The sequence below is a fragment of the Flavobacterium sp. MEB061 genome (genome assembly GCF_000834715.1).
Classification (GTDB): domain Bacteria; phylum Bacteroidota; class Bacteroidia; order Flavobacteriales; family Flavobacteriaceae; genus Flavobacterium; species Flavobacterium pectinovorum.
In genome coordinates this window covers 173,014-230,684 of sequence record NZ_JXQR01000014.1, presented here as the reverse complement: position 1 = coordinate 230,684, position 57,671 = coordinate 173,014, and the positions used below count along the sequence as shown (strand labels likewise).

The window sequence follows — 57,671 nt, the reverse complement described above, 5'->3', positions numbered from 1 at the left end:
TATCTGTTGATATTGAAACTGAAGAGATAGCCGAAGGTGGTGAAAACAGATTCAAGCATAAACTTCCGGTAAAGACAAAATATCCAAACCTGAGTTTAAAAAGAGGAATGCTCATAGATTCTGCAGTAATCGACTGGTGCCGGGATGCTATCGAAAACTTCTCATTTAAGCCAGTTAACCTGACAATCAAATTGCTCAATGAACAGCATCAGCCTTTGATTTCATGGAATGTGGTTCATGCTTATCCTGTAAAATGGGCTGTTGAGGATTTTAATGCTCAGGAAAGTAAACTCGTTGTAGAAAGCTTTGAACTCACATACAATTATTTCACTTTACTTAAAAGTTAGTCATGCCGATAGAAATAAAAGAGCTTCACATCAAGATAAATGTGAGTGAAGGATCAAAACCGAATTCTGCTGCCAGCGCTCCAAAAAGCAAAGGCGAAGATCCGGTAGCGGAATGTGTAGAACAGGTAATGAAAATTATTGAACGTAAAAAAGAAAGATAGCCATGGCTGGAGAATTAGAAAAACTTAAAGTTGTTGCTTACAGTGATCCGGAATTTAACACAAAAATTGCCGATGGTGAATTTTCTACTTTAATGAATCCGGAAAAGTACACCTATCATTATAAGATTGAAACCGATGAAAATCAGGCTGCAGGCACAAGTACGGTTTCTCCAAAGTTCAATAAAAAATTACCCGAAAATCTGGAACTGGATTTTGTTTTTGACCGAACCGGAGTAATTAATGGCTTCGAAAGTGTTCCAAATGGAATTATGGATGACATTGATAAATTCAAAAAAGTCATCCTTGATTACAATGGCGACGAACACAAGCCCAATTACCTGATTATTTCGTGGGGAACATTGCTTTTTAAAGGTGCTTTGACCGAAATGAATATTGAATTTAAACTCTTCAAACCAAACGGAACGCCAATCAGGGCAATTGCAAAAGCAAAATTTCAGGGTTTTGTTGAAGATCAGTTAAGGGCTGCAAAGGAAAACAATAAATCGCCGGATTTGACACATTTCAGAACCGTAAAAGATGGTGACACATTGCCTCTGATGTCCTTTACTATCTACGGAGATTCTAAGTATTATCTGGAAGTTGCCAGAGTAAATAACATTGTCAATTTCAGAAAATTAAAAACAGGGCAAAAACTATTTTTTCCACCCTTACAAAAACAATCCTGATGAACAATAGCGGAGTCATACAAACCAGTAAAAATGCCGATTTAGTAACGCATAAAATTTTAATTGAAGGAACAGAATTATCTAAAACCTATCAGGTAAAAAGTATTGTGGTACAAAATGAGGTCAACAGGATTCCTATGGCTCAAATCGTTCTGACAGATGGAGAAGCTTCTGAAAGAGATTTTAAATTAAGTAATGAAGATTTGCTGATTCCGGGGAAAAAAATTGAAATAACGGCCGGTTATCACAATGACGAAGAAACAATTTACAAAGGCATTGTCATCAAGCATTCTATTAAAATAAAAAGCGGGACTTCGTTATTGATTATCGAATGCAAAGATGAAGCGGTAAAACTTACTATTGGCAGAAAAAGCAAATATTTTTATGATGTAAAAGACAGCGAAGCATTTGAGGAAATTATTGGCGCTTACGGATTACAAAAAGATGTAGAAGCGACCAATTTCAGCCACAAAGAACTTGTTCAGTACAATACATCCGATTGGGATTTTATCGTTTCGCGGGCGCAGGCAAACGGCAAACTTTGTTTTGTCGAAAATGGTAAAATTACCATTAGCAAACCAAACGTAAAATCATCATCTGTGGAAACAGTAACTTTTGGAGCCAGTTTATTGGATTTTGATGCTGAAATAGACGCCAGAAATCAATTTGCAAAAGTGTCTTCGTATAGTTGGGACTACAGCAATCAGGAATTGGTTGAAATTGAAGCGAAAGATCCTGGTATTTCCTTAAATGGAAATTTAACGGCATCAGATTTAGCCGAAACCATCGAACTGGAAAACCTTGAGTTACGTCACGGCGGAGCAATCACCGAAGCTGAACTTCAGGATTGGGCAGATGCAAAATTACTTTTTCAGCAATTATCAAAAATTCGCGGAAGAGTGAAATTTCAGGGAATTCCGGCAGTAAAACCTAACACCATAATAACCCTCGAAGGCGTTGGTGATCGATTTAACGGAAAAGCTTACATCACGGGAGTTTTTCATGAAATATCAGAAGGAAACTGGACTATTGATGCGCAATTCGGATTGAATCCGGAATGGTTCTCTGAAACATTTGACATTCATACGCCAACCGGTTCCGGAATTATCCCCGCTATAAAAGGGCTTCACACCGGAATTGTAACACAGCTCGAAAGTGATCCGAATGGTGAAGACCGAATTTTGGTGAAGATTCCAATCATCAATAATGAAGAACAGGGAATTTGGTGTCGCGTAGCTTCTCCTGATGCGGGAGAAAACAGAGGTGTTTTTTTTAGACCTGAAATTGAAGATGAAGTTATCATTGGTTTTATTAATGAAGATCCAAATAATGCCATCGTTTTAGGAATGCTTCACAGCAGCGGAAAACCTGCTCCGATAACGGCTTCTGATGATAATCATCAAAAAGGAATTATTACCCGAAGCGAAATGAAAGTTTTGTTTGATGATGAAAAAAAATCAATTGGAATTGAAACTCCGGCAGGAAAAAAAATTACGCTTGACGAAGACAAAGGTGTTATTGTTATTGAAGATGAAAATTCGAACGTAATCACCATTGACAGCAACGGAATAAAAATGGAAAGCGCCGGAAACATCGAAATAAAAGCAACCGGAGATGTTAAAATTGAAGGAACGAATGTTTCGATAAGTGCCACCGCACAATTGAAGGCAGAAGGAAGCGCGGGCGCAGAATTATCGTCTGGCGCAACAGCCATCTTAAAAGGAAGTATTGTTCAAATAAATTAAAATTATGGGAGCACCAGCAGCAAGAGTTTCAGATATGCATGTTTGCCCAATGGTAACTGCAACAGTTCCACATGTGGGCGGACCAATTTTACCTGCCGGCGTACCAACCGTTTTAATTGGCGGAGTTCCCGCAGCCTGTGTTGGCGACATGGCCACTTGCAGTGGTCCGCCGGATAGCATCATAATGGGGTCATCAACAGTTTTAATTGGCGGAAAACCAGCTGCCAGAATGGGTGATTCAACCGCACACGGCGGAACAATAGTAGCCGGATTAGCAACAGTTTTAATAGGATAGTTATGGAAAGTGAGCAAGCTTTTTTAGGCACCGGATGGAGTTTTCCTCCAGAATTTAAAAAAACAACAAAATCTGTTGTCATGATTTCTGATGAGGAGGATATTAAGAGCAGTCTGGAAATTTTATTATCAACCAAAATTGGAGAACGTATTATGCTTCCAAAATATGGATGTAATATGGATGAACTTCTTTTTAATCCGCTAAACAGAACACTGAAAACCTTTGTAGCTGAATTAATAAAAACTGCTATTTTATATCACGAACCAAGAATTGATGTAGAGAAAATAGACATCAGTCAGGGAGATGACTTAAATGGTGAATTACTAGTGGTTTTAGATTATAAAGTAAGGGCGACCAATTCCAGAACCAATATGGTATATCCTTTCTATAAAGAAGAAGGAACGAATATTTGAATTAAAAATTGAGAATCAAAAATTAAAAATTTTGTGTGTTGAAATATTTGTCCACAGAACATAGCTTTTTTTGATAACGATTTGCAGGCTGAGCGAAAGTCGAATGTCAGGCTGAGCGTCCCGAGACTTCGGTAGAAGCCCACGTGCCAATTGGGGTGCCCTTCTCCCGAAGTCTCGGGACGCTCAGGGTGACAATTCAAAAACAAACTATAAGAGAGAAATCTGCTGATCTGCAAAATCTGCGAGAAAAAATTTTAAAACAAAAAAGGAATACCTACAAGGTTTTAAAAACCTTGCAGGATTAGCAGTAAATAAAAGATTAAAAATAATTACACCTCAGCGAAGGTTAATATTTAATAGTATTATGTGTAACAACAGCGACCATACAAACGATATATTATTCAAACGAAATGGCACAGACCAAGGCGATCGCCTGAATACTATTCTGGATCCCAACAATTTGCAGCTTCATGACTTTGATATGGAAGATTGGTTAGTTTTTACCTACAACTTCGCCAAACAGGTTAATTTTTTTGAAACAAATGACAGCCAAAATCCAGCTGGCAACTGGCAGGAAATCTTTGATCATTTTGGTATTCCTAAAGATATTTCTAACAGAAATGACAAGGTTTATAATAATGTAAAACAAAATATTTCAAAAACACTTCGCAACATTGAGTTTGAAGGTACATTAACACCACATATGACTCTTTTTGTGTGTTTCTTAAAGCTGTTGGAATTATCTAAAACACGTTTCAATTTAATTACAAAAAAACACCTTGATTTCTTTTATAAAGACATTTTGCAAATCGAAAAACTTCCTGCAAAAGCAGATAAAGTGCATGTTATTTTTGAATTGGCTAAAAAAAGTATTGAAGAAAAAATTGCTTCACAAACTGAATTAGATGCCGGAAAAGATGCTGCAGGAAACAAACTTATTTACAAAACTACCGAAGAATTAATTGCCAATAAAGCTCAGATTACACAGCTAAAAAGTGTCTATAATGATATTGACCGAGGCAAAATAAAAGCCAGCGAAGTGGCAAATTCGCTTGACGGAAAAGGAGAAAGCCTTAAAGAAGAATCAAAATACTGGTTTCCTTTTGGATATACTGCTGTCGAGGAAAATTATACCGAACTACAGGCGGCTAAACTTGGTTTTGCAATTGCTTCTCCCCTGTTAGCATTACAGGAAGGAGAAAGAAATATTGATATTACAATCACTTTTAACAAGACTCTTGACTTTAAACAAGAATCCTTTACCACAGAGGATCTTGTAAATAATATCAGTGTTTTTTGCAGTGGCGAAAAAAAATGGCTGGGTGAATTTAAATTGGATGGCGAGGCTTCGAGTATTTCAGAAGATCAATTAAGACTTGTTTTTCAGATTTCGAAAGATACTCCGGCAATTGTCAATTACAACCAAAAAATATTGGGCGAGCATTTTTCCAGTACACATCCTGTTATTCGATTTTTAATTCATACTGAAAATACAGAAGGACATTCTTTATTTAGAAATTTAGTCACAAAAACCGTTAGTAACATTAATGTAAAAGTAGATGTAACAGATGTTACCTCTTTATTGCTGGAAAGCGACACAGGTTTGCTTAACGCCGCTAAACCCTTCTACCCTTTTACAACGCAGCCTACAAAAGGTTCTTCATTTATAATAAATTATCCTGAAATCTTTTCGAAAAAATGGAAAAATATTGACGTTACCATCAATTGGAAAAATACACCAAACTCTTTCGTAACACATTACGCTGCTTATAAAACCAACTTTCTGGACGGAAGCGAGAATACAGATCCTATTGTAGGTAAAGATGAATATTTTACAGCGACAGCAGCTGTATTAAATAAAGAAAACTGGATAAGCAAAGATGAAGAAGTTGTATTGTTTACAGTAAATGAGGCTACGAAGAGATATAAAACTGATTTTTCTGTAAAAGAAGATAATTATGATATTGACAAAAGCGGTCCGATACGATTGACATTAAACAAATCCTTTCTGCATTCTTTATACCCAAAAATATATACACTAGCGATATTGAGCAAAGATGCAAAACCAACGATTCCAAACGAAGCTTATACGCCATTTATAGAAACCATCAGTTTAAATTATACCGCAGAGGAAACTACAAGTTTTACCAATCAAACCGAAGAAGAATACCAGACAGATCGTATAAGGTTATTTCACGAAGCTCCTTTTGGACAAAGTGAAGAGCATTTGTATATAAAAAAACTAGCGCAGCAAAAAGCGGTTCTTGATGTCAATAGTACCATTGCAAGCCACCTGGTTCCTGATTATTGCAACGGAGGCGAATTTTATATTGGTCTTGACGAAGCAGAAGTTACACAGCAAATTTCCTTATTGTTTCAGATATTAGAAGGAAGCGAAAATCCGCAGGCTAAATCTTTTACAGGAAAAGAAAAAGTACACTGGTTTGTGCTTTGCGATAATCAGTGGAAAAATATCGAAAACGAACTTTTGGCCAATTCCATAGATAATTTCTTAAAATCGGGTATTGTAAAATTTACTATCCCGAAACAGGCAACAAAAACCAATACTTTATTGCCGGACAACCTCATCTGGATCAAAGCCAAAATGCATAAAGCTTATGATGCGGTCTGCAAAGTTATCGATGTAAAAACACAAGTCGTTACAGCCGAATTTTTTAATAATGAAAATGATTTATCACACTTAAATAAAGGATTACCGGCCGAAACGATTTCTAAATTGATTAACCGAATTACACAAGTCAAAAGTGTTTCTCAGCCTTTTAATTCTTTTGGAGGAACACCTATAGAATCTGATAATACGTATTACAAACGTGTAAGCGAGCGCCTTCGCCATAAAAACAGAGCGATAACTCTTTGGGATTATGAACATCTCATTCTTCAGGAATTTCCGGAAGTATTTAGAGTAAAATGTCTTAACCATACCAATAACACAACCAATTCATTTCTTTCTCCCGGCGATGTAACCCTTATTGTGGTTCCGGATATTATCAACAAAAATGTATTTGATATTTATGAGCCAAGAGTTAGCACAGCAACCTTAAATAAAATTCAAAATTACATCAGCAATTTAAACAGTATGCACGTCGATGCAGTAGTTATTAATCCTGAATACGAACAAGTGGTGGTTAAATTAAGTGTCAAATTTTATGCTGAATATGATGAGAATTTCTATAAAAAACAATTGAATGAAGATATAGCAAAATTCTTGTCTCCGTGGGCATTTGATACTTCTCAGGATATTCTTTTTGGAATTGAATTACACCGAAGCACCGTAATTGACTACATCGAAAAATTATACTATGTAGACTATTTAGCCGAATTAGAAATGGCAAAACTTGAAAACAATCCAGAACCCGAAAATCCAAATGATGCTGCTTATCAGGCCAAATTGGAATTTCTGCCAATAGTCTCTCCGTCAGACCCAAAACGCATTCTTGTATCGGTAAAAAATCACATTATTTCTACAGATATAAAAACTTGTAAAGATCCAATTATTCAACTACCAGAAAAATGTCAGTATTAAACCCACATAGCACTATTCCTAAAAAAGTTGCCACCGAAAACGACCTGGATTTCTTTTACCTAAGAAAAAAAGGTATTGAATATATCGAGCAGCTTGGAGGCAAATTATGGACCGATTTTAACTCGCATGATCCGGGTATCACGATGTTAGAAATGTTATGCTATGCCATAACAGATCTTGGCATGCGAATGAATCTTCCTATCGAAAACATATTGGCTTCTGATCAAAAGAGCAAGGGAATTGCTTCACAGTTTTTTAAAGCTTCAGAAGTATTGCCTACAAGTCCTGTAACAGCACTCGATTACAGGAAATTGTTTATCGATATCGACGGCGTTAAAAATTGCTGGCCGGCAAAACATAAAAAAACGGTTTATGTAAATTGTAAAGAAGATAAATTATCCTATGATTCTAAAGATTTTAACGAAGTTCCGAGAGGTTTTAAAAAGGAGTTTAATCTTAAAGGTTTATATGATCTTTATGTAGATTTTGAAAGCACAAATCCTTTGGAAATTAACAAAGTTAAAAACAAAATCAGAGAAAAATACCATGCCAACAGAAACCTGTGCGAAGATCTGATCAACGTTATAAAAGTAGATGAATACCCGATAAAAATATGCGCCAGTATTGAAGTAGATACTCAGGCCGATGAAGAAATGGTTCATGCGCTTGTATTGCATGCACTTGATGGCTATTTATCAACAACAGTCAATTTTTATTCTGTTAAACAAATGATGGATAAGGGATATACTTCCTTAGAAATTTTTGACGGTCCTATTCTTGAAAATGGTTTTATAGACACCAAAGAATTAATCGAAGCCGAACTAACCAGTGAAGTACGATTATCTGATATTATAAAATTAATCATGAATGTGCCGGGGGTTATCTCCATCAAAGATATCGCTATGGGAGATTGCGGAGATGGTGATGCAAATTTAAATCAATGGTTAATTTGCCTTAAAGAATATCAGAAACCGATAATTTGTTATAAAAGTGTTTTCAATTATAATAAAGGTTTACTGCCGTTAAATATCGATAAGGAACAAGTAGCAATTTATCTTGACGAAATTGATGCTGCAAAAGATGCGGCCACTACTTTTTCGAGTCAAAACAAAGAACTGAAATTACCCGACGGAAGCTATCTGGACATAGAAAGTTATACAACGATACAAAATGATTTTCCGGATACTTATGGTATTGGAGAAGATGGTTTACCAACAAGAGCCACAACAGCCCGAAAATCTCAGGCAAAACAACTTAAAGGTTATCTTTTATTTTTTGATCAGATTTTAGGAAGCTATTTTAAACATTTAGGACAGGTGAATGAAATGCTTTCGGTAAGCGGTAATCTTACCAAAACATTTTTTACTCAGACCATAAAAGATATCGACGGGCTTAGTGAACTGGTTACCAATTACCCAGAAAACAATGATGAACATCTTACAGAAATTCTTTTTGAAAAACTAGACAATAATATAGAGAGAAGAAATGATATTCTGGATCATCTTTTAGGTCGTTTTGCCGAAAGTTTTTCTGAATATGTTTTCATCAACAAAAGTATTTATGGCAATGCTACAGACGAAGTGGTACTGAAAAACAAAGAAGATTTTTTGAAAGATTATAAAATCGTAAGTAAAAATCGAGGCAACTCTTTTAACTACTACAAACAGCCCAATAGTAATTTATGGGATACCGATAATGTTTCGGGAGTAAAAAAGAGGACATCCAGACTTTTAGGAATCAAAGATTATAATAGAAGAAACCTGTCTGATTCTTTTGTTGACTTATATCATTTTATTGATTCAGACAATCAGCTTGTTTACCGATGGAGAATCAGAGATACAGAAGACAATATTGTACTCTCCGGAACTACAGAATATTATGATACTTCGGCGGCCAACAGAGAACTATATTTTGCGGTTTTGCAAATTATTCAAACCAGAGAACATGATGTTGAAGAAGCTTTTAAAAAAGGAATTTCAGATCCTGAGGTTATTGGCAACATTCAGATTCATCAGGCAGATTCGGGCAAATATTCGTATGACATCATTAATCCGTTAATTACAGACGAAGACAACCCTGACCGAATTATTGCAAAACGATATACGTATTATGATACTTTACAGGAACTAAAACAATCTATTCTGGATTTGATTTATTTCATGAAAGAAGTTTTTACAGAAGAAGGCATGTTTATTGTCGAACACATGATGCTTCGTCCCGATGTAAATCTAATTACTGTAAATCCGGAAACATTTTTACCGATTTGTACTGATGAATGCAATAGCTGCGAACCGCTGGATCCCTACTCCTATCGCATTAGCATTGTCCTGCCCGGATATACGCTGCGTTTTGCCAATACTGATTTTAGAAATTATATGGAAAAGGTCATTAAAGAAGAATTGCCATCGCACGTATTAGCAAAAATTTGCTGGATCGGGTACAGGAAAAATGAAATCGATGACCCGCTCGAAAATGAACTTGTGCAGTTTGAAAACTCCTATAAAGCATATTTGTTTGCCAAAACAGCACTGAACCAGGAACAACCGGAAACAGAATTAATATCATTTATTAAAGCTCTCTCCCACCTTAGCAATATATATCCTACGGGAAGATTATTTGATTGCAGCGACGAAAACGAAAATCAATTCCAAAAAATAATACTGGGAAAAACAAATTTAGGATCACTATAAATACCATTCAAAATGTTAGCAAAACTTTCAACCATAACAACTTTGTACCGAAAATTTACAAAAAATCAGGTACTTACAGAAGGACATCTTAACGAGATTGTAGATTATTTTGATGATCAGGACCGTATTTCCAGAATTGGTCTTAGTGGTGTGGGCATCATTTGCGGCTTTCAGGTTTCTTATAATGAATCGGCAAAAAACATCTCCATAACACAAGGCAGCGGAATAACGACTGATGGTGATCTTATTCATTTATACAATACTATTCCTAACGGCGAAAAAATCATTGATTTTGAAAGCAAACAATACACGCATTACAAAGTGCACGACAACAAAAAAGCAGCTTACAAACCTTATTTCTACAATGGCAGCGATCAGCTTGAAATTTTCGAACTCTTAACTTACGAACAGCAGGCGCTTGACAGTGCCAATACTTTCTCTATAGAATCTCTTAAAGAAAATACAGGACTAGAGGTAAATGATGCTGTAATACTATTGTATATAGAAACTTATGAGAAAGAGGCAGATCTATGTGTAAGTCTTTCCTGCGATAATCAGGGATTAGAAATTATTGGCAATCACAAAGCATTATTGGTTAGCAAAGCAGTTGCAGATCAAATTAACAGCCATGATATAATTTTCAACGCAGTCAATTTTGCTAACCTGTATTATAACCTGCCATCGGTAATTTCAAACCGTATCGTTTTACATCCCGAAAATTTTATCAATTATACCGAAATCAAAAAAACATTCACCAACGGTATATTCAAAAACAATGTGATAAAAAAACTGAACGAAGGTTTTGAAATCCTGCTGAACAGTTTGCAAATGCCGGAAATTTCAAATTCAATTCAAAAAAATCTGGCAGAATTATTTGATTTTGATGAGAATAATGTCCCTCCCGATTTTCAATACAGATACGATCTTCTCAACGATTTAATAGATACTTATAACGAGATAAAAAACTTATTAGCTCATATGGACGGTGAATTTTGCTGTCCGGATTTAAAATCTTTTCCCAAACATTTAATGTTGGGAGAAATCGTAAAAACCAAACCGTATTTTGAATACCGACACGGTTTTTACAAATCGCCTTTGCTTACCGGTCAAAACCTTAGTACAGCCAATGATTGTTTGCCATTTGACTTGTTTAATGAGCCCGTAAAAGAAGAGGAAGTTTATGAATTTATTATCGATCCGGAAGGTAAGGAAATCAAAATTTGCTACGGAAAAAATACCGATTTACAGCAATTATACAGCCTTATAAAACGCGCTGTACAACTACTGGCCAATTACAATGTTAATTTTAATGACATCAAAATTACGCCTAGTTTTGAGTTGGGTAGTTTAAGTAAAAAAGCGATTCCGTTTTATAATAATGTTGGAAATCATCTTATTGAACTTTGGGATTACGAAAAAACAGCAATAGCAAAACAATACAGCAACAGAAGTTACCACGATAACTATTTAAATACAAAACAACCGCTGGAATTTATCTCAGACCATGATTTTTACAGAATTGAAGGGCATCACGGAAAAAATTACAAGGAAGCCTTAAAAATGATTCAGGAAATAAGACGCCAGCACGGTTTAGGGTTTAATGTTGTCGTACTTGGCGTAACTGATTATGAAGCAAAAGAAGTTATGGAGAATTTCACTTCGTATTATCTCAACAAAAATCATGGCTATGAACACAAAGCAGGTGTAGCACCGGGAGGCACGTTTATTATGATTTATATTGAAGACGAATACAGATCGTATCCGTATTATTATTCAGAAGGAAATTCCTTAGCAGGCGATTTTGAAACCGAAGGCAGTAAGGAAGAAGCAATTGTATATAATCCGATAATTGCCGATTTTACTTTGCCTTATTTGTGCTGTGACGATAATGTAATATCGCTCTCTTTACCTGTAGACAAACTTTGTTTTGATGAAAAAACTTCCTATTATCCATTTCATGTAACGCCAACCGGAGGTTATGTCAAAGCAGATATCAGCGAATATTTGAATGGAGGAGTTACAAAAAATGAATACGGCGAATTTGTTTTTGATCCAAAACTCGTGAGCGAAGAACTTATAGGCCAGACCATAACTTTTACGGTCAATAACATCGAAACAAAATGTGAAGTAACCATTTTTAGAAAACCAAAATTTGATTTTACAACCGTAATCACGCCATCAGAAGAAAGCAATGAAGTTACTGTTGATTTTATCATTACGAGCGATAATCAGGACAAAATACAATACGTTTGGGATTTTGGTGATCAAAGCGGTATCATTATCACTACTGAAACAAAAATTCAGCATATCTATACTTATGAATCGCCAGCCGAAGACATTTATAGTTTTCCTGTAAAAGTGGTTGGAGATAATGGCAACTGCAGCTATACCGTAAACCATTCGGTAACTTTTGAAATTGCAGATATCAAAGTTAGTATTGACGTCAATAATGTCTGCAGAAATGATGATACTCCGTATGTTTTCACCATCGAATCTAAAGGTAAAAAAGTAATATTAAGCGGCGACGGCGTTTCTTTCGATGAAGATGCAGAACAATATGTTTTTATTGGTTATGATGTTCCTCCAGAAGTAAACAAGGTCGTGGTTTACGTAAATGGCAAACCTTCGGATATTGTCATTAAGATGCTAAATCTGCCAATAGCAAAATTTGATTATACTATTGAAAATGATAACCTGACCTTAATCAACAATTCTGAAGACGCTGTAAAATATGTATGGGAAATAGCAGGAGTAGTATTTGAAACCGAATCAACTGAACCCTTAATAAGCTCTATTTCAAAATATGAAAGTGCATCCATTCAGGTAACACTTTATGCCTACAGTAAATATTGCGGTGAAGATACCGATGGTCCAAGAGATATACCGCTTATAGAAAGAATTCCTGTAGATAACTGTACAAAAAGTGTCAACACCTTTATCAAAAAAACAAAACTGATGTTTAAAGAAATAGACAGTCTGCCTGAATTAGAAAAATTTGGTAAAGACACTATTTTTATCAAAACCGAAGTTGAAAAGCAAATTCAAAATGTAGCCGAAAAAACAACTTCTTACATAAATGGTGAATTCAACCATTTATTAGTCGAAATGTTTACAGACAGTCTTTACAACAAAGTATTAGTTGCTATAGATACTACAATAAATAGTGAAAAAATAGCTCTGAGTTCCCTTACCGAAAGTCATATCGAGCTGTTTTATTTTATCCTAAAATGCCAGCAAACAAAAAACATCAAAGAATTTACTGATCAGATTAAATCTGTTTTGGATCGTATTAACGCGTTGCTGGTAAGTCTTAAAAAAGTCAAATATAATACAGATCCTAAGGGAACATTAAAAATATTCCTGTCAGATATGAAAGTTGTATTTAATGATGTCACTTTTATAGTAGACGAAATCAACAAACAAATAAACTATCTAAGCTAAATGCAGACTGCGAATCAACATATCATCAATAAGCTGTTTCTTGAAGTCAATACCCCTTCTAAACAAAAGGCGTATTATCTTAAAGACAATGTAAACGCGTTTTTAAAAGAGGAAGTTTTTCCTCTTTTAGAAGCTTATTTTGATACGCTTCATGATAAAATGCCATTGCAGAGTATTCAGATAGAAAAATTAAACATCGATTTTTCAATGCCTGCTTATTTTGATTTTAATACCCTAAAAATCGAAATCATAAATCAGTTTCAAAAACAAATAGAACAACAAATTGACAAGGGCTTTCCTGATACAACAAATTATAACCTGGTTCCTGTCAAAGAAAAAAACATCAATGAATTTTTTAGTTTTTTAGAAACCGGGACGACTTCGTGGTGGGCACTTTCAAAGGATATTCTCAACTTCAATACAGAGAATCAATTTGAAAAAATGATTAGCGAAAAAGCTTTTGGTTTAAAATTAAAAAAGGCATTAGAAAATCGACAAAGCAGAATCAGATTCATCAAACAATTATCAGATAATCAGATTTATAGCATTCTTGCGAAAACATTTCTTTTCGAATTAAATGCTGCTGAACAAACAACTTCGGGAAATCGTAACAAAATAAAAGACACTATAAATGCTATTATTTCAAAATCAAAACAAGGATTACATCAGAGAAATCTAGTTTGGGATATAATTATTTCGCAATTATTAAAGGAAAATGAAAATCTAATACAGAAAAAATTAGTTGAGCTGTTTACTTCATTTGAGGTTATTAAAAAGTACCCTTCAACATTTGTTTTAGAAATTATAAAGAAGCAAATAGTAAATCAATCTGTTTTAGAAATACTAATTAATCTGGAAAATGAAGTTTTGCTGGTAGCGAATTTTCTCGAACAAAAAAATTCAGAAACACCTCAAAATAAAGGCAATAACTTATCAGAATCCAACTTTACAAAATTACAGGAATCTTCTGTTTCGGATGATAAAAAAACTGAAGAAATAAATTTGGTTTTCGATACTAATAAAGAAATTTTCGATAATAATAATGATGTTAAAACAGAAGAAATTTTGAATTCTGATTTGTTATTAAATGAAGAAATTCTTGCTGAAACCGGTACTGATTATTACGCAAACAATGCGGGATTAATTCTCATTCACCCTTTTCTAAAACAGCTTTTTGAGAATTGCAAATTACTCCATAAAGATAATACCATAAATGATCCCGAAGTTGCGGCGCATCTTTTACATTATATCGCCACGGCCAAAGAACAGGATTATGAACACGAAATGCTGTTCGAAAAATTCTTGTGCAACATTCCGGCAAACCAAACCATAAACAGAAATATTACACTATCAGAAGAATTAAAAAATCATAGTAATGAAATGTTACAGGCCGTTCTGGAAAACTGGTCTATCATAAAAAATTCTTCTGTTGCCTTATTACAAAACGAATATTTACAAAGGCCGGGAAAAATAATATTGTCTGAAGATCATCCGAAAGTTATTGTCGAAAGAAAAACACAGGATATTTTGCTGGATAAAATTACCTGGAATTTAGGAATTGTAAAACTGGCCTGGAAAAACAAAATAATTTTTGTTGACTGGTAATAAATAAATAAAGATGAGCACCGAAAATAAAACATTTATGAAAGAAGAACCAAGAATTATCTACAGTCTGGATACTTTTCCTTTACTAAATAACCGCTGGCAAGTGGGTAATAAATTGAAGGAAACCATCTATATGACGGCTTTAAGCATTTTATACAGTCATCTTTGGTACAAAGACATTGAACTTTATACTGATGAAACTGTGTATAAATTCTTGTATATGCTGCCGTGTAAAGTGACAAAAGTAAGCAATGAAAAAAATAAAGAACTCTGGATGAAATCGAAAATTCATGCTATTGAAAAACAGACAAAACCCTTTGTTCATCTCGACACAGATGTGTTTATAAAAAACAAAATCAACTTTAATTTCGAGACTGTAATACTGGAAAGAAAAGAATGCGGCTACGAAATGCATTATAAAAGACAAATTGATTTTTTTTCTCAATATACCAAACAACTACCCTATTGGCATTCTAATTTAGGACACGCTTATGGTTGTGGCATATTGGGTTTTAATGATCTCAAACTTCGCGACAATTTTGTAAACGCCTATTACGATCTGGAACAAATTTATGTGACACATCGCGAAGAATTTGCTCCCTTAAAACAACAAGGATTTGAACCCTGCATTGTTATCGAACAGTACAATCTGGCAGCGATTTTAAATTATTACAACATCACGCCAGCCTTATTGCTTAAAGGACAAAATATCACCGAACATGGCAAATATGCCAATGAATTAGGTTATAGCCATCTCTTTGGTCTTAAAAAGTACAAAAAAAACATTACAGACGAAATTGAATACCGACTGTTTAAAATTTTTCCGTATTGGTATGATCAAATAAAAATTGAATTAGAAAAACATCAAATACTGCAAAAAGAAGATGTGAATCCTAAAATTATGGTTGCTTAAAATAAGCCAATTACGAGTAAAGAAATAATTATCTGTTTTAAATTATAAAAAATGAAGCTATGAGATCTTTAGAAAACAGAAAACAGGACAAGCACTCGCCTTCTCCTTTTTTTGAACCAAAAATTCAGAAAAAATTAAAAACAGGAACGGCAGGTGATCAATTTGAAGTAGAAGCCGATAGAGTTGCAGATCAGGTAACAAACAATCGTTCTTCTGGCGGCGGACTTTTGCAATCGAAAGAAGAAATTCAGCAAAAACCCATTTCAGAAACTATTTCTTCTGTTCAGGCAAAAGATATGAAGGAAGAAAAAGAACCCGTTCAAAAAAAATCGGATAAAAAAGAGGACGAAAAACCAGTTCAGAAAAAAGGAAAGGACGAGGAAAAACCCGTTCAAAAAAAATCGGATAAAAAAGAAGACGAAAAACCTGTTCAGAAAAAAGGGAAGGACGAAGAAAAACCCGTTCAGAAAAAATCGGATAAAAAAGAAGACGAAAAACCCGTTCAGAAGAAAGGAAAGGACGAAGAAAAACCCGTTCAGGCGAAATGCGACAATTGCGAAAAAGAAGATAAAGTTCAGAAAAAAGATCAAAAAGAAGAGGAAAAACCAGTTCAGAAAAAAACAGAAAATGCAGAAAGTGACATTCAGAACAATGAATTGGAAGGAAAATTGGAAAGTTCAAAAGGAAGCGGAAATCTTTTAGACCAAAAAACAAAAAGAGAAATGGAATCAGGTTTTGGCAGCGATTTCAGTAACGTAAAAATCCATACCGATTCAAATGCCGTTCAAATGAGTCAGGAACTAGGCGCACAGGCTTTTACCAACGGAAATGATGTTTATTTTAACGAAGGAAAATACAATCCTGATTCTAAAGAAGGAAAACATTTACTGGCGCATGAATTAACACATACTGTTCAGCAAGGAAATCGAAGTAAAAATGTTCAAAAACAAAGCAATGTTGTGCAATTAGCCACAATACCATGGAATATAAACCAATGGACAACACACAAACGTGTATCAAACAACTTTAGTGTTGGCAGTGGTGGTTCTATACAAGTGAGTTCAAATTTGGGTTGGGTTGGTCCGCCCAGATGTAGTGATATAGCCAATGCAATAGAAGTTAAAATATACCGAAGTGCAGATTATTGGTTTGATAGTAATGTGCATTCTGAAACGATTTCATTATCAGGAGGAAGTACCTCGGTTTCAGATTTAAGCAGCGGCACCTATTATGTCGAAATTTACTTGGGAGGCTATAACGGAGATCCAACACATTGCAGTTTAACCGGAAACATTTCTATAACAACATCATAACGAGACTATAAAAGCTTTTCTATGTCAGCATTTAGCCAAAAATCAAAATCAAATCCTTCCAGCCCATCTGCTTTTAACTCAAGACAGGGCGACGATTTTTTTGGTGTTCAGGCAAAGCTCAACATTGGAAAATCAAATGATAAATATGAAGTTGAAGCTGATAATGTTGCTGACCAGGTAGTATCAAAAAAACAAAACAGTACTTCCGAATCTTTCTTTAGTCCATCGCCTGCTGTTCAAAAAAAATTAAATGAACCGAAAAAGGACGAAAATACTGTTCAGAAAAAATCATTAGTAGAAAATATCACTCCTGTTGTTCAGTTAAAAACAGAGAAAGAAGAAACAGTCCAAAACAAAACTGAAGTCACTAAAGCTGCCGAAAAAACTCCAAAACCAAAACCCCTTGTTCAACAAAAGAAAGCCGACGAGGAAATTCAAACCAAAGGAGAAGAAGAAATCCAGGCAAAAGAAGAAGATAATGAACTTCAGATGAGTCCGGCCGCAGCATCAGGTTCGTCTGACAGTCCTAATATTGAAAGCACTTTAAACAGTAGTAAAGGCGGAGGTTCTCCCCTTTCGGGAAAAATAAAAACCGAAATGGAATCCGGTATTGGAGCCGATTTCAGTAATGTGCGTATACACAATGACTCCACTGCTGTGCAAATGAATCAGCAATTGGGCGCACAGGCTTTTGCAACCGGAAACAATATTTATTTTAACGAAGGAAAATACAATCCCAATTCGCAGGAAGGCAAGCATTTACTGGCACACGAATTAACACATACCGTTCAGCAAGGCGCTACTATTCGCAAAAAACCACAAGAAATATCCCCTGCTCCCGAAATGATTCAGGGTTCGCTATTGTCCTTTGCGATTCCCGGTTTTATAAAAGACAACGTCAGACATATTCCGGGTTATACACTGCTTACAGTTGTAGCAGGTTATGATCCCTTGAATGATGTAAATGTCGATAGAAATGCCATCAATCTTATTGAAGGATTTATGGGATTGATTCCCTTTGGGACAGCCATATTTGATAAATTGCAGGAATATGGCATTATTGATCGTGTTTTTGATTGGGTCAACAATCGTTTGAGTGAATTGGGCCTCAGTATGGACGCGTTACTCAAACTCGTTAAAGATGCTTGGGACGAATCTTCAGTTACAACTTTCATAGATGTTGCCAGAACTAAATTTAATGAATTAGTACATCGGGTAACTACTTTCGCAACTTCGCTTGTCGATCAGGTAATTACCTGGATCAAAGAAGCCTTGATTGGTGTTGCTGAACCTCTACTGGCTGAAAACAAAGCCTGGTCATTAATCAAAAAAATAATCAAATACGATCCATTACGCGATGAAGCAGTCAATGCAACAACAGTAGAAATATTAGAAGATTTCTTAATACTGATAGACAAGCAAACAGAGCTTGAGCAAATGCGCGAGAAAGGCACGCTGCAAAAAACTGCCGACTGGCTTGACACTCAGGTTGGAACTTTCAATTCGTTATTAGGCGAGCTTCGCGGACTTATAACTTCCGCATGGGATGCTATTCAGCCTTCTAACCTAATGAATATTGCTGATAATCTTACAGCACTTGCAGCTCAGGCGGGCGGGTTCCTGCAACGTGTTTGGGATTTTGCCTCTGGCGTGGCGCTCAAAGTATTAGAACTTGTTAAAGACTCATTGTTAGGATGGCTGTCTTCACAAGCCGCAACCGTAAGAGGTTATTCTTTGATAAAAGTAATTATAGGGCGTGATCCATTTACCAATGAAACTGTCGAAAGATCGGTTCCAAATCTCATTAGAGGTTTTATGAGTTTGATGGAAGGCGGCGAAGAACAATACGCCCAAATGGTTGAATCTGGTGCAATAGCCAGAATTGCCGGCGAAATTGAAGCGGCTGTTGCTACTCTAAACATGACGCCTGCTTCAATTATTCAACTCTTTACAGATCTTTGGAATTCGTTTACCATCAACGATCTTATTAATCCTCTTGATGCTTTCATTAGAATTATCGACAAATTCGGAGAACCAATCGGCAGACTGATTGCTTTTGTGGCAGAAATTATCAGGATTGTGATTATGGCGATTCTTCAAATCATGAATTTCCCATTTGATCTTATAGGAAACATCATTACCAGAGCTTTAGAAGCAATTGATGATATTAAAAAAGACCCAATTGGTTTCTTAAAAAATATCCTTAAAGCCCTGAAACAAGGATTCATTCAGTTCTTCGACAATATTGTTACCCATTTAATCAATGGTGTAACGGGATGGCTGATGAGCGAATTAAAAGATGCCAATATTCCTGTACTTACTGATTTTACTTTAAAAGGTGTTATTACCTGGGTAATGGAAGTATTGAATATCTCAATGGAAAAAATCTGGGAAAAACTTGCGGCACATCCTCGTATAGGACCTGCAAGAGTTGCCAGAATTAGAAGCATGATTAATACGCTAGAAGGCATTTGGACATTCATTAAAGATGTTCACGAAAGAGGAATGGCTGCTATTTGGGATAAAATTCAGGAACAGCTCAGTAATTTATGGAATACCGTTCTCGACGCTGTAAAAAACTTTGTGATGGAACGCATCGTAAACCGCATAACAGCGAAGCTTTTAAGCATGTTAGACCCAACCGGAATCATGGCAATTATAAATGGGGCAATAGCTTTCTTCAACGCCATACAAAGTTTTATAAAATACCTGCGTGAAATGCTGGAAGTCGTTAACTCTTTTGTCAACGGTGTCGCAGATTTAGCCAAAGGCAATGTAACAACAGCAGCCAATTATCTGGAAAGAACCATGGGGCAAGCCATGCCAGTCGTGATAGGTTTCCTTGCCAATCAGGTTGGATTAACAGGAATTGGAGCAAGAATTAGCGAAATGATTATTTCTGTACAGCAAATGGTTGATGAAGCGCTTACGTGGCTGGTGAATAAAGCTGTTGATACGGGAATGAACATGCTGGATCGAGTTATGGGAAGAGGTGAGCCTGAAGCTGCAACTCCATCGGGACCTATTGCAGGTGCTTTGGCTGAAATTGATAGTGAAACAGAAAAAGAAAGCGATGAAGGAATTGTTACTCCTGAAGAAGCAGAGACAATTAAAAATAAGGTTAATACAGATCAGGCATCAGTCATAAATATTTCTTCGGTAACTGATGGCGGCGATACCTGGGATTATAATTATATTCAAAGAGCAATTAAAAAAGCTCCTAAGAAAAAATTATTGCCTGGTGAAGGTTCCGTCGGAAGTTTTGGCTCGTTAAAACGTTCAGGTTCAAGTGGAGATAATCTTACACCACACCATATTCCGGCAGATAGTTATATGATAACTAAAGGTGTTAGTAGAAATGATGGAATAGCAATAATGGTTGAACAACCTTCTACAGGAGGCCGACACAGAAGAACAAGAAGTTATGGAAGAGGAGCCGATTTATCAGAAACACCAAAACAGGCTTTAGATCGAGATATTGCAGATTTAAGGGGTATTTACAGGGAAGACAAACTTTATACTCCGGAAATTCAAAATGCTCTACAACAAGTAAGAAATTTAAATTTTTCGTCGCACCCAACAATTTTTAATAAATAATAATAATTATGGATAAGCTTATAAAAAAATTAGAAGAAAATAAAGCGTTACAAACAACAGAACAAGTTCAGGAATTTGAAAAAGCTCTCTCTGAACTTTCGCAAATAAAACATCCAGAATTATTAGAACACCTATTTCTTTTATTTCATGATGATGCAAAATTTGACGAATCATTGTGGGGATTACTTCATTATGTCGAGTCATTAAATCATGAACTTCAAGTTGATGCATTCTTCAAGTCTTTTCTTCAACTTTCAGAAAATGGTAAAGAATGGATTGAAACTATTTTATTTAGAATGTTGAATAATGAAAAACTTTTAAATCTATTAATTAAAAAAAGTCCATCGATGAAGAAACCTTATATCGATAAATATAAAAAAGTTCTTTCGGAAATAGGTCTTGATCCTAAATTCAAAAACAAGGTGGACTTAATATTAAAAAATATAAACAAATAGAATATAAACTAAAAATCAGGAAGTTAGAGATGAAATAATCCAAAAAAAACTCTACAACTAAATTTTATTTTCAATTGAATCACTACAGTATAAAAAGATGGAAAACGTAATCACCCACTTAAAAAACCAATTCGTATTTCAGCTTGACCAACTTTTTCAGGCCGAAAGTCCTACGGAAAAACCCGTTTTAACACAACAGGATTCTGATGGATTTATCAGCGAATTTATTATCGAAAATAACCTGAATGAAACGGATATTCTTTTACTGGTTTTGGCACTTATTCCGCATATTAAACCCGATTTTTTAAGTTCGATTATTGCCGAGTATTTACCTAACGGCGGCGAATTGCCCGAGTTTGGCGGTATAAAAACGAAAAATCACCGAGGAATCCTGCCAACCGGAGAAACAGCACAATTTTTAATTGCAGGAAATGATTTAGATGGCCGGATTTCGTTCTACAATTACTTACACAATCAGTCATTTTTATATCAAAAAAGAATTATCAAAATAGAAACTGTGCCATATGGTGAACCCAAACTAAGCGGCTTGCTGGTTTTAGAAGACGAATACATCGAAAAATTCATAACCGGAAAAATTTTAAAACCTCAGCTTAGCAGCATTTTTCCTGCCCAATTAATCGAAACCCAATTAGAATGGGAAGATCTGGTACTTAACTCCTCCACTTTAAACCAAATTAAGGAAATAGAAACCTGGCTCAAATTCAACGAAATTTTACTTCACGAATGGGATATGAAAGCCAAGATAAAACCAGGTTTCAGAGTCATGTTTCACGGTGCGCCGGGAACCGGAAAAACACTTACGGCTTCCCTACTTGGAAAATACACCAAAAGAGATGTATACCGAATTGATTTATCTACGGTGATTTCAAAATACATTGGTGAAACCGAAAAAAATCTTTCTTCTCTTTTTGACAAAGCCGCTGATAAAGAATGGATTCTCTTTTTTGATGAAGCCGACGCCGTTTTCGGAAAAAGAACAAATGTTAGGGATGCGCACGATAAATACGCTAACCAGGAAGTTTCGTATTTGCTGCAGCGTATTGAAAATCATCCCGGATTGGTAATTTTGGCTTCTAATTTTAAAACAAATATTGATACAGCTTTCACCCGACGATTTCAATCTATTATTGAGTTTGAAGTACCTTCTTATAGCGAACGCTTAAAACTTTGGGAGAATAATTTACCAAAAGGAATTAGAATTGCTGAAGATGTAAATCTTAGTGAAATTTCAAAAAAATACGACATTACTGGCGCTAATATTGTCAATATCATTCAATATGCCTGTTTGAGAACATTAGAAGATGAGAACGAAAGTATCAACCTTGATCACTTGCTTCAGGGAATTAAAAAAGAATATGCGAAAGAAGGAAAAATGATGTAAAACTACATTTAGTACAATTACAAAGCATCTAATTTGTTTGGTTTATTCGTGTAAAATTCTGGTTTTAGTTTCGGTTTAAAATAAATTATATATTAGCTAAAGAAATTAAAACCAAAAACTTTAGTCATAAAAACCAAACGCTCAATGACCAAAAAAACCATAATTTTAATCGGATTTATAATTTTAAAATTTGCTTTACAATATCTATTACTAAGCCCTGAATATGATTTGCAGCGTGACGAATACCTACATCTCGATCAGGCACATCATTTAGCCTGGGGTTATTTGTCGGTTCCACCAGTAACTTCCTGGTTTTCATATCTTATTTTTTTGCTTGGAAATTCTGTTTTTTGGGTCAAATTCTTCCCTGCCTTTTTTGGAGTTTTAACACTCATAGTCGTCTGGAAAACTATTGAAGTTCTTAAAGGAAATTTATACGCTTTACTTTTAGGCGCAACTTGTATTGTGTTTTCATCATTATTGCGAATTAATATGCTTTATCAACCCAATTCACTAGATGTTTTGTGTTGGACAGCTTTTTATTATGTTGTTATTCAATATGTCACAACCGAGGAAAAAAAATGGTTTTATATTGGTGCTGTCGTTTTTGCTTTTGGTTTTTTAAATAAATACAACATTCTTTTTCTGCTTATTGGTCTTTTCCCGGCACTATTACTTTCTGAACAAAGAAAAATATTGACTGAAAAAAAGCTTTATTCAGCCTTGATTTTAGGATTGCTATTAATTCTGCCAAATCTTTTATGGCAATACAACAATCATTTTCCTATTGTGCATCATATGAAAGAATTGGCCGAAACACAATTGGTCAATGTAGATCGTTTAGGGTTTCTTAAAGAACAATTATTATTTTTTATTGGTTCACTATTAGTGATTTTTTCATCGTTATATTCTTTGTTATTTTTCAACCCTTTTAAAAAATATAAATTTTTCTTTGCATCAATTATTTTCACACTGGCAGTCTTTTTATACTTTAAGGCAAAAGCTTATTATGCAATTGGTTTGTATCCAATTTATATTGCCTTTGGATCTGTTTTTCTTTCCGAAATTCTAAAAACAGGCTGGAAACGTTATTTACAGCTCGTATTTATCCTTATTCCGTTACTGTTGTTTATTCCGATGTACAATTTAGCTTTTCCAAATAAAAGTCCGGAATATATAGTTGGACATCCCGAGAAATATAAAAAACTGGGAATGCTTCGTTGGGAAGATGGAAAAGATCATAAATTGCCACAAGATTTTGCCGATATGTTAGGCTGGAAAGAACTTGCCCGTAAAACAGATTCTATTTATGCAAAACTTCAAAATCCCCAGAAAACCCTTGTGCTTTGTGACAATTATGGCCAGGCCGGTGCCATTAATTATTACACAAAAAAGAGAATTAAAGCTGTTTCTTTCAACGCTGATTATGTAAACTGGTTTAATCTTGATGTACAATATAAAAACCTAATCCGGATTAAGGAATTTGAGGAAAACAATAACGAATTTAAAGAAACAAGTCCTTATTTTGAAAATTCAAAAATTACAGGCGAAATTACTAATCCAAACGCCCGTGAATACAAAACCACAATTTTTGTTTTCACCAATGCTAAAATCAACATTAATAAAAGGATAGAACAGGAAATTAAAGAAGAAAAAAATTATAGTAAATAATGACAGACTTTACTAAGATAGGATATTTAAAGAATGGAAATCAAAAACAGGTTCTGGCTTATAAAATACTGACAGAATACGAAGTCTTAGCAAACATTACCGAATTTGACCCCATTTTAGTTGGAACCATTCCGATAAATATTGATATTGAAAACAGTGATCTCGATATTATTCGTTATTGTAAAAACAAGGAATACTTTATTGAAAAACTTAAGTCTTTTTTTGGAAATAAAAATGAATTCACAATTAAAGAAACAATAATTGACAATCAAGAAACAGTCATCGCAAATTTTAAAATAGAGCGTTTTGAAATTGAAATCTTTGGACAAAATATTCCCACCAAAAATCAAAACGGTTATAAACATATGATTATAGAACATGAGATTTTGCAGTCTAAAGGTGAAAAATTTAGATTAGAAATTATTAAACTCAAACAAAAAGGTTACAAAACCGAACCTGCTTTTGGTTTTTTATTAGGCTTAAAAGACAATCCATACCAAGAATTACTAAATTACAAAATTGACTCTGTCTCTTAAATCACTTTTAAAAACACACAAACACTTGTTTGTTAACAAGTTATTAAATTTAATAGCACTTAAAAAAATATTTTCAATTTTTCTTTGGATAACCGTATATACTGCTTATCTTTGCACCCGAAACATCGCGGGATAGAGCAGTAGGCAGCTCGTCGGGCTCATAACCCGAAGGTCACAGGTTCGAGTCCTGTTCCCGCTACTAAGACAAAAGCTTCAGAGAAATCTGGAGCTTTTTTTTTGGTTCAATGTCCAATATGTTTTGATTTCTCCTAATCCAATTTCCTCATTAGCATCATATGACTTGAACGCTGTAAAAAACACAAAATCCCGCACTTTACGGGATTTTGTGTTTTTACTTAAATCAAACAGAAACCAGAAGCTTATGCCTACACATTTAAATTACTCCTCACCAGGTAAAGAAATACCATCACCATCTATTTTTGCCTGTTTCCATTGCTTTTCAAACTCTGGAATATTATAATAATTTTTAAGTTTAAACTCTTTACTGTACTTGTTATCTGAATCGTTATATTCTGCAAATTTCCCCATAAAATCTACCGTTCTATACTCTTTAGCGTGGCTATAAATAAAACTATGTATTCGGGCTATTATCTCGGCTTTTTGTGAAAAAGTGAGTTCTGTCTTACTTCTATCACTTAATAACCAATCTATATAATCATATCTTACAAACTCACAAAATTGGGTTGCTTTTGCATCATCTTCACCTAGTATATTTAGCAACTGTTGGTCGAAAACTATTTTTCCATCGCATTTTTTATTGTAAATTATTTTATTTACTTCATCTATATTTTGATTAGTAAATTCTGTTTTATCAACTACCCATTTTACTAATTCTTTATCATCATAATAACCAAAAGTAGTTACGAGGCTTCTCATAAAGATGTTATCATTTAATATTAACCATTTAAAATGCGCTTGACTATCATTGAATAAATACAAATTTCGAGCAACAATGGTTTGAGCGTTTCTTTTACGTCGTTCTTTTAAATTAGGTATGTCTTTCCAATGAGGAATTTCAATTTCATTTCCTAAATCAGGCTCCTTTTTTATTATTTTTTGATTCTCAATTTCTATTAATTCGGGAAAATCATTCTGATAGTTAACTAATTCAGGTATAGCATATAAATCTGTTATGAAACTTTCTTTTTTTATAATAAAAGTGCCTGAATAAATTACTGACAATGAAAACATTGGATTCTTATCACACTTATCGTAAAAATTCACATACAAAAATAAATTGGATGAGTTAGGATCTATTATACGATTAAAAATATTATTAATACGGGTATTAAATTGAGTTAATTCTAAAAATTTAAAATTGTTATTTTTTAATTCTTGCTTTATAAGAGGAATTGTTGCTTCCAAATCTTTTTCAGTATACTTATGAGATTCAAATTCATCACCTAAAGAAGAACTTTCGCCGTCTTTCAGTTGAGAGATTAATACATTTTTCATCGTAATCTTTTTATCTAAATTATTATTATTATTAGTTCCCTTATTATTATTTGTAACTTGAGAACATCCATTATTAAAAACACAAATTATTATTATTACAACTAATTTTTTCATATATATTATTTTGTCATATTACCTGTATCTATGCTAGCTGTTTTCTCTGAAGGTGTAAATAGAGGTTCCCCAAGTTCTATTTTGGGAACGCCTGGGGGATGAAAATATTTCACATTATTTGCTCTATTTCGTAAAACGACATTTACTATTGTTCCTGAATCTTCACCTGGAACAGCCTGATTGCCTCCTAATTGTGCAAACGAACCATTTACTATCCCTACGACAATAGCAACGTGCCCAGATGATGCGGCCTTGTAAAAAACATTATCATCACTTCTTACCATAAAAGACCCATAAAATGGCGTTTCGACTTCTTCATATCCAGAATAAGAAAAAGAGGTTGCGTTTAAAGCATTTTTTCTAGGAATTTCTGGGTTTCCATTTTTTAAACAATAGTTTTGGAAAGCAGCGCACCAAGATGTAGCTTCATTATAGTCATGAGAATTTCCTTCTTTATCTTTATATGTAAAATATCCAATATCATTGAAAAATTTAGTAATCAACGGGTTACTTCCAGTTGAAAATTCTTTTGTTCCAATAAAACTTCCAGCTACTTTTACATAATTAAACATTATACTTCCTAATATTAACTCCCCGCTTTCATTGCAGCTGCCCAAAAACATACTATTTTTTCCAGGTTCGTAGTGATCCTGCATTACCACTTGTTTAATTTCTTTAATTGTTGTTTTTCCATTTGCAAAACCTCGGCGTTCTACATTTACCTGCTTAGTGTAATGCCATGCTTGTCTTTTATTTTGATATTCACCATTCTCTTTCATAAAAATATGATTTGGAGCATAGCCATATTTTGTAACCCAAGGTTCTCGTTGGATATTTTTATTTCTTTTTTCCAGGTCTGATTCAATCCCATTATCCGGGACGCTTATGCTTTCGTCAAAAACAATATAATCAGGTTCACTTCCATGTCCTACTGCATTAGGTTTTATTACCTGCAGATAAAAATCGGTAATTGTAGTTAGTCTGTCAATGTTCTTTTTTAAATATTTTTTAACATAATCAAGCTGCTCTATAAAAGTCATACCTTTTAATTTGGCATACGTGGTATCTACTGAATTTGCAGCACTTTCACTAAATTGAATAAGCCCCACAAATCCCTTACCGTTTTCTTTTGATGGAGAAAATGTATCACCAGTCTCAAGATGAAAGATAGACATTAATTCACTTGCTTTTTCAACTTTTTTACTTTCTCCCCATAGTTCTGCACATACTTCTAAAACTTTTTTTCTTTCATCGCAAGTAATTCTGGAACTCCAATAAAAATTATTCTCTTTACAAGCACAAAGTTTGCTTGTTTGAACCTCCGCCATTTCTAAATCTACTATTACAGGAACTGTACAATTTTCAATAGCCTCCTCAGTCAAAATACTTTTTTCTACAATCAAAGCTGTGTTTTTAAAACAGATGAGCTGTTTTCTCAATGCTATTTTTTCTTCTTTACTAAAAGAGCTATTGTCTTGTTTCTTAGCTTTTATACCTACGGTTTTCATATCTGGACTTCTTACTAAGCTTGCGTTGGGGTAAGGCATGTTAGCCAATTGATCATCAACAAAAAGATAGACCTCTTTTTTGTCATCGTTTGGATCTTTTACTTTTCGGCTTACTTGTATACTAAAACGTACAGGGTTGGTTTCTGCATCTGTCAGGTATTTTTCTTCGGCTGTAAAAGGAAGTTCTAATAAGCCGTCACTACCCACTTTTTCTTTATATTCCTGGATGCTTTGTAATACTGTTATGATGCCACTTTTTTCTTCCATACAATCAGAATGTACCAGACTCATAACATTCACTCTTAATTCTTCTTCCTGCATATTGACAGTATGCACCCATATTTTGTGGGTTTTAGCTTGATGTGTAAGGGTTTGCTGTACACCTTTACCGTCTTCTTTAGCAAAAAATATTGACTTTATTTTTTTTTCACTGGTTACTGCAAGTTCTTCGTTACTGTCTAATACTTCTATAAATTTTGTTCCCACTACCGGCTTGCCGTTTTTTATAGCCATATCGTCTGGCAAGGTCATTGCTCCTTGGCTTCCTGCAGGTATTTCTACTGTAAAAACCAAACTTATATTGGGGTTTGGTACTTCGGTTGTTGCAGGTAGCGCTTTTTTTATTTTTTCTTTATACTTGTCATCGGTAGTAATTTTAAACGAACCAATACCTTTGTCATTAAGAGTTATCTTTTTTTCTTCGAGCATGTATGTTGCCGGTTCCAAATAAAAAGATTCCCTTGCGCCTCTTACCCAAACTTTTATGGTGATGGATTGATTTTCTAATCCTGCAATTTCTACAAAGGCATGTGTTTCTTCTTTATAGCCTGTTTCGGTACGTTTATAACCTGTACCGTAAGCCCATAAGGCACGTTTTAATTCTGGGGTAGCTACTTTTATTTTTGTTGTTGCTTTTGTGTCAATAGTTTGTTCCCCTGTAAGATAGGCCGCTATTTCAAACTCTCCTTCGCTCTTAAAAGTAATTGTTCCGTCATTATTATTTACCACATCATTTGGCAGTTCTAAATTTATTTTTTCATCACCAATCAGCGGCATAATTCGGGCTGCCGTTTCGAATTTTACTTTTGCTCCTTTAGGTATTGATTTTGGCAAAGTAACTTTGTCTATGGAGTTCCTTATTACCTCAAAGAAAAAGCAGTCAGATCCATTAAATAAAGGTTGGTTAGCCGGTTTTCCATACCCTTCTATCGCATATTTACCAAAGTAATTGTTTCCTCCTCTGGCATCATTATACAGAATTTGATTGATAGGTTTATTGATACTTTTTTCTTTTGAAATAGCAGCGTTTTCAAAAGCTGTTAATCTTATGCCGTCTTTTTGCAAATACCATTGCATTTTGGTAGCGTTGGCAGGCAAAAATTCTACATTAAATTTGCTTACTTCTACTTTCAGGCTCTCATTATATCGCAACAGTTGGTTACAGGTTCCTTTTACCGTATTGATACCTAATGATTCTAAAACCTTTAAGGTTGTTTTTATCGGGCTTGAATCATTGGGCGATGTATAAGCTTCAATTTGGTATTCTCCAGGATTTTTGAAGGTAAAAATACCGAGTGCGCCCGTTTTTGTCTCTACTTTAATTAGATTAGATTCACTACTAATCTGGCTATTGTAAATTACAGTATTGTTATGAGTTACCCTCCAACTGGCAATTGGAGATGTTTCATAGACAGGACCAGGTGCTGATAAATTAAGTATTTTTTGTTTTTCTACTAAGGAAGCTGCTTTAAATTTTAAAGTTAAAGGAATTGGTGTGTTTTTTAACAGGGTTTTACCGGGTGCAGTAATTCCTTCAACATGGTCTTTTATGTATTCGATAAGTATTGCACATTGTTTAAATCCTGCTTTGTTTGCATAAGCTTCAATTCTATACAAACCTTCTTCCTGATCTTTAAAAAGTTTATCTAATGTAAATGCAATGTTAGCTCCAATGCCTACAAAAGTTTTTACTTTATCTTTTACCCCATCTCCTTTAAACAAAGCCCATGTTATTTTTGTAGGATCTCCTTTATAGATTGCTTTCAATTGAAGTTTCGCTTCTACAACTGGCATTGTCAAAGGCCAAATATTTGTGTTTTTAGCTTTTTCTATAAAATAATATTTACCTGTTGGTTTTTCTGCAAGCGGAGCAATAATGGTGATTTCAGAAACCGAATCTTCTTTGGTTGGATCTGAGGTTTCCCACTGAGCAGATGTGTTTTCGACGGTAAAAGCATCTGCTTCTTTTACATCAATTGTATTTACTGCTTTTTTTTGTCCGGTGGTAGCAAATTCAATGTTGCCAGCTGTACCATAGCCGGGGCAGGTGCCTGTAGATATATCCAGCAGTATTTTCATACTTTTGTCAAAATCTGCATTTTTATAATAGTCTTTGTATTTGATGCTGCATTTTGCCTTGCACGGCATTGGCTTTTTGCTTTTGTCCGGAAGATAACAATCACCAAAACCTTCTCCGTTATTAAAGTTTTCTGCTTTATCATCAAGGTTGGTAGCAATTGGTTTTTCCTGAGCAAAATATTTGTTCCCTTTTAATTTTTTAGTCTGACTTTTTACTACTAAGGGCACTGCAGTAGCCTTGCTATTATTAGCAACAGAATTAGAGCAAAAGCATTTAGCCCCTTCTACTATTATTTCTCCTTTTGCCATATTATTTAGAATTAATTTCTCTTTTTATATTTAAAAATGTTTCTTCTTTATAATGAAATAAATTACCTTTTTGAATTTCAAAAATTGCACTTTTATGTTTTGCTTTTCTATGAAAATTATCTAACGTTGTAATTACTTTTACGTTTGTTGCATATTGGTTATGATTGAATTTATTGCCTGTTATAAAATTTATCATTTCCGTACATTCTTCATTTACTGCTTCTTGCGATTCAAAACAGAGTAAAGATTCACCGGAATCCGATATAACAAATTTTGTTTTTCCAGTACATTCTAAATTTCCGATAGATTTTATATTCCAATTAATTGCAGTGCTATTGGATTGCCCCTCCTCATCAACTTCAGGATTAAAAAAAATTAAATTCCAAAAGGGTTCTTTAAACTTATTTTGGGTAAAAGTTTGTTCATCATATACATTTAAATTAAATCTTTCTAATATGTCTTTGGCATTTTTGTTATCGTCGTATTCTTCCATTAGAATAGCTGTATTTTCTTCCCATTTTTCAAGCCATTCTTTATATTCTACCATCTTAACAAATTCCCCCTGACTTGTTGTCTGAATTTTAATCGGATAGGTAAGCTGATCTAAATTTTCCAGAAAGGTTAAATAGGTATTTTCGTGATCAGGTTTATTAATAACTTTTGTCTTGCTAATTTCGTATGTATTAAAATTTGTTTTTTTTTCTAAAGCAAGAAATTCAACATTAAAAGAAGTTTGAATTTCTTTTACATTATCATTAACTATTGTGTTTATTTTATGTGTTATTTCAAAAATCATTTTTTATGTGAACTTATATGTTATATTTTCTTTTTTATAATCTTTTTTAAAAATAAAAACATTACCCATCCTACTAATAGTCCTATACTTATACATAACAAAGATTCTAAAATAAAAACTTTCCATGAAGCAATTTCAAAACCTATTTCATCATCTAAAGGTGCTGTATCAGAATAACTAACTATAGGGCCTATTAAAGAATATAAAAATCCGATTACTCCGCCTGTTATTATTAATGTCTTTTTCATATTCTGGTCTTATTGCTATTACTTTAAACAGGAAGTCAAAAATTAGAAGCATATTCAAAATTTAGAATTTTGTAATAATAAAATGTTTTACTTCTTTCTTCCAATTCATCAGCCAAACAATCTTTCATAAAACAAGATTAGAGTTAAGAAATTAACTAATAACAAATAAAAAATAAAATTGAAAAACACTTAAATTATCCTACTCATTTTTTATTATTCTCTGTTTCATCCAAAACGATTTTGTTATTTTTATATATAATATAATTTGTACTTTGACTATCATGATATATCATTCCGAATAAATATTCATCCATATTATAAAATAAAGGACTATCCCAATCACGAATTCCTCCTTCTTCAAAATTTGATGTATTGTTTCCTATAAAAGACGAATAATTTACATTCGATGCATGTGTGTAGAAACAACATCGATACTCTTCATACTTTTGAATTGTATCATTTTTTAAAGTTGTTTTATAAAAATCTTTAATCTTTAGCATAGCTTCCTCGATTGAATGTGATTCATGGTCATACACTTCAAAGTACTCAACTTTAGATTTTGAGCCTGTGATAATTTCTACGTTAGGTATTTTTTTTATTTCCATTTTATTTTTTTTATCTGAACACGAAATGATGAAAAATAGAAAAACAAAAACAATAATTTTCTTCATATCTATAATTTTGCTGTGAATTTATGTGTTATATCTATTTTTGTAATTAGTGGCTTAAAACTTCGGAAGTGTTGTAAAATAAACCAAGCAGAAAAAATGTCATTGCTGAATTTATGGATATCCGGGTAATCTAAACCAAAATGATCCCAATATATAATCTCCAAACTCATTTCATAATTATTGCCATTTCTTTTATAGGATGTAATATAAACTTGATATGCCCATACATCATTAATCGTAATTCCCAAACCACTAATCTTATCATGAAATATAGGTCTATCAACTTTATTTTTAATTAATTGCTGATACAATATGCCATTTTTATCATCTGTTATTTCTAGTTTATCAATAGACCCTGCATTACCAGTCATATAATCTTTTATAACATCTTGTACTCCTTTAATAAATGCCATTGACTTTTCATGAGCAATAACAGCCTCTGTTAATGAGGCATTTGAATATTCTCCTCCTACATTTTTTTTGACGTTATCAACCATATCTTGAGCAACTTTTTTGATATCACCACTTGCGAAATACCACATATCATCTCTAAATATTGAAAATAATTCTTCATTATCTTTTTTAAGAAACTGTTTAATCTTCTCAATTCTTAGTTCTGATAAATTTTTTGCTATTAAATCAGCCGTCTCTTCTTTTGTTTTTAACCAGTCTTTATTACCTGCTTTTAAACTTTTGTTAAATTCTTCTTCATATAATTCTTTCTTGAGACGCTTGATTCCAACTTCGTTTTCAGGATAATCACCATATAATAAATCTGACGCTACGGCTGTATTATCATCATTTTTACCTTTTTTATGTTTCCCTTGAATTATCAGCATGGGAAATTTAAGACTTTTTATACTTATGTTCACACTAGCATTTTTGCTAGGAGCTCCAAAATAAGCATATATTCTTACTTTAGATACTTGCTTTTCTGAAGAAACAAAATGAGAGATTTTTTCTTCACCCAAAACTTTTGGGGCTTCATCCACTTTTCCCTCATCATATTGCATTGCCCATTTTAGGCTTTTAAGTTCTGATTTTGTTGGAGTTCTGCTAAATTCTATTGCTTCATAATTGTATGCTTTACCTTTTTCTATAATATCAACAGCTTTATTGGTGGAAGGATCTATGGGACCTTTTATTTTTTTAACAAGCAATGTTTTCTCTTCCTTTTTTGCTTCATAATCCGCAAATTTTTTTCCGCCATCTTTTCCGTAAAAAGTATTTTCTTTTGGAGATTTAAAATCCAATGCTCCTTTAGATGCATCTTTTGTAATAGACTCCGCTTCCTTGTAGGATTTTCCAGCTACGTTACGTATTATATTTCCGCCTTCTTCTGCCATATTACTGCATTTTAACCTGTTTTCCGCTATTAATATTTACTTCTTTTGCGCTTTCCATATTTATAGATTCTTTAGTACTTATGTAAGAACCTATCTCCATGTTTTCGGTAATGCTTTTAGCTTTAGAATTTCTACCTACCAAAGCGGTCTCAATAATATTACTTGCCGTAAGATTATAATCTTCACTTGCTATTTCTGTGATGCTATCTCCAGCAACAACATTTATATCTTTTTGTGCTGAAGCCACAATATTTTGCCCTGCTGACATAATTATACTTTCCCCTGCATTAATCGTAATGTTTTTTGGTGCGGTAACATCGATATTCCCATTGCCATCCATAAACCAGGTATTGCCTGATGGATCTTTTACAAGAATACTCGAATTCCCTTCGTCAAAAGTAATTGTGCTTCCTGTGCGGGTATAAATACTTTTGATGTTGTTTTTTATGTTACCTCCAGTTCCCGTTTTACCGTTAAATAAACTACCTATTACAAATGGTCTGTTGGGATCGTTATAGCGAAACCCCAGCATAACCTGATCGCCCACTTCGGGGATAAAAACCATACCGCGGTTGGTATTAACCTCACCACTACTTCCTGCATCGGGAGTCATTACGCGTAACCATGGAGTAGATTGTTGTTTGGTAGATTGCCATAGCATTTTTACACGTATCCTGCCTTGTCCTCTTGGGTCGTCATTAGCCACTACTTCAGCTTGTTGCATTTGGGCTACAGGAAAAGCGATGTTTGGTTCAGGCAACTTGCGTATTTTGGCAGGCAAAGCTTTAAAACTGTTTTCATACTCGCCTATGTCGCTGGCTTTATGAGTTATTTCGGTGATGATATAGATTCCTACTTCGTTGGTTTCGTAGTTGATTTTATTAATATCTTGTCCGCTTGTATATGCAGCCAATTTGTCTTTTACCTGCATGGCATCTATGCTAATGCTCATCCCTATTCGTAAGCTTCTGTTTCGACTTGTTGCGGTTATAAAATTAGATTCTGCTGCGGCACTTTGCTGTCTGTTTTGCAGTATGGTTTGCAAATACATATCGTCACCAGCGGCAATCCTGCCATATTCTAATGATGATGTAGCATATAGTTTTTGAGAAGCGGTTATGGCATCAGTACCCAATTTTGGAAATCCTTCTATCTGGTCTCTCGTCTTGGCCTGATACAGTTTGCCTGCATCTTCATTATAAGTAAATGCTCCAAACTGGTTGGGAATTGCCTGAACAGAAATATTTAAGTTATAAAGATCTTTGTTATAAATCAATTTTGTAAACTCTGTCGTGGTAGTTGGTTTGCCAAAAAAAAGTTTTTCTCCATCATAATACAACCATTCGTTGTATTGTTTGGCTAAGCGTTGTATGAATTGAAAATCAGTTTCGAGATATTGAGTTTGGTATTCTAAATTGCTGCGGAACTCAGGTTTGATGTCGTTTTGTAATTGTTCACCTGCAGCTGTTTTTATCACTCCCTCAATGATATCCTGTAAGTTGGTATCTTCCCAGGAATTGAGTTTTGATCCCGATTCAAGAAGTATAGTTTTAGAATAACCCGAAATAATAATTTGGCTTCCCACATGCCCTAATTCCTGAGCATATTGAATATTAGTTACTATTCCTAAAAAATTATTATTGTTTTCAAAAACAATGTGCAAAACGCCTCCCAACCATTTTTGTGCACTTTGCATCGTGTATGCTCTTGGTTGTTCGATCACAGAATGGGGAACACTAATTTTAAAATGATGGTGGTTATTTATGGTTTGGTGCAGCTCAATAGTCGTGAAATGTGAGATTTCTTTTCTATCAATACCAAATATTATTTTAGGAATGACCATAATATGTTTAGTTATAAGTTTGATTTTTAATTTTTAACTTAAATAGATTATAGTCTAAAATTCTTATACCGAATTCCATTTTAAGCTAAAAATATCGTGTTCTGAAAATATAGAAGTGATACCAATCAATGTTTTGTTCAATAAATTGCATAAAAAAACAAGAAGCGACACATAACCGCTTCTTGTTTGTCAATAGGAAAAAATTAAATTTTAGCCCAATTGTTATCTAATGTTGCATTTCCTAATGTGATTTTTTCTGCTGAGAAAGTGATCTCAGTAGTCATTGGAGTTTCTGCCATAGCATCAAGCTGCTCGCTGAAGAATACAATAAATGCATTTTCAAAAGAAAGTTCTTTCATTACTTGTTCAGAATCTGCTTTGAAAAATTTCACTTTTCCGCTTACAGGTTTGTGCTGACTGTTTACTGCCTGCTCAATTACAGTAGTATTGTCAGTAGATTTTAATTTTAGGTTTAATCTACCTCCTTTAATTTCAGATGAAACTGCTCCTTTACCATCGGTATGTCTTAACATATCAACTTTTGAGAATAATACTTGGTATTCGTTTCCTTCGAATTCTAAAATTGCTTTAAATGCCATAATAAAAATAATTAATTTGTAAATTGTTAAAAATTGTTTTTAGAACCCTCTCTCTGTTGTCTGACTAGTATAAACAAAAAAAGAGGTATTCTATATGATTGTAGAATACCTCTTTTTTGTACTTAAGTACTTTTTTTGATTTACTTCTTGTAGGAAGGGGAGGGTGATTCGTAATCAATATTAGTACGAATATATGACTATAAATGAAACAAACAAGTCGATTTGTAATTTTTTTCATAAAAAAAATTAATAGAGCAACTCTAATATGTAAGAATTCAGCATTTACTTGGCATCACAAAGAATTTGCCTGAATTTTTATATCTAAAAAACTACTGAATTTCACAAAAAATGCAGATCTCCATCTCTATATTGAATAAAAAAAATCATTTTAATTCTCATTTTCTACTAATCATTTACTTTTTACTCTTCACATGTAAAATTTACTTGTGATAATCAAAATATTTTTTTCATGATTAACTGTAGCATTAGCTAGTCAAAGACACTTAAAGCATAACTATGAAAAGAACTAACCATCAATAACTATCATTACCAAATACGATTCATTATTTATATTTTTTTAATTTCACCAAGCATCTCAACACCAGGATCGGTTTGAAACACTTTATCGATTTAAGAACATTATAAAATAAAAAAACAACCCGAAGGTTGTTTTTAATTATAAATCATTGATTGAGAATATTACCTAATATCAAAATGTTTAGATATATCACCAAATTTAACTCAAATCATTATCTAAAATTATTATTGTTTTTATACTTATAGACAAACTCGTTCGACTGTTTATCTCCCGGAAGATTGTACTTCATTACTATTTCATAGTTTCCATAGCGCATAAAGAGAAAACTAGCACCCATAAAACGTTTGGCAATTGAATCGGAACTTGCATCTCCATTAACATAAGCGTTAATAATTTGATTATTTAAATCAACCCAATCCTGTTTGTAAAGCAATGGCATATTATACTTAAATGGAAAATTCCCTTTTGTCCATGCCTGGTTTACATTATTCTCTATGCTGGACATGTAATATGCATTAAGCGGAATTGCTTTTGCAGGAATAACGCCCAACTCTTCTGTATCTCTATTGTTGATAGAAAAATTACCATTTAGCGGATAATCTTTATATAAGTATGGGAATATATCAGCATTATAATATTCATCATTTAATTTAGACTGCGCAATTATTAAGGCTTTATTGTCACTATAAGTCGCTCCTTGCAACTCTGTTAAATCAAATGCTTCCTGACTTGAAATAGTGTTAGTCAGATAAATAACATCTGAGTACAAAACTCCAAAATTGTAATTTTGCGTGTTTATTGCATTCATTTTAGAAACGAACGTTTTGTATTTACTTGTATTAAATGAATAAGTTAAACGCTCTATACTACCTTCTGCTTTTGATAATGCATCAGCCTGATTTTCTTTTATCTGTATATCATTTCCATCTTCGCTAATTGTATTTGTTTTTGTTGCTGCTGTAGTATTTTTTTGTGCAGCTTGTTTCAAATTACTTACTATAGAAAAGTTGTATTTTTTGTCCTGGTTAATATTTGGCAAATCATAATAAATTTCATTTGAGCCGGTATTATAATTAAAAGCTGTTGCCTTTGAATTAGAGGTTCCGTCTTCATCTACTTTGATACTGGTTTCCCAGCTGCCATCTTCAAACAAGTAATCCTGACCACGCTTAAGTTGAATATAACCTTTTGGATATTCTTCTTCCAGAAAATATTTTTGATCTACAACAGGATAAGAATACTTAACGTTTGTAAGCGGAATATGGTTAGGTGCACCACCTGTGGTAAAGAGTCTTTCTTCATATTCTGTTGCTACCTTTCCATCGACTTTTATAGGTTGAAAAACGCCATTTATCATCTTTTGAAAACTAACTTCAACCTGAACTTTAAGTTCTTTATTTGGTGGCAAAATGTCTGATGATACAAAACTAACTTTATCTTTCATTGTTCCCCATTCGAAAACACCTGGAATCTCTGTAGCTCCATCAAAAACCTTGAATTTTTCTAATATTACTTTATAGGTCACATCTCCTGCATCTTCAGGAATTACAAAAGCTTCGTTTACTTTCATTGAAAAAGCAGCTTGTGGTACAGCAAAGACATCTACATCAGTTGAACTTTGTTTTGGAGTTACATCTGTTATCAATTTAAGTCCTCCTAATGGAGATGCATTTTCAAACTGACATTCCTCTCCTAGTTCAAATTTAAAACGGAATTTTCCTTTTATTAATCCTCCAAGAATATTCATGTTTCCGGCCACATAACCTCGCATCCAAACCGGATTTGGTAATTTTGCCTGTAATAAAACTGCAGCTCCTCCTGAGATAATTGGAACTTTGAATTTTAAAAATGATAGTTTAACTCTAATACCTAATTCACCCTGCAGATAAGCATAAGATTGTCCGTTAGCATACCATCCGTTTATACCTACCTGATCTCCTGTATTAGAACATCTTGCTTCCTGATAATCTTTAAGCATAATATCGAATCCCATTCCTGCCTGAAAACGGGCATAAAAAAGCAAGAAACTTAAATCTCCGGTATCAAAATCTAAGCTGGCACCAAAGGCTAAACCACCTCCATTTGCCAAAGCATTTTCGTCACGCATATAATCTAATTCCTGAGCATCAACACCTAAAATTTGCGCTACAATCGCAGGCGGCGGCGGACTTCCCGGAAGAACTGTTCCGGCCATAAAGTAACTTGTTGTTTTTAAGAACATTCCGGCTACCCCTATTTTAATACCACATCTGTCATCTGGTGTTCCCATGTACATGTACCAGTCTTTTGGATCTTTATGGAAAACTCCCCAGACTGCTCGTCCTCCCGGTCCTATTCCTGAAAGGAAATTACCTGGCGTATTGATATACACATCTGTTGTAGCATGCATCGAATTATTTTCAAAATCAAATTCAATAGCTGCTGCCATCTTTATTCCTACCGCTGCTGATAAATCTCCGGGAATAGCTTCTTTAGCTTCCGGAATATATTTACTGGCAAAAGACCCCTTAAGATCACTATCAGTCACTCCTAGGAAACTTTTCTTTGATGTAACATTGGAAGACACTTTGGTCATTAAATCCGTAATATTTTTTAACCCCGGTATTTTGGCCATAACATTTGCTTTACCAAAAATAGCCAATCTGTTTACTCCCCCTTTTGAGTTAAAAGCCATTTCAAATCCGGCTTCACCGTCACAAATAGTTTCTGAGCCTACATGAAAGTAAATTAAAGCTTTAATCCCAAGACTTATTTTTTCATCTGGAGTATAACTTAATCCTGATGGAGAAAAATCACCAATAGCTACATCTGAATTTCGATGCATTTTATAATAAGCTCCACCTCCAAAACCCGTAATCATGAACGGAACACCTGGCGTAGGAGGAAATTTTACTGCGGCATCAAAATACCAGTATCTAAAAGTAGTCCGCCCGAAAATAGCCTTTGCCTTTACGTTGACGATTTTTGCTACATCTACCTCTAAATCAGCATTAAAACCATCTCCGTAAACAGGATCCTTTTCCATCAGGATAAGACCTCCTTTAATGGTTAATCCGCTAAATTCACAATTAATATTAATGGCAGATAAATCCAAACCATCGTATCGGCTTCGCTGTCTGTATCCGTCATCATACATTTTACCTTTTATACCAATTCTGGCTGTGGCACCGGCTCCAATACTTTCCATCAGATTAATTCCTAAATCAAAATCGATTCTGGAATTATCTCCATTAATGGCGACGTTTATATTACCAATCGAAACAGGGAAATTACCAAAAGCAACTGTCCCTTTATAGCCCATATTTCGAACTGAAATAATAGGTGAAACGGTTTGCAATTGTAAATTCTCAAAAGAAATCCCTTTAAAATCAACTGTTTTTTTCCCTTCAACATCCTTTTCATCAGATGCTCCTTTATTAGTTCCGAAAGTAACTGTTCCGTTTAAATTGGCTTTTGGCAAAAATTTTCCGTTAACCAATTTTAGCTCTACAGAACTATTAGGCAATAACAGGGCTTTTGCTTTCCAGATATCAAAAGCTATAGAATCTTTTGTAACAACAATTAATTGCTGTTCTTCCATGGAAATAAAACCATTATAAGCCAAACCTGCTCTATTTGTTTGGGCTGGTTTCGCCGGAGTTGTTGCTGTATTTGCCGTTCCAGTAGCCGGGGTTGTAGTAATTGGTGTTGCAGCCGCTGTAGTTTCTTTCTTTTCTGGCGTTGCTTTACTTATTGGCAAAAGAATCTGACCGCTCAAATTTGCTTTTACAAAAGTATTGGCGGCAATTGTTACATCAATATGATCCAGAGAATAAGCCCACGATTTTTCCTGACTTGTGATGCCTCGATCGAGTGGAAAAACATTATCTGCATAAAAAGTTCCCGAAACTCCATATTTATCTATAATAAGATTTTGTGCTCCTACATGAAGTCTTTCTTTACTTGATGCAGTATCAGTAGTTTGAAATTCTTTTGGCAGACCTACATCAAAAGTTTGAATAAATACACCTTTCCAGGCTTCCTGACTAGGTACTAAAAGTGCATTTTTTGCATAATATTCAGGAAATATAACGGTCGGATCGTTTTTTAAATCACTTAAATCTAAAACTGCATTACTGACTAAAAACTGAAAATTACCTTCAAAATCTTTTCCATTTCGCTTGTCTTTTAATGTAAAAGGCTGCAAGCTTACATTCACCAAAATATCGTTCCAGCTACTTGCCATAAAGCTAAACTCTCCTCTAACTCTATTTGGTATTTGAACCGTTTTTCCGTTATAATAGGTTTTTGGAACTGTAATCTTTGCTTCGTCTACAGTTTTAGTTACAGGATCAATTGGCAATATTAGATTTCTTGAAAACTCTACTGCTCCAGAAATTTTCATTTCTTTAAAACCGTCGCAGTCAATCGTTACATACGTTAAATCCTTAACATCTCCGGTTGCCATTTCAAAACCTCCATATAGAGACACTTGCCATTTATTATCGCTAAACGGAATATCTACGTTACCCAGCAGTACCAATTTAGCTTCGCCCATAATACCTCCCTGATGCGATAATTTTACATTATCGGCACCAAAAAACAGTTGCATTGGCTGCCCATTTTTGTCTTTTTGCGGAATATCAACTCGACAAAAAACAGTTAAAGTGGTATATTCCGGTGAAAAAACAGCTTTGGTAATCCCGATAGAATACTGAACATTGTTTACTGTATTTCGAATTCCGATTGGCAATTCTACCAAATCCTGATTCGAAAATTTATCTACCCAGCGATCAGAAGCTTCTATTTTTTCAATAGCGCTCGAAGCTGCACCTGCTTCTTTTGGGGCTGCAAGATCCTGCCCGTAAGAAAAGACAACTGAAAGTAAAATAAATAATACCGATAGATGTATTTTGTAAATTTTTTTCATAAGCAAATAATCATATTTTTTTGTAAATGAAGCATAATAACTTCTCTATATTTTAAGCCTGACTTCTATTGAAACGATTCTAAAACCCTTCTTATAAAAAAGAGCAATATCCTTTTAATTAATCTTTAAATATTTAAATTCAACTTCATCATCTTTGACATTTTTAAGGGCTAAATCATGATAAAAAGGAATTAATTTGATTTTTAATTCTTCAATTACTTCTGTATCTGTTTTTTTCTCTTTCATCATTTTAAAGAATTGATTAAGTTCTTGTTTATTAAAATTTGAAAGATTTTTATTTTGGTGAATTTCAGCTGCAGGCGTATTCGCCAGTATTGAAATTTCATTAATCATCCATCTATGAACTAATAAAGGCTGTAATTTTTTATTTTTTCGCTCAACTAATTTTAAATACGATTTATAACTTGTTCTATCTGTTATATCCTCTTCATTTATCCCATGTAGTTTATGTTTATTCACTCTTCCAAGTGCCATAACATAATCATTTTCAAAACCTTCATCTTTTCGATTCATTTCTTCTCGTAAACTTTTTACAGTTTCAAGAATATAATTGTTGTACTTGTCTAAGATGTCATTATTTAAATCATATGCTTTTAAATAAGTCAAAGCTTTTTCTTTAAAACTCTCATCATCAGGTGTCAAAGTTGTAAGGGTCAGCAAATGCTGCAATTCATCTGAATCTTCCTTTGGAATTGGTCGCAAAGCAAGCTGGAGATCCTGTAATTGCTTTATGATTTCATCCCTTGTTCCCTGATATGTCTTTTCCTTATAATTTATTTTTAAAACAGGATTTAAAACAATTTCCTTTTCTTTTTTAGGTCCTTTTTTTGCCGGTAATTTTATTTTATCAATTGAGTATGCGTAATTGAATGTAGCTGTTAAATCATTAAATTTCTGAGTATTTGTACTGCTTCTAAACATCGAAATAATATTCATACTAAAATTATGTTGGTCTAGCAACGTATAGCTATTATTGAACTTAATTCCAAAAACAGAGCTCGAATTCATATCTCCCTGAGAGTTATTGTACAGAAATCCCAAATTAGTATTTAGCTTGTCTTTAAATAACTTCTTTGAGGCTCCAACTGAAGCTCCGGTTGAGAAACTATTGTTTATACCCACCTGATTATTAGTGTAATTAAGTGAGCTGTTTAAGCCAACTTTCATTTCGATAAAATTTATCGAATGCGCCAAATTGTAATTTTGAACGGTACTTGCCTGACCTCTGCGTATAACTCCTCCCTGCTCATTTGCCTGACCAGCAATACTATAATTGAAATTTAAATTTTGATTTCTTTTGCTCCCAAAAGCATACGACATATTTACATTTGCATTTTGCGACAATTGTCTATAATCTAAAGTATCGGATACTACTACATTTGGGTTGTTTATGAGCTCAAACTGATCCAGCTTTTTATTTGTATAGGTCGAAAAATTAGAATAACTACCCGTAATATTAATTTGATCTGTTACCCTATAATTCATGTTGATCGAACCAACAACACGCTTGGTATCTTGCTTTTTTTCTTTCGCCAAATCGTCTCTTTGAAATCCTAAACTGGTTGATACCGTAATTTTATCCTGATAAAAGGGACGGGAAAAGCGCAACGCAATATTTTCTAAATCATTATTAAAATATAATGCACCTAATGTATTGTAATTAGGATCTATACGCTCATAAGTTAGTCCTACAATGCTTTTTTGAATATTATAATCAAAATTTACATTTAATGCGTTCATAAAACTTGTACTTTCTTTACTGGAAAATAACTTATCTCTAAAATTCCCACCCGAAAGAGTATTGCTTCTGGTATCATCGGTTAGAACAGACAAAGCATATTCAACATTTAAATTTAAATTTTTGATTACAGATGTACTAAAAGTCAAACTGTTTACGAAATTTTCTTTTGGTGTTACTCCTTTGTCAGTAACCATTGTTAGTGAATTAACATCGTCTTTGGCGTAAAACCCAATCCAGCCAAGTTTATATCTTTCTTTTTCAAAACCTATTTTTGCTCCGTAACCAAAACGTTGGTATACCGGAATTCCGCCTAAAGCTTCTTCTTCTGAAACTGCTTTTAATAGTTGTCCTCCCATTAAGGTTATTTTAAAAGGGCTTTGGGGAGTAAGTTCTAAACCAACTCCTTTAAACGGAAAACCACTTAAGGTATAAGGTGAAAAAGTCATACTTACATTGCCTATATAAGCTTTTACCCACTTATATTTTGGCATAATACTTAATCTGTTAAAATCAAATGGGGCTGTATAACCTAAGTTATTTCCCTGATTGGTAATACTATAAAATAACGGAACGCTAAAATTAAAAGCACTAATATTTAAATTTCCTGATAACAAATAAGTAAAAGGTTCACGTGAATTTTGCGTATCGGCATTAGATGTATAATACATCATATTTGCATTCACATTTCCTGTTACTTTAAAATTTGGCTTATAAAAATTCTCTAAATCTACATCTTGAGCATATCCCTTCCTGCAAAAACAACAGGCAAAAACAATACATAACCAAAACAAGATCTTCTTATTCTCTCTCTTCATTTATTGGTTATTGTTTTTGTACTTTGATGTCACATAAAATATAAGAACTTGCTCCGTTCTTAACCATATCTTTAATTTTTATGGCTCCTTTTCTTCCGTCTTGTGTTTTAAATAAAATGATTCTTGGGTAGACCAATCCAAATTGCTGTTCTCCTGCAGCGCTGTAACTTATATTTAAAGATTTTATCGGACTGTCATTTACCATAGCATCAAACTGCGATTCTGTGAAATTTAAGCCACAGTTACACAAGTTTTGAGAGTTTATAAAAATGGTACTTTGAGCATTTTGCAATGACAAAAATCCATAATTATTGGCCTGATCCGGAGATATAAATCTATTGTAAGTAAAATTGCTGTTTAATCCCTGAAAAACAATATCTATAAGACCGCTATTCTGGTCGTTTATTTCATTTGCTTTGTAAACCTGTCTCGTTACTGTCGAGAACATAGCTCCAATATTATTGTTGTTATGTGCCGAATTTATTCCTAATTTAATATTAGTTAATGTGCGCAAATTAGTATCTGGTAAAACTGTAATAGTCGATTTAAAAATTTGGCTTGTTTTGTCATTAAAAGCTTCTAAAGTAACTTCATGACTGCCTGCACTTGTAAAAACAACTTTAGGATTCTCTTCTGTTGATATGGATGGATTTCCGCCTTCAAAACTCCATTTATAACTAGTGGCACTAATCGATTTATTAGCAAAATTAATGGTTACGGGAGCCTCATTATCATCGTCTTCAAAATTTGGTTCATACGAAAACAGGCTCACTAAATAAGGAGCAACAGTTATGGTTTGAGTTTGTTTTTCTGACTCAAAACCATTTGAAACAGTTAGTGTTATAAGATGATCACCTGGAGTTGTAAACACCACATTTGGAGGTGTTTTTCCTGTAAAAATTGCTGGAACTCCATCCTGAAAATCCCATTTAAAAGTTAATCCTTCTCCAATAGTAGCATTCTTTAAAACGACCTCAACCGGAGAGTAATTGCTTTTTACAATTTCATGTGTAAACTCAATATTAATTCCCTCTTTTATTACTACACTTTTACTAAATTCTTTACGTTCTCCATCTACATTTGTAGCTATTAATTTAATAGTATAAGTTCCTTGCTTTTTATACATCACCTCACCCGGATTTTTTACAGACGAAATAGCAGGCTCACCACCTTCAAATGTCCATTCGTAAGTATCTGCTCCGGTAATTTTATTATCAATTTTAATAATGACAGGAATTGATTCATCTTTGTTGGCATACGAAGTCGTAAAATCACCCTCTATGACTATAGCGGTTTCCTGATAACAAGAAGTAATGACAATAAATAAGAGTAAGAGTAAAGTTTTTTTCATTCAATTTATTTTAAAACATTACAGCTTTTTATGGCTGTAATGTTTTTTATACTATATAAAATTTCTACTGCTAAAAAATTACAAATAGCGTTTGATTATTTTATCTTCAGAAAAGGCCCAAACAACATTGTTTTTGTATGCAATAGCACCAATTTTCTGGCTGTGTGTATAATCTAAAGTCCAGGCAGCACCCCCATTTGTAGTTTTGTATATTTTATTCTCTAAAATCGCCCAACCCGTATTAGCGTCTTTAAAAGTGAACTTAGTGAACAATTCGCTGTTGTAAACTTCAGTCCAAGAATCACCTCCATTGTTGGTTTTAAATAACTTCACGTCTAATAAAGATTGATTGTAATGATTAATTAAAAGAAAACCGTTTTCGTTATCAACAAAACAAATTTCTCTGGCAATATACCCCGCTTCTTCATTAACAAATGGATACTCTTTCCATCCATCAGTTGTATTATTTTTAAATAAAATAAAAGGTTTATTAACCCCCGCTGTAATAGGTTTATAACCAATTACCCAAATATGATTGTTATCAATTTTTGTTGATTGAAAAAGATTAGCAGTGGTACCGCTTAGTTCATAAGTTTTCGTAAAATCAAGTCCATTAGATGTTGTGTAGACCTTTCCATTTTGTGTCACAGCTGTTCCGTCTTTCATGTTGGCATCTACATATATACAGTAATAAACATCATTGATGTTTTCTATATTTGCGAATGCTTTTGTAACTACAGCACCACCCGCTGTTATTTTTGTCATTTTAGGATTTCCAATCCCACTGCTCCATCCTTCATTATTAGTAGTGACATGAAAGACCGAACCATCCGCCCATGGTTTCCATGTAATACCTCCGTCTGAAGTTTTAAAACTACCTGAAAAATAAACAATCTTATCACTTTCCATCTGAATATTAAATGTTTCCCCGTCTCTATCTAAGTTGTTCTCTTGTGCTATCCAACCTGTAAGAGAACGAGCAGGAAGAATACCAATATTACCTTCGTAATCATTTTTTACTTCGTTACTTATCGTTTTATTCTCTATTGTGAGTTCCAATTTTGGTAGAACTTTCTCCGTTTGAGGTAATACAAATTTAATTTCCGTAGCAGTAGCTGAAACAATTGTCGCTGCAACACCATCAAAAGTTATTTTGATATCGCTTGCTTTATCTGAAAAATTTTCGCCGTAAATACTTATTGTTTCGCCTGTTTCACCTGCATTTTTAGAATATGATGTTACTTTTGCTGTTTTTATGATAACAACCGGTGGTTCCGGAGTTGGAGTTGAATTATCTCCTGAATCTGAACTACAGCTATTTAACGTTAAAAAAAGTTGCAACACCACCACTAGTAAAATTCTCTTTTTCATTATTTTTATATTTCTGTTTACTTAATTATTTTTTACTTCCTAAAGTATAACCATTACCTACCAAAACCCTTGCAATATTCATCGCCGTAATATCTTTACTCATTTTATATCCTATAGGATTACCTCTATTATCAAAAGTTGCTTTTAGAACTTTCTTATCGAATGTAATCAGCTCCTGATTTAAAAATTTATCATAACCTGAAACCATTCCGGCTTTTGCAAACCATGTCGCTATCAGATAACCATCTAAGTCAGTAACTTCGTATTGTAACTCTCCGTTTGTAGACGGCGAAATCATTTTGATATATCCGATTTTTTTATCATTAGGATCCTGATTTTGTGCTTTTATACTATAAATAACACCTGTATCATCAATTGTTAATTGATAAGTATCTGCCAAACTGTTTGCCTTATCAATATCACCCTGAATTCCCATTTTTTTTGCGGCTATACCTGCTGATTCTCCGTTAATAAAACTTTCAATTGCTTCTTTAGTTAAGCCTTCTGCAGTAATATAATTTCTGTCAAACAATTCATAAATAATACTTCTGTCATAATTAAAGGCACTGAATTTTCTGCTCTTATTCTTAAATTCTAATTCGTTTGACTTTCCTGTAGCTTCATCTTTAAGTTCAATCCACGGAAGGTCCATCGAAGTATCGTTAGGAACACTCTTTAACTCAGCTGTCACGTAATAACTTTTATCTAAACTGTAAATTTTAAAAATTGGTTTTTTACCTTCTATGTAACCAATTATTTTTTCATCGAGTTTAATTTCTCCTTTATCGATTTTTATTTTTTGTGCAAAACTGCAAGTGCTTATTAGCACAATTAGTAGGGTCAAAATGTTTTTTTTCATAATGTTTATTCTTGTATTTATCTTTTGTTTTTGAAAGTTCTATTTACTTTCCGCTATTGATAATTTTTCATTATCAATTATTTTTTTATTTGCCTTATATCTTAAATGGTTAATATTAAGGGCGCTAAGTTAATAATTAAAGTAAGATAAATATTACTTTTATTTAATTATTGTTTTAATTATAAAAATTTATAATTTCCCTCTTCTTTCTAATTCTATAGAATCTATCTTTTGTCGGAGAATATTATATCTAATTTTTAGTAATCGAAATTCTAAAAAAATAGGCTTTATGAATTATTTTGTTTTTTTATATCGAATTAATAAATCTGAATGACTCATCGATGGTTCAAAAATTAAATTTGTTTGAATATATTCTTTCATCTTTACTATATCAACAAATACTTCTAATTCATAAAAATTAACAACATCCTCTATCAATTCTCGTTCATTGTAATAAAAAAGCGCATCACCATAAACCTTTAAATAATTTAAAAATTCTTTCTTTTCTTTTTCACCTATACTACGTTCACACTAGCAGAAAAACATAAAAATAATTGTTTTCATAAATAAACTTTAAGATTTTCATCATCAAAATCTAACCTTAAAAACTCATTCATTAGTGCTGATGGAAAAGCATAATTTGATTTTAATTCCCATTCTTCTTCGATAAACTAATATTTTTTCTTAATGTAAACTATTGGTTCTACATTGAACACAAATTCATCAATAGGTTTTCGTTCTTCCCATATTTCTTCCAACTCATTTTCTGCAACTTCATAAACAGGATCATAACCATGATTTTCATGATCCTTAAAATTAATTTGTGCTTCTGATAAAGGTCTAATCCTATAAAGCCCTGTATTTAATAAAACCTCGAGAAAAAACTTAAAACCCTTGTAGATACAAAACGTACTTACCTCAAAAGCGTTTTCGATAGCATTAAAAGTGACTTCTTTGTGTATTTTGTCTTTTAGTTCTATCTTATCATACTTTCTAAACCCTTTACTTAGTAATTTCTCATTGTAATCTGTTTGCAAAGCATAGAAATTATCAGTTTCCCAAAATCTACAATCAACTCCCATATGCCTGGCATATAAATCGTTTCTTATCATTTCTTATTGTTTTTTAAACAAATGGCTTATAATAACTTATTTTTTTCCGTGCTTCACTTTAACCTGCATTACTTCTATTAAACAATTTCTACAACTCCAAAAACACGACAACTATAATACCCTCCATATTCTTTAAAATTGAAAATAACTATAAATTCCTTATTACAAGTACTAGAAAATGTTTTCATGTAACGATACTCATGTTTTCTATCTTCATTTTCTAAATTTTCAATTTTATCAATCCCAATTTTTGCTAACTCTTCATAACTTATATTTTTTTCAACTATAACTTCTTCATAAAGCGATATTGATTTTTTTAGTGATAAGATTACTTGATGTTTCTCTCCTTTATCATTACAATAAAAAGTAACAGGAACTTCATCATCATAGTAGTTCACCGGAAAAGTCTCTTGACTTAATTGAATTTTCTTTACAAAAACCATATTTAATATCTTTATTATTACTTTCTATAGTTATTTAATTAACAATTTTAGCCCCTCATCTTTTACAAAATCACTAAATGTATTTTTGAATTTCAATATCTCTAATCCATCATTCAAAATGTATACCTCAGGATCATCTTTCCCTGATTCACAATCAAAAAAATAAAAGATATACCCTTGCCATTGTCCAAAAAAGAAATAACTATTTTTTATAAAAGGTTTTTCATTTTCCGTTTTTCTATCATCAAAATTTATCATTTCAATAACATCTGACTTATTTTCTTTCAATGAAGGATAAGTCATATAATAACTACCAAATAGGTTACCTGTATGACTACCAAACTCCAATAAGTATTCTTTATAAGCCAATGGAAGTTTTAGTTGAAAGTCATTTTCAATTTCATCTATTATTTCACTTGTAATTCCTTTTGAATTACCAATTTCTGATTTATAATGTGTCAAAAAAGATAAGTATTGCATAGTTTTTATTTTAATAATGTAATTTCGGACTTGTAATAACTCTAATTTTTACACTAGGAAACATATCACTAAATTGTTGAAATATTGCTGAACAGGAAGGACAAGGACAAAGATCACTTGTTACCTTAATTTCTCCCTCAACATTAGGATATTTATTCCCTTTAACGGCATTTTTTTGTTTAGCAAAATATTCTAAACCTATTGATTCAGTATCTAAATGTCTTGTGGCAATAGAGGGTTCAAAAACTCTTTCACCATTTTTTAGTTTTATTATAAAGTCTTCGGGAATGAATTGAGAACTATTTGCCATTTGATTATTATATCCCTCACCACTTGCAATTAATTTCTGTTGTCCATCAAATTCAATTTTAGCTAAATTTCTTTTATTTCCAATTTCATAAGTAGATTTAGTTTCCTTAACAAACTTATCCCAATTTGAATCAGAAAGCTCAACTATAATTTTTGAATTATTCTTACATAGATTTCTGAATCCCTGAAAATCAACCTCATTCAAGACATTAGAAAATAAATTATCGATATTAGTACCTAATGCTTTTCTAGGTTCTTGAATTATCTTGCCAACAAGGCTATTATATTTCCCGTTAGGTGATTTTTCTATTGTGATTTTTAAGTACCCCTCTTCTGCAAGTTGTGTAAATGTTTTAGGATAGCCACTAGATTCTCTCGGTATATTCCATTTAGTTTGTTTTCCTAATCCTTTCTCATTAAACCAAGGTATAATACTCGAAGTTTCTGCATCAAATGGTAATTTTTTAATAATTTCGATAGTATATTTAACATCATACTCGTTTTCGGCAATATTCAACGCTCTCTGCGTAAATGAATATGGGACACCTTCAACAGGAGATGTGAAATTTCCTGTAAGTACTGGCACTCCATTTTCTATTTTTAAAATACCTCCATATCGATCATACTTTTGTCCAACATCTAACGAATGCTTAAACATATTGAATCCACCATTGGCCGGTGGCCAAATAATTTTATTTCCAATAGGAGTAACTTGAAGATTAATTGAGTATTCTTTATAGATAACTTCTAATTTTCCCCACTGCTTTTGTTTATAATAATTCCAAACTTCACCTCTTATTCTACTAGGTAATTTATCAATGTTTGTAAATTGTTGGTTTAAAGTACTCTCAAAAGCTTTTTGATTAACAAATAAATCATCTACTATTTTAGATTTATTAGGATACCACCATGTTTTAAACTTATTAATATCACTTCCTATTACAAGCAATTCTGCATCAGAAGTATTTTTCCAAAGTGTAGCAAATGCATCATAATCTTCAGTAAAATTAGTAATGTCATCTAATTCTCTTAAAACATCATCAGATGCTTTTCCAAAAGTTGATACTAATCTATTTTTTGTAACCAGATCAAAAACTTCAAATTGTTCTTTTAATGCATTTAATTTGAGTGCTTGTAATCTATTCCCAAAAAATGTAATATCAAGAGTTGTATTCTGCATTTTACTAATGCCTCTCCAAACATTCATTAATTCTACTCCAGCAAAATCAAATGATTTCATTTTTGAGTAAAATGCTTTTGTACTACGAACTAAATTTACTTTACTTAAGTTACTGGCTAAATTATAAATGTTAGCTCCAGCATCAGCAATCATAACAGAGTTGTAGAAAAATTCCCAAGCATCATAATATGATTCATATTTTTCTTTAAATGCAGGATCTTGATTTAGTTTTAGTCTGTCTTTCTTTATTAATTCATCTCCAGCTGCAACTACACCTCCTGCATAAGTTAAATATGCCAAATAAGAAGTCCCTCCTGTAAATGTTGCTGTAACTACTGCTGCTCCCATGGCAACCCCATTACCTAATGAACGAATACTTTGGTTTGTATCATCGTCTATAATAGCTTGTTGATAGGCTGCTGCCATAAAAGCCGGCACTGTATATTCGACTCCTTGCTCTATACCTAAGTTTAGGTAATTTCGGGAAGCAATCATAATTACAGGTTCAAACAAGTTTACATTTAACTCATACCTTTCAGTAAAATCTTTTGGTTCATTACCCGGCAATGTTATATAAACTCCATCTACTTTTTTAAGCAGTGTATGCTGAAAACTTATAGAATTACTTTCACCAATTTTTACAAAACTATTACCTAAAATTTGTGGCTTGAATTTTACATTATCTTTAATGTCTATAAAATTAAAAGAACCACTGCCATCATCTACCGTTCCTAAATAAACAGGGTTAATACTTGCCACTGGATAGTCAAAACTACTAAATCCATTAGGGCCTATATCTACCATCGTAGCTATCGTTGGCTTAATTCCTAAATCTTTATAGTACTTGGAAACCCAGGCTGATAATCCTCGAAACAATGGAACAATTTCTGACATTGTTGCATCGTTATTAGTAAGCATGCCTCCCCTGCTTTTATCAAATATATTTTTTATCCATTCAGAATTATTTTTCATGAAACCATCCTTCAACAGTTTTAATCTATCTTCCTCTGGAGTAGTAAGAATCAAATTATCTAAAAAGAAAGTATCCCCAAAAGAAAGAGCGGTCTTGCTAAATTCCCAATCAGCATCATCTTTTGCTTTGTTAATTAAATTATCAAGAAGAATAATTCTTAAATTAATATCTATATTCTCAAAAAGGCAATCTTTGTAATTTGTTTCTAATATTTTATTAGTTTCTTTTGATGAAGTATTAGCAGTAATAACACTTATATCTATTAATTCAAACTTTAATAATTCTTTAATGTTATCCGCAGTACAATTCAAAGGTGCCTTTGAGCCAGTCATTGTCCAACCTTTTTCTTTAGGATCTTCAGTTGAATTAGAATTAAAATCTACACAGTTTAAAACGTTTGCATTAATTTGATTCTTTTTAATAATAGAAAGTAATCCATTAGCTGTTTGATACTCATTAGCAATTTCACTAAATTTAAGATCCAAAAAACCTGCTGGGCAATCTACATAATTATAAAATACCGTAATTAAAGATTGTGCTTTTGGGGTAACGGTAATAGGATTGAAAACTTCATCTTTTGAATCTTTAGTCTTATATACTTTTTTATCATTATCCCAGTAATAGTGCTTGATGTTTTTAAATGCCTTAAGCTGCTTATCATAATTGTAAGTTACGAAGCCTGGACATGTCCCAGAAGGAATTAAAATATTAGATTTCTCAAAAGTTAATATGTTAGATTGCGGAATGTTAACAATTCTATAATCCGGAGTTACTACATAATTTGCAAATTCTCCACTAGCCTGACTCTGAAACGCATACAATTTAAACACAGGATCATTAATTTGTTTCCAATCCTGATGATTTAAAGCTGTTCCTGAGCTATAATCCATTAACAAATCAGTACTTGATTCAGAAGTTTTGTAAACCTCAAATGGGTGCTCTAACTTAAAGATACCATGACCTAATTCGTGTGCGGGAGTTTTATCTAATCCAGTTTTAAATACATAACCAAACTGCCCATTCAAACGCATATATCCTTGTTGTCCAGTGCTTGAATTTTTATCTGTTACAAAAAGCACATAACTTGATTCTGTACTTTGGTATAAACTGTTTATGCTTTGTTGATCTGCACTATAGGTTGATGTAAGTGTGTTTTTCTCCGTCTGGATCGTATTTCCTGAAACTACACTGTTTATATTTAGTACTTTCTCTTTTGTAAAGTTTATTTTAATCCCTACTTTATTATAAATTGCTTGAGTACTTGCAATAACTTGATCCAATTTCTTTTCTGAAACTTCATCGGTAGGAACTAACGCAACATTAACATTTTTTGGAGAAATATCTACAAGCATAAAAGCGCCGATAACTTTCCATTTTTTCCCCTCTTTTATAGTCGCTAATATTTGTTGGTCAGCATAACTCAGGCTTCCTTTTACCGTTATTACAAAAACTTTATCATTTCTTTTAAAGTCGATTTTAGCACCATTTTGAGTTTTAAAAACAATACTGTCCAATTTTACATTGGTATCTGTAACGGTTACTGTACCTAGCAATGTATCTGAATCGCCATTTAAAACTGCTTTGTAAGGAAGCGCTACGTCACCAACTTTTTTGTATAACTTTTGTAAAGCTGCTGATGCATTATCGGGCATTACATCAAAAGCATATTTACTTTTAGATCCATTACTTGTATTTTCATTGTTTGAAAATACAATACTAATTCCTTTGGCAGTAAATGCTGTAGCCTGACCGCTTTTATCTACTCCATCCGTATTTTCAGGATTTGGCTTTCCTCCCTGAGCAAATTCAGTACCTTGATTGCTGCCATTTCCACTGCTGTCTACGTTATAAACTTTAGGCGGAATGTCATTTCCTTCAGCATCTTTTCCTCCACTATCTGTGATAACTGTATCTTTTCCTCCGGGAATGGTTACTTGTTGCCCATCAACACCATTTACAAGTATATCACCATTGGCATTAATAACAATATCTTTAATTATAAACGGAACAGTTTCTTCGATCTGTCCTCCTTGACCTTCGCCGGTGAAATCTTCTACATCAGTAACATTTTTCCAATCCGAATTATAGCTTGTCTCAACAACACCGCTAATTAATTGATAATCTGTATTGATGACAATATCCTTAAACTCAACAGCAATTTTGGTATCTGCTAAATAAGGCACTATAATATATCCTTTACCAGAGTATGGACTGTTTTCACCCTGAAGCTCTAAAATCGTAACCGGAAAATCTCCCGCTTTAAAAGTTTCACTCTGAATTAAATTCGTAAGCGGTTTTTGATTCTGAATATTGATTTGAGGAACAATACCACAATTATATGCCGGAACACCAGTTGTTTCTGTAGGTGTTGTAAAAGTGTTTATTCCTGAATACGTAAATGACTGAACGCCTTCGCTTACAGGGTCGCAACTTGAGCCTACTCTAAACTGATACGTTACACCTGGTTCTAAATTGGTGATTAAGGTTTGTTTGTTTAAACTGTATGTCGAAAACCATTGCGCGTTGCGTACATCTTGCTTTTTGTATTGTACCTGATAACGGGTATGTTCCGGTATTCCTTCCCAAGTGATTTTTACACTTTTAGAACTCTGAGATTCGCTTAACAAAAAGGTTGGAGCAGCACAAGAAGCAGTATATTTAAAGGAATATATCTCACTATAGCCATCATTTTTAAATACCGCATTCTCTGAAAGTCCGGTAGTCGATATAGCTTTTACACGCCATGCGTATCGCAGACCGGGAGTAAGAGTTGGCATACTCAAATTATACAACAAAGCGGTTCCGAAAAGTGTTTCCTCATATAAAATGAGAGACATTTGAAACCCAATTTGAGGATCTAACGTTGGGTCGATGAGCTGTTTTAATTCGAATTTATACGATATATTGGTCGCATTTATTTGACGCGGAGTCCAGGTAAATAAAATATTCGGAAATTCTGTCGACGCAATTTGCTCGTTTTTTTGTGGTGTATTTAATAATGGTGGATCATTTAAAATCAGATACAAACTGGCACAACTTTTCTGTGAGATCTTTTGGTTGGTTACAAAATCGTACATCTCAAAACAAAAATTGTACATTCCTTCCGGCAACGGATTAGCATATTGAGCCGGAGAAATTCCCTGTAGATTTTCTAACCTAAAAAGGGCGGAAATATCGGTATTAGTCAGTGTTTGTAATTCTCCTCCGTTTATAAAAATAGGTCGCTGTCCTTGTATAAAATCACTACTTTGTATATTAAGTCCATTGCCTTGTATGTATAATTTTAAACGTACCTGCCTTTGCGATATAGAAATATCGGTAGGATTTATCAGCAACTGCATTTTAGTATCCATACTAGTCGCATAATCTGATATTTTGACACTGTACGGACTATTAAAAACAGGTGTTAGCTGAACTGGATATAATTGCGCATATCCGGTTACACTAAAAAATAGAAATAGAACAAATAAATGTATGTTATTGAAAAGGTTCTTCATTTTTTTAATAGATGATAATTTTTTTAACCAATGTTTGTTGTCCCGTTTCTAATACTAAAATATACATTCCAGATTCTAATGACGTCTCAAAATCTATTTCATATTTTTTCTTCCCTGAATCATTTTTCTGAATCATCGTATTTTGTCCCGTCGTAGAGAATAACCTTAAATTCACAGCACTAGTATTTTCTAAAGTTACAAGCGCTTTAAAATTACCGTTACTTGGATTTGGCGTTACAATAAAATCTACAATAAATTGCGATGCAGTACCTGTATTTGGTAAACCACTTCGTTTTTCAACAGTAATATTTTTACTGAATGTTGCGTAACATTCCCCTTGCGTTTGCTCTAAACCAATGGCATAAACACCTGTTGCATCAAACTTAAGGGTTATGTATTTTTCCTTTTGTTCAACAATTTTTACTCCGTCAGGAATTACCCATTTGGTACTTTCTCCAAAAGGATTACTGGTATTGACTAAAATTACTTCTTCATCTAAATAAGCTTGTGAGCTCAATAAAAACTCTGAACTAATAATTGCCTGACTTGTTTTTATTACAATTTCATCTTCGCTAATACAGCCTAAAGCTGTAGTTACTTTTACAGTATAGGTTCCTGCTTTTGACAGCGTTACTTTTGCATCATTTGATGTAAACCCAGTTGTAGAAGTCCAGTTGTATTTTGCATTTGTATCTGCAATTGTAGCGTCTAAATCTAAAACCTGATCATTACAAAGCGTTCTGTCTTTTCCTAAATCAACAACAATTTGATTTGGATCTTTTAGAACAAATCTCTTTTTATACACGCAGCAGTCCGGACATGTAATGGCTACTTCATAATTTCCTGCTGCAAGATTATTAAGGTCTTTTGTGGTTTCTCCTGTGCTCCATAAATAGGTGTAAGGTAAATTTCCTCCTGTAACATTAAGCTGGATTGATCCATTATTGCCGGTATAACAAGTAGGGTTTTTAACTGTTTCAGTACTAAGTATTCCTTTGGGATCACCCACAAAAATACTTCCCTGAATAGTACAGCCTTTTGCATCGGTTATCATTACAAAATAATTATTGGTTGTAATGTTCTCTATTTTTGCTGTTGTATCTCCGTTTGTCCACTCATATGTGTAGGGAGCAGTTCCGCCTGTTACATGTGCTTCTGCCCATCCGTCATCTCCATTATTACAGCTCGCATTTAATTTTGTAAAAGTCAGATTCAATTTTGCAGGCTCCGGCATAAACTGCGTAACATCTATTTCTTTTACTAAAACATTATTTACATAAGTACCCAATTTTATTCCATTAGCATCTTCAATATTAAGAGCATAAGTTCCATCTGAAATATTTTCTACTGTTTCGTCATGATCATTCCAAAGTATCCACGAACCGTCTTTCTGCTGTTTTTTCCAGGTATAGTAATAAAGCAATCCGTTATTTTGATTTGGTTTCAACTGAATTCCACCTTTAACATGAGCTGTTAAAATTCCGTCCTGTGATTCATCTCTTTGACCATCCTGTGGATTAAAATCAGTCTCATTTCCAAATTCATTACTCACATTACAGGAAATAGTACGAACTATTTCAAAAGTAACTTCAAGCGGATCCGGATCATCCAGACTTGTAACCGAGTTTGCTACCGTACAACTTATTTTATTTGTTGCAGCATCATAATTACGATCACGAACGGTTAAGCTGTAGGTTTCCTCGTCAAGACCGTTTAATGAGATCGTGTAAATACCATTATTAAAACTGGTTGTAGTGGCAGTTTGTAATATTCCTTTACTGTTTTTCCACTCAAACCAATAGGTATTGTCTAAGAAAATAGTACCGCCGGTAATTTCTACAACAATCTTTCCATTAGTAGCCTTATAAAAACTAGGGTTAAGAATTTCAGTATATTTGATAGAAAGAGGGCTCAATGGCTCTGTAATTTTTACATCTGCCTGAGTTGTACATCCTTTTGCATCTGTAATAAACACCCAATAATCACCTTT

Annotated in this window: 35 protein-coding genes and 1 tRNA gene (2 of these 36 only partly in view); 18 read left to right on the top strand and 18 right to left on the bottom strand. The window is 33.3% G+C overall.

Annotated features, from left to right (window positions below):
* The 18 genes from RT99_RS06510 to RT99_RS06430 form a co-directional block, all read left to right on the top strand.
* Positions 1–347: the 3' portion of a phage tail protein gene (locus RT99_RS06510; RefSeq protein ID WP_042563916.1), read on the top strand. It extends 100 nt beyond the left edge of the window; the window shows 347 of its 447 coding nt (coding positions 101–447); the start codon falls outside the window, past its left edge; the stop codon is at positions 345–347.
* A gap of 2 nt (positions 348–349) precedes the next feature.
* Entirely contained in the window at positions 350–508 is a 159-nt protein-coding gene (locus RT99_RS25260; protein ID WP_165587182.1) for a DUF5908 family protein, read from the top strand.
* A gap of 2 nt (positions 509–510) precedes the next feature.
* The gene (locus tag RT99_RS06505; RefSeq protein ID WP_042563915.1) at positions 511–1,194 is read left to right on the top strand and encodes a hypothetical protein; all 684 of its coding nucleotides are present in this window, start codon (positions 511–513) and stop codon (positions 1,192–1,194) included.
* On the top strand, positions 1,194–2,939 hold the full coding sequence (gene vgrG / locus RT99_RS06500; RefSeq protein ID WP_042563914.1) for a type VI secretion system tip protein VgrG: 1,746 nt from the start codon (positions 1,194–1,196) through the stop codon (positions 2,937–2,939). Before RT99_RS06505 ends, vgrG begins: the two co-directional genes overlap by 1 nt.
* Positions 2,940–2,943: 4 nt before the next feature.
* On the top strand, positions 2,944–3,234 hold the full coding sequence (locus RT99_RS06495; RefSeq protein ID WP_042563913.1) for a PAAR domain-containing protein: 291 nt from the start codon (positions 2,944–2,946) through the stop codon (positions 3,232–3,234).
* Positions 3,235–3,236: 2 nt separating this feature from the next.
* Positions 3,237–3,647: a GPW/gp25 family protein gene (locus RT99_RS06490; RefSeq protein WP_042563912.1), complete on the top strand. Its 411-nt coding sequence runs from the start codon at positions 3,237–3,239 to the stop codon at positions 3,645–3,647.
* A 364-nt stretch (positions 3,648–4,011) separates the two neighbouring features.
* Positions 4,012–7,191 carry a baseplate J/gp47 family protein gene (locus tag RT99_RS06485; RefSeq protein ID WP_042563911.1) on the top strand — a complete coding sequence of 1,060 codons (3,180 nt, stop codon included), beginning with the start codon at positions 4,012–4,014 and terminating at the stop codon, positions 7,189–7,191.
* Positions 7,179–9,881 (top strand): hypothetical protein, encoded by a 2,703-nt coding sequence (locus RT99_RS06480; protein ID WP_042563910.1) that lies wholly within the window; start codon positions 7,179–7,181, stop codon positions 9,879–9,881. The genes RT99_RS06485 and RT99_RS06480 overlap by 13 nt, the downstream gene beginning before the upstream one ends.
* A 12-nt stretch (positions 9,882–9,893) precedes the next feature.
* Positions 9,894–13,322, top strand: coding sequence for a PKD domain-containing protein (locus RT99_RS06475; RefSeq protein WP_042563909.1), 3,429 nt, complete (start codon positions 9,894–9,896; stop codon positions 13,320–13,322).
* Positions 13,323–14,927 carry a contractile injection system tape measure protein gene (locus tag RT99_RS06470; protein ID WP_042563908.1) on the top strand — a complete coding sequence of 535 codons (1,605 nt, stop codon included), beginning with the start codon at positions 13,323–13,325 and terminating at the stop codon, positions 14,925–14,927.
* A gap of 13 nt (positions 14,928–14,940) precedes the next feature.
* The gene (locus tag RT99_RS06465) at positions 14,941–15,840 is read left to right on the top strand and encodes a DUF6734 family protein (RefSeq protein ID WP_242607171.1); all 900 of its coding nucleotides are present in this window, start codon (positions 14,941–14,943) and stop codon (positions 15,838–15,840) included.
* A 59-nt stretch (positions 15,841–15,899) separates the two neighbouring features.
* Positions 15,900–17,153: a DUF4157 domain-containing protein gene (locus RT99_RS06460; RefSeq protein WP_242607170.1), complete on the top strand. Its 1,254-nt coding sequence runs from the start codon at positions 15,900–15,902 to the stop codon at positions 17,151–17,153.
* Between the two features lie 21 nt (positions 17,154–17,174).
* Positions 17,175–20,750, top strand: a complete 3,576-nt coding sequence (locus RT99_RS06455; protein WP_082036925.1) for a DUF4157 domain-containing protein — start codon at positions 17,175–17,177, stop codon at positions 20,748–20,750.
* Positions 20,751–20,758: 8 nt separating this feature from the next.
* Positions 20,759–21,205 (top strand): Imm30 family immunity protein, encoded by a 447-nt coding sequence (locus RT99_RS06450; protein ID WP_042563907.1) that lies wholly within the window; start codon positions 20,759–20,761, stop codon positions 21,203–21,205.
* 97 nt (positions 21,206–21,302) lie between these two features.
* Positions 21,303–22,607: an ATP-binding protein gene (locus RT99_RS06445; protein WP_042563906.1), complete on the top strand. Its 1,305-nt coding sequence runs from the start codon at positions 21,303–21,305 to the stop codon at positions 22,605–22,607.
* A gap of 144 nt (positions 22,608–22,751) precedes the next feature.
* Complete coding sequence (locus tag RT99_RS06440; protein ID WP_042563905.1) at positions 22,752–24,278, top strand: glycosyltransferase family 39 protein; 1,527 nt, start codon at positions 22,752–22,754, stop codon at positions 24,276–24,278.
* Entirely contained in the window at positions 24,278–24,814 is a 537-nt protein-coding gene (locus RT99_RS06435; protein WP_042563904.1) for a DUF4269 domain-containing protein, read from the top strand. Before RT99_RS06440 ends, RT99_RS06435 begins: the two co-directional genes overlap by 1 nt.
* 126 nt (positions 24,815–24,940) lie before the next feature.
* Positions 24,941–25,013 (top strand) — tRNA-Met (locus RT99_RS06430).
* Between the two features lie 200 nt (positions 25,014–25,213).
* Here the strand turns inward: RT99_RS06430 and RT99_RS06425 are convergent.
* The 18 genes from RT99_RS06425 to RT99_RS06335 form a co-directional block, all read right to left on the bottom strand.
* On the bottom strand, positions 25,214–26,404 hold the full coding sequence (locus RT99_RS06425) for a hypothetical protein (protein ID WP_042563903.1): 1,191 nt from the start codon (positions 26,402–26,404) through the stop codon (positions 25,214–25,216).
* 5 nt (positions 26,405–26,409) lie between these two features.
* On the bottom strand, positions 26,410–30,579 hold the full coding sequence (locus RT99_RS24625; RefSeq protein ID WP_052483590.1) for a PAAR-like protein: 4,170 nt from the start codon (positions 30,577–30,579) through the stop codon (positions 26,410–26,412).
* 1 nt (position 30,580) lies between these two features.
* Positions 30,581–31,375: a hypothetical protein gene (locus RT99_RS06415; protein ID WP_042563902.1), complete on the bottom strand. Its 795-nt coding sequence runs from the start codon at positions 31,373–31,375 to the stop codon at positions 30,581–30,583.
* A gap of 20 nt (positions 31,376–31,395) precedes the next feature.
* Positions 31,396–31,623: a hypothetical protein gene (locus tag RT99_RS06410; RefSeq protein ID WP_042563901.1), complete on the bottom strand. Its 228-nt coding sequence runs from the start codon at positions 31,621–31,623 to the stop codon at positions 31,396–31,398.
* 203 nt (positions 31,624–31,826) lie between these two features.
* Positions 31,827–32,294, bottom strand: coding sequence for a hypothetical protein (locus RT99_RS06405; protein WP_042563900.1), 468 nt, complete (start codon positions 32,292–32,294; stop codon positions 31,827–31,829).
* 2 nt (positions 32,295–32,296) lie between these two features.
* Entirely contained in the window at positions 32,297–33,640 is a 1,344-nt protein-coding gene (locus RT99_RS06400) for a DUF3289 family protein (RefSeq protein WP_042563899.1), read from the bottom strand.
* Between the two features lies 1 nt (position 33,641).
* The gene (locus RT99_RS06395; protein WP_042563898.1) at positions 33,642–35,483 is read right to left on the bottom strand and encodes a type VI secretion system Vgr family protein; all 1,842 of its coding nucleotides are present in this window, start codon (positions 35,481–35,483) and stop codon (positions 33,642–33,644) included.
* A 203-nt stretch (positions 35,484–35,686) separates the two neighbouring features.
* Positions 35,687–36,082, bottom strand: a complete 396-nt coding sequence (gene tssD / locus RT99_RS06390; protein ID WP_042563897.1) for a type VI secretion system tube protein TssD — start codon at positions 36,080–36,082, stop codon at positions 35,687–35,689.
* Between the two features lie 749 nt (positions 36,083–36,831).
* A complete protein-coding gene (locus tag RT99_RS06385) occupies positions 36,832–41,529 on the bottom strand; it encodes a hypothetical protein (RefSeq protein WP_042563896.1) in 4,698 nt (1,565 codons plus the stop codon).
* Positions 41,530–41,643: 114 nt separating this feature from the next.
* Positions 41,644–44,106 (bottom strand): TonB-dependent receptor, encoded by a 2,463-nt coding sequence (locus RT99_RS06380; RefSeq protein WP_207384883.1) that lies wholly within the window; start codon positions 44,104–44,106, stop codon positions 41,644–41,646.
* 7 nt (positions 44,107–44,113) lie between these two features.
* On the bottom strand, positions 44,114–45,457 hold the full coding sequence (locus tag RT99_RS06375; RefSeq protein WP_042563895.1) for a PKD domain-containing protein: 1,344 nt from the start codon (positions 45,455–45,457) through the stop codon (positions 44,114–44,116).
* Positions 45,458–45,535: 78 nt separating this feature from the next.
* Positions 45,536–46,828: an IPT/TIG domain-containing protein gene (locus tag RT99_RS06370; RefSeq protein ID WP_042563894.1), complete on the bottom strand. Its 1,293-nt coding sequence runs from the start codon at positions 46,826–46,828 to the stop codon at positions 45,536–45,538.
* Positions 46,829–46,853: 25 nt separating this feature from the next.
* Positions 46,854–47,687 (bottom strand): hypothetical protein, encoded by an 834-nt coding sequence (locus tag RT99_RS06365; protein ID WP_042563893.1) that lies wholly within the window; start codon positions 47,685–47,687, stop codon positions 46,854–46,856.
* Positions 47,688–48,358: 671 nt separating this feature from the next.
* Positions 48,359–48,799: a hypothetical protein gene (locus tag RT99_RS06360; RefSeq protein WP_042563892.1), complete on the bottom strand. Its 441-nt coding sequence runs from the start codon at positions 48,797–48,799 to the stop codon at positions 48,359–48,361.
* Positions 48,800–48,876: 77 nt separating this feature from the next.
* A complete protein-coding gene (locus RT99_RS06355; RefSeq protein WP_042563891.1) occupies positions 48,877–49,242 on the bottom strand; it encodes a hypothetical protein in 366 nt (121 codons plus the stop codon).
* A gap of 30 nt (positions 49,243–49,272) precedes the next feature.
* Complete coding sequence (locus RT99_RS06350; RefSeq protein ID WP_042563890.1) at positions 49,273–49,722, bottom strand: SMI1/KNR4 family protein; 450 nt, start codon at positions 49,720–49,722, stop codon at positions 49,273–49,275.
* A gap of 10 nt (positions 49,723–49,732) precedes the next feature.
* Positions 49,733–55,681 (bottom strand): deaminase domain-containing protein, encoded by a 5,949-nt coding sequence (locus RT99_RS24620; RefSeq protein ID WP_082036924.1) that lies wholly within the window; start codon positions 55,679–55,681, stop codon positions 49,733–49,735.
* A 4-nt stretch (positions 55,682–55,685) separates the two neighbouring features.
* Positions 55,686–57,671 carry the final stretch of a T9SS type A sorting domain-containing protein gene (locus tag RT99_RS06335; protein WP_082036923.1) on the bottom strand. Its footprint extends 3,099 nt past the window's final position, so the window shows 1,986 of its 5,085 coding nt (coding positions 3,100–5,085); its start codon lies off the right edge, out of view — the gene reads right to left on this strand; the stop codon is at positions 55,686–55,688.

Bases quoted from the DNA above. Each gene is read 5' to 3' on its own strand.
- RT99_RS06485 (WP_042563911.1), top strand. From the start codon at position 4,012: ATGTGTAACAACAGCGACCATACAAACGATATATTATTCAAACGAAAT.
- RT99_RS06375 (WP_042563895.1), bottom strand. From the start codon at position 45,457: ATGAAAAAAACTTTACTCTTACTCTTATTTATTGTCATTACTTCTTGT.
- RT99_RS06405 (WP_042563900.1), bottom strand. From the start codon at position 32,294: ATGAAGAAAATTATTGTTTTTGTTTTTCTATTTTTCATCATTTCGTGT.
- RT99_RS06440 (WP_042563905.1), top strand. From the start codon at position 22,752: ATGACCAAAAAAACCATAATTTTAATCGGATTTATAATTTTAAAATTT.
- RT99_RS06435 (WP_042563904.1), top strand. From the start codon at position 24,278: ATGACAGACTTTACTAAGATAGGATATTTAAAGAATGGAAATCAAAAA.
- RT99_RS06465 (WP_242607171.1), top strand. From the start codon at position 14,941: ATGAGCACCGAAAATAAAACATTTATGAAAGAAGAACCAAGAATTATC.
- RT99_RS06395 (WP_042563898.1), bottom strand. From the start codon at position 35,483: ATGGTCATTCCTAAAATAATATTTGGTATTGATAGAAAAGAAATCTCA.
- RT99_RS06385 (WP_042563896.1), bottom strand. From the start codon at position 41,529: ATGAAAAAAATTTACAAAATACATCTATCGGTATTATTTATTTTACTT.
- RT99_RS06475 (WP_042563909.1), top strand. From the start codon at position 9,894: ATGTTAGCAAAACTTTCAACCATAACAACTTTGTACCGAAAATTTACA.
- RT99_RS06450 (WP_042563907.1), top strand. From the start codon at position 20,759: ATGGATAAGCTTATAAAAAAATTAGAAGAAAATAAAGCGTTACAAACA.
- RT99_RS06365 (WP_042563893.1), bottom strand. From the start codon at position 47,687: ATGAAAAAAAACATTTTGACCCTACTAATTGTGCTAATAAGCACTTGC.
- tssD (WP_042563897.1), bottom strand. From the start codon at position 36,082: ATGGCATTTAAAGCAATTTTAGAATTCGAAGGAAACGAATACCAAGTA.
- RT99_RS06480 (WP_042563910.1), top strand. From the start codon at position 7,179: ATGTCAGTATTAAACCCACATAGCACTATTCCTAAAAAAGTTGCCACC.
- RT99_RS25260 (WP_165587182.1), top strand. From the start codon at position 350: ATGCCGATAGAAATAAAAGAGCTTCACATCAAGATAAATGTGAGTGAA.
- RT99_RS06495 (WP_042563913.1), top strand. From the start codon at position 2,944: ATGGGAGCACCAGCAGCAAGAGTTTCAGATATGCATGTTTGCCCAATG.
- RT99_RS06460 (WP_242607170.1), top strand. From the start codon at position 15,900: ATGAGATCTTTAGAAAACAGAAAACAGGACAAGCACTCGCCTTCTCCT.
- RT99_RS06400 (WP_042563899.1), bottom strand. From the start codon at position 33,640: ATGGCAGAAGAAGGCGGAAATATAATACGTAACGTAGCTGGAAAATCC.
- RT99_RS06490 (WP_042563912.1), top strand. From the start codon at position 3,237: ATGGAAAGTGAGCAAGCTTTTTTAGGCACCGGATGGAGTTTTCCTCCA.
- RT99_RS06360 (WP_042563892.1), bottom strand. From the start codon at position 48,799: ATGATAAGAAACGATTTATATGCCAGGCATATGGGAGTTGATTGTAGA.
- RT99_RS06355 (WP_042563891.1), bottom strand. From the start codon at position 49,242: ATGGTTTTTGTAAAGAAAATTCAATTAAGTCAAGAGACTTTTCCGGTG.
- RT99_RS24620 (WP_082036924.1), bottom strand. From the start codon at position 55,681: ATGAAGAACCTTTTCAATAACATACATTTATTTGTTCTATTTCTATTT.
- vgrG (WP_042563914.1), top strand. From the start codon at position 1,194: ATGAACAATAGCGGAGTCATACAAACCAGTAAAAATGCCGATTTAGTA.
- RT99_RS06455 (WP_082036925.1), top strand. From the start codon at position 17,175: ATGTCAGCATTTAGCCAAAAATCAAAATCAAATCCTTCCAGCCCATCT.
- RT99_RS06415 (WP_042563902.1), bottom strand. From the start codon at position 31,375: ATGATTTTTGAAATAACACATAAAATAAACACAATAGTTAATGATAAT.
- RT99_RS06370 (WP_042563894.1), bottom strand. From the start codon at position 46,828: ATGAAAAAGAGAATTTTACTAGTGGTGGTGTTGCAACTTTTTTTAACG.
- RT99_RS06445 (WP_042563906.1), top strand. From the start codon at position 21,303: ATGGAAAACGTAATCACCCACTTAAAAAACCAATTCGTATTTCAGCTT.
- RT99_RS24625 (WP_052483590.1), bottom strand. From the start codon at position 30,579: ATGGCAAAAGGAGAAATAATAGTAGAAGGGGCTAAATGCTTTTGCTCT.
- RT99_RS06380 (WP_207384883.1), bottom strand. From the start codon at position 44,106: ATGAAGAGAGAGAATAAGAAGATCTTGTTTTGGTTATGTATTGTTTTT.
- RT99_RS06350 (WP_042563890.1), bottom strand. From the start codon at position 49,722: ATGCAATACTTATCTTTTTTGACACATTATAAATCAGAAATTGGTAAT.
- RT99_RS06410 (WP_042563901.1), bottom strand. From the start codon at position 31,623: ATGAAAAAGACATTAATAATAACAGGCGGAGTAATCGGATTTTTATAT.
- RT99_RS06470 (WP_042563908.1), top strand. From the start codon at position 13,323: ATGCAGACTGCGAATCAACATATCATCAATAAGCTGTTTCTTGAAGTC.
- RT99_RS06425 (WP_042563903.1), bottom strand. From the start codon at position 26,404: ATGAAAAAATTAGTTGTAATAATAATAATTTGTGTTTTTAATAATGGA.
- RT99_RS06505 (WP_042563915.1), top strand. From the start codon at position 511: ATGGCTGGAGAATTAGAAAAACTTAAAGTTGTTGCTTACAGTGATCCG.